The sequence below is a fragment of the Streptomyces sp. NPDC093225 genome (genome assembly GCF_044753805.1).
In the GTDB taxonomy this organism is placed as follows: Bacteria; Actinomycetota; Actinomycetes; order Streptomycetales; family Streptomycetaceae; genus Streptomyces.
The window spans coordinates 57,672-112,015 of the sequence record NZ_JBIVNX010000014.1; the positions used below are offsets into that span (position 1 = coordinate 57,672).

Consider the following 54,344-nt stretch of genomic DNA (forward strand, 5'->3'; position numbering starts at 1 on the left):
GTGAGGACGGGCAGCACGAACGACTCGGTGTCCCAGAAGGCGTGCCCGTCGTAGCCGGTGCCGGTGAGCCCCTTGGCGGGCAGGGCGCGCTCCTCGGCGCGGGCCGCGGCCTGGAAGAGGTGGAAGAGGGCGAACCGGACGGCTTGCTGGACCTCGTCGTCGCCCTCCACCTCGACGTCGGCGTCGGCCCAGAAGTCGTCCAGGCAGGCCCGCTGCGCCGCACACAGCCCCTCCCAGCCGGTGCTGCGGGCCGCCGCGAGCGCGCCCTCCACCTGGTCGCGCAGCGCGGGCAGGGACCGCCGGGCGGACCAGCCGTGGCTGACGAACTTCACCAGCGAGAGCCGCTGCCCGGGCGCGAGCTCGGCGGTGACGGTCAGGCGGGCCACGTCGGGTTCGCTCTCCGCCGCGTACGTGGTGCCCTCGGGGCCGTCGAGGAAGTGGTCGGCGGCCGCCGCGACCCGCTGGCCCGTCGCGCCGGTGCAGTGGACCAGCCGCAGCCGGGTGCCGTGGGCGTGGTGCTCCTCGGGGCGCAGCGGGCAGTCGACGGCGGCGGCCACCCGGGGGTCGCCGGAGGCGGTGGGCAGTTGTTCGTTGGCGACCAGCTCGGACTGCACGGCGACGGTGGCCGGGCCGTCGACGGCCTCGACCGTGTACGCGATCGCGGCGACGGCGCGCTGCGCCAGGGACACCAGGCGCTGCGTGGTCAGCCGTACGGTGCGGCCGGAGGGCGTGGTCCACTGCGCGGTCCGGCTCAGGATGCCGGTGCGGAAGTCCAGGACGCGCTCGTGGGAGTGCAGTCGGCCGTAGCGCAGGTCGAAGGGGTGGTCGTCGACGAGCAGCCGGATGACCTTGCCGTCGGTGACGTTGATGGCCGTCTGGCCGGACTCGGGGTAGCCGTAGCCGGCCTCGGCGTAGGGCAGCGGGTGCGTCTCGTGGACGCCGTTGAGGTAGCTGCCCGGCAGGCCGTGCGGTTCGCCCTCGTCGAGGTTGCCGCGCCAGCCGAGGTGGCCGTTGGACAGGGCGAACACGGACTCGCTCTGCGCGAGGACGTCGAGGTCGAGGTCGGTCTCGCGCAGCTGCCAGGGCTCGGTGGCGAAGGACGGGTGCGGGATCATCGGCGGTCCAGGAGTTCGGAGAGGTCGGTGACCACGACGTCGGCGCCGTGCTCGCGCAGCGCGGCCGCCTGTCCCGCCCGGTCCACGCCGACCACGTAGCCGAAGCCGCCCGCCCGGCCCGCGGCCACCCCGGCCAGGGCGTCCTCGAACACGGCGGCGTGGCGCGGGTCGGTGTCGAAGAGGCGGGCGGCGGCCAGGTAGCTGTCGGGGGCGGGTTTGCCCGCCAGACCCTGCTCCGCGACGGTCACGCCGTCGACCCGCTGCTCGAAGAGGTCCTCGATGCCGGCCGCGACCAGTACGTCGCGGCAGTTGGCGCTGGAGGAGACGACGGCCCGGTGCAGGCCGGCGTCCCGGACCGCGCGCACGAACGCCACGGAGCCCTCGTAGGCCTCCACCCCCTCCTCCCGGATCATGCGCAGCACCAGGGCGTTCTTGCGGGTGCCCAGTCCGTTGACCGTCTCCCGCGCGGCGTCGTCGTCGCGCGCCCCCTCGGGCAGCGTGATGCCCCGGGAGGCGAGGAAGGTGCGCACGCCGTCCTCGCGGGGGCGCCCGTCCACGTACTCGTCGTAGTCGCGGACCGCGTCGAACGGGACGAACGCCGACCCGTCGCGGCCGGCCCGCTCCCGCAGGTAGTCGTCGAACATCTGCTTCCAGGCGGCCGCGTGGACCTTCGCGGTCCGGGTGAGCACGCCGTCGAGGTCGAACAGGCAGGTGGTGACGTGGTCCGGGAGTCCCAGCATGCCGTCAGGGCCCTTCGTTTCGGTGCCGGTCGGGGAGGTACCACCGGTGGGGTGCCACGAGCGCGTCGATGGCGTCGGGCCCCCAGCTCCCGGGGGCGTACGGACGTACCGGCGGCGGTGCGTCGAGCAGCGGGGCGGACAGCTCCCACAGCCGCTCGATGCCGTCCGAGCGGGTGAAGAGCGACTGGTTGCCGAGCATGGCCTCCAGGATGAGGTGCTCGTACCCCTCCAGGGAGTTCTCGGAGGTGAAGGAGGTGTCGTAGCCGAAGACCATCTCCGCTTCCGCCAGCCGCATGTCGGCGCCGGGCTCCTTGACGAGGAAGCGGGTGGTGAGGCTCCCGGGGTCGGCGAAGTCGACGACCAGCGCGTTGCCGCGGCCGCCGGCCGAGGTCCGCGCGTCGAGGGGGAACATCCGCAGGACGGGCTCGCGCAGGCCGATGGTGACCTGGTGCCGGCCCTCGGCCAGGGCCTTGCCGGTGCGCAGGTGGAACGGGACCCCGGCCCAGCGCCAGTTGTCGATGCCGACGCGCAGGGCGACGAAGGTCTCGGTGTCGGAGGCGGGATCGACCCCGGGCTCGTCGCGGTAGCCGGTGTACTGGCCCCGGACGACGTCCGCCGGGTCGAGGGGCCGCATGCTCCGGAACACCTTGACCTGCTCGTCGCGCAGCGCCCGCGCCTCCAGGGCGACCGGCGGCTCCATGGCGACGAACCCGAGCAGTTGGAAGAGGTGGGTGACGACCATGTCGCGGAAGGTCCCGGTGCCCTCGAAGAACTGGGCCCGGCCCTGGATGTCGATCTTCTCGGGCACGTCGATCTGCACGTGGCTGATGTGCTCGCGGTTCCAGACGGGCTCGAAGAGCCCGTTGGCGAACCGCAGGGCGAGGATGTTGTCGACCGCCTCCTTGCCGAGGAAGTGGTCGATGCGGAACACCCGGGACTCGTCGAAGACGGCGTGGATGGTGGCGTTGAGCGCACGCGCGGACGCCAGGTCGGTGCCGAACGGCTTCTCGACGATGACGCGGGCGTCGCGCGCGAGGCCGGTGGCGCCGAGGAGGTCGATGACGGAGGTGAACGCGACGGGCGGGACGGCGAGGTGGAACAGCCGGCGCGGCGTGCCGCCGACGGCCTGCTCGGCCGCGCGCACCGCCGCCACCAGTGGTTCCGGCGCGTCCGGGTCGGCCGCGCCGAAGGACAGCGCGGCCTCGAACTCCTGCCAGGCGGGGCCCTCGGGCGGGGTCCGCCCGAACTCGGCCACCGCCTGCCGCGCGTGCGCGCGGAACGCGTCGTCGCCCAGCGCCGCGGACGCCGGGGTGGTGCCCACGATGCGGAAGCGCCGGGGCATCAGCCCCGCCTTGGCGAGGTGGAAGAGGCCGGGCAGCAGCTTGCGCCGGGCCAGGTCGCCGGTGGCGCCGAACAGGACGACGACGTGGTCGTCGGGCCGGGTCGCGGGGGGCGCCTCCGGGCCGGTCGCGGAGGGTGCGTCGGAGCGGTCCATGGCGGGCGTCCTCACCGGTCCGTTCCGGGCTGCTTCTCGGCGTGGCCGCCGAACTCGCTGCGCATGGCGGACAGCACCTTCGCGGTGAACCCGCCCAGCCCCCTGGATTCGTAGCGTTGGAACAGGGAGGCGCTGATGACCGGGGCCGGCACGCTCTCCTCGATGGCCGCCAGGACGGTCCAGCGCCCCTCGCCGGAGTCGGACACGCGGCCCGTGAAGTCGTCCAACCGGGGGGAACGGGCCAGGGCGTCCGCGGTGAGGTCGACCAGCCAGGAGCCGACGACCGAGCCGCGCCGCCACACCTCGGCGACCTCGGCCACGTCGATCTCGTACCGGTAGGCCTCCGGATCGGACAGGGGTGCGGTCTCGGCGTCCGCGGTGCGCGGGTGCAGGCCGGCGTCGGCGTGCTCGATGATGCTCAGGCCCTCCGCGATGGCGGCCATCATCCCGTACTCGACGCCGTTGTGGACCATCTTGACGAAGTGTCCGGCACCGCTCGGTCCGCAGTGGAGGTAGCCGTGCGGCGCGGTCCCGTCGGTCCGGGTGCGCCCCGGGGTGGGCTCGGCGTCGCCGGTGCCGGGCGCGATGGTGCGGAAGACCGGATCGAGCCTGCGCACGGGCTCCGGCTCGCCGCCGATCATCAGGCAGTAGCCGCGGTCGAGGCCCCAGACGCCGCCGGAGGTGCCGCAGTCGACGTAGTGGACGCCCTGGGGCGCCAGGTCGCGGGCCCGCGCGATGTCGTCCCGGTAGTAGGAGTTGCCGCCGTCGATGACCGTGTCGTCCGGGTCGAGCAGCGGGACCAGCTTGTCGAGCGTCTCCTGCACGACCCCGGCCGGGACCATCAGCCATACGGCGCGCGGGCGTTCGAGCCGGTCGACGAGCTCCTCGAGGGAGCGGGCGGGCGTCGCCCCTTCCTGCTCCAGGGCTCGGACGGCGTCGGGCGAGACGTCGTTGACGACCAGTCGGTGCCCGTCCCGCATCAGGCGGCGTACGAGATTGGCGCCCATCCGGCCGAGTCCGACCATGCCGAGCTGCATCGGGGCGTCAGAGGCCATCGCCGTCTCCCCTTCCCGGCCGCCTGTACGGCAGCACTCCGGTCACCCCACCTCCACCCACTGTGCACGCACCCGGTGGATCCGGCACCCGGGAACGGGCGGCGGCGGGGCGATCGGGGGGACGGCCGGACGACCGGGGGACGGCCCGGTGATCGGGGGACGGCCGGGGCGCGGCCGGCGGGTCAGTCGTGCGGGGCCTCCCCGGTCACCCGGTGGTCGGCGTGGCTGAGCGCCTCGACGACCAGCCGGCGCAGGTGCCCGTCACCGAGGCGGTAGAAGACGTGCCGGCCGTCGCGCCGGGTCTCCACCAGCCCCGCCAGTCGCAGCTTCGCCAGGTGCTGGCTGACCGCGGTCCGGGAGGCGGAGCACTTCTCGGTGAGCGAGCCGACGTCCGACTCGCCCTGGGCGAGCAGCCACAGGAGGTGCAGCCGCGTGGCGTCCGAGAGCAGCGCGAACACCGAGGCGGCCTCGGCGAGGCGCGCGTCGTCAGGGGCGCGCACGTGCGCGGTGTCTGCAGCTGGGATCGGTTCGCTCGCGGGCATGCGAACAGGGTATGTCGGCCGTGCCGGGACCCGGCCGGAGCCCTACGGGCCATACATGTGCGCAGATGCGCACATGTGCTTAGGATGGAGGGGTCAGCTCCTCCGTCCGAAGGGCGCCCGATGCTCTCCGTGCTGCGCAACCGCACCTACCGCCACCTGTTCGCGGCCCAGGTGATCGCCCTGGTCGGCACGGGGCTGGCGACCGTCGCACTGGGCCTGCTCGCGTACGACCTCGCCGGGGCCCGGGCCGGGTCCGTCCTGGGCACCGCTCTGGCGGTCAAGATGGTGGCGTACGTCGCCGTCGCCCCGGTGGTCGGCGCGGTCGCCCACCGGATCCCGCGCCGGGCCCTGATGGTGGGCTCCGACCTGGTCCGGGCGGCGGTGGCGCTGGCGCTGCCGTTCGTCGGCCAGGTCTGGCAGGTGTACGTGCTGGTCTTCGCCCTCCAGGCGGCCTCGGCGGCCTTCACCCCGACCTTCCAGGCCGTCATCCCGGACGTGCTGCCGCAGGAGCGGGAGTACACGCGGGCGCTGTCGCTGTCCCGGCTCGCCTACGACCTGGAGAGCCTGTTCAGCCCGGCGCTGGCCGCCGCACTGCTGGCCTTCACGAGCTACGACCGGCTGTTCCTCGGCACCGTGGGCGGGTTCCTCGCCTCCGCCGCGCTGGTCGTCTCCGCCGTCCTGCCCCGGCCGGCTCCCGCCCCCACCCCCGCCCCGGCGCCTGGGCGGGACGCGGCGGAGCCGTCCTCGGCCCGCGGCGGGTACGCCAGGGCCACGGAGGGCGTACGCGTGCTGCTCCGCGTCCCGCGGCTGCGCGCCCTGCTGCTGCTGAACCTGGCCGTGGCCGCGGCCGGCGCCCTGGTCACGGTCAACACGGTCGTCTACGTCCGCGACCACCTCGGCCGCTCCACCGGCGACGTGGCCTTCGCCCTGGGCGCCTACGGGGCCGGGTCCATGCTGGTGGCCCTGCTGCTGCCGCGGGTCCTGGAGACGGTGGCCGACCGTACGGTCATGCTGCGCGGCGCCCTCTCGCTGACGGTCGTGTTCGCCGCCGTCGGTGCGGTCACGGCCGCCTCCGGCGGCGGCTGGCGGTGGCCCGCGCTGCTGGTCGCGTGGGCGGCGTTCGGGGCCGGCACCTCGACGGTCCTGACCCCGACGGGCCGGCTCGTGCGGCGCTCGGTGCGGCCGGCGGACCTCACGCCGGTGTTCGCGGCCCAGTTCTCCCTCTCGCACGCCGCCTGGCTGCTCACCTACCCGCTGGCCGGCTGGGTGGGGGCCCGGGCCGGACTGCTCGCCGCCGTCGTGGCCCTCGGCCTGATCGGCCTGGCGGCGGCCGTGGCCGCGGTCCTGCTGTGGCCCGCCCGCGACGCCGACCGCCCCGCCGGTCCCGTTCCGGACCCCGCGACGACCGCGACCCCCGGGATCCGGCTCGCCCCGCTGGCCTCGGGACCCGTCCGCACGAGGTGACGCCCTGCCAGGGTGACACCGCCCTGCTCCGTGTGGCGCACACGAGTGGTGGCCGGCCCGCTGCGGCCCCAGGCTGACGATGGTGCCCGCCCGCCCCCGACGGTCGGCGGGCACGGCCGCCCGCCGCCGTCCCGGCCGGGCGGGCCGAGGCAGCCGAGAGATGGGGTCACATGGCAGAGCAAGGCATCGGACCCGAAGGGAGGCGGCGGTCCGCGTACGGGCCCGCCGGGCGCGCAGGCACGCGAGCGCGCCACCGGTACGCAGCGCGGCACGCCGCGCACACGCGCACCGCCGCGGCACTCGCCGCGGCCGGCCTGGCGCTGCTGGGCGCGATCGCCCCGACCCCGAGCAGCGCCGCGACGCCGCCCGCCCCCGAGTCCCCGTCGGGAACCAGGGCCCGGTTCGTACCCGGTCCGTGCCCGGACGTGCCGGATCCGATCCCCGGGGAGTGCGGGTTCCTCGAAGTCCCGGAGAACCGTGCCCGCCACGGCAGCCGAACCATCCGGCTGACCGTCGCGATCATCCCCGCGGCCTCGGCCTCACCGGCCCCGGACCCGGTGGTGTTCATGGAGGGAGGTCCGGGCGGCGACGCGATCGGGGCCATCCCCTTCCTCATCGCCTCGGGCGTCAACGCGGACCGCGACCTGATCGTCATGACCCAGCGCGGCGGGCTCCACTCGCAGCCGAACCTCGCCTGCCCGGAGATCGACCGGTTCAACGCGACCGCCGTGGGCCTGCCCTACGACGCGCCCTCCACCGGAGCGGGGCTGGTGCGCGCGGCGAAGGAGTGCCGGGACCGCCTGACCGCAGAGGGAGCCGACCTCCCCGCCTACAACACCACGGAGAACGCGGCGGACTTCGCCGCCCTGCGCAAGGCCCTGGGCATCAAGAAGTGGAACGTCTACGGCTACTCCTACGGTACCGACCTCGGCCTCACCTACCTGCGCCGGCACCCCCAGGGCATCCGCTCGCTGGCGATCGACTCGGTCGTGCCGCCGCAGATCGTGAGCCTGCCGTGGGCCTGGGACAGCGCCCAGGAGGGGATCAACGCGATCTTCGCCGCCTGTGCGGCCCAACCCGCCTGCAACTCCCGCTACCCGCACCTCTCGCGCACGCTCACGGAGCAGGTGCGGCGGCTGGAGGCGAACCCGCTGACGCTGACCGTGCCGCCGCCCGGTGGCGGAACCCCCGTGAAGGTCGTCCTCGACGGGGGAACCCTGGTGAACCTGCTGGTCACCGACGGTCAGCTGGTACCGTCCGCCGACGTTCCCGCGGCGCTCTACGAGCTCGCCGCCGGCAATCCGGAGCGCCTCGCGCAGGCCCAGGCCGCCGGGGCGACGCCCGCCATCGGCGAGTTCGCCCACGGGCTGACGCACTCGGTCGCCTGCGCCGAGTGGGCCCCGGGCTTCACCGAGCGCGACGTGCTGGAAGCGGGCCGCCGGGCCTTCCCCGGCTGGCCGGACACGGTCCTGGCCCACGCCCCGCAGCTGCCCTTCGAGCACGACCTGTGCCGCGCCTGGAACGTCCCGGACCGCACCGCGGTCCAGCGGGTGGCCACCCGCAGCAAGGTGCCCACGCTCATCGTCTCTGGGACCTTCGACGCGAAGACCGGCGCGAGCTGGGGTCCGTTCACGGGCCGTACGCTGCCCCGCTCGACCTCCGTGCTGATTCCCGGGATCGGCCACTGGGTGGTGCCCCAGGAGACGTGCGCCGCGTCGGTCCTGCGCTCCTTCCTGAAGCGGCCGACCTCGCCGGACACCGGCTGCGTGGCAGGTGTCGTGCCCAAGCCGTTCACCATCATTCCCTGACCTCGGAGGACGCACGATGTCCCCTCGCCCGACCCCCCGTCGGCGCCCCGCACGACGGGTCCCGGCCACGCTGGCCGGAGCCACCGCCGGCGCCCTCGTCGTCGGCCTCGCCGCGATGCCCGCCCACGCCGGTTCCGGCTCCGACGCTCCGATCGGCACGGTCGCCCGCACGGTGGGCGACGCCCACTACGAACCGGGCCCCTGCCCCCGGACGGCCGACCCGATCCCCGACCTGGAACGCGCCCGCTGCGGCACGCTCACCGTCCCGGAGAAGCGTTCCCGGGACAAGGGCTCCAAGGGCTCCAAGATCTCCAAGGGCCATGAAGGCCGTGAAGGCCACGGGGGGCGCACGATCACCCTCGCTGTCGCGATCATGCCCGCCGAGTCCAGCAGGCCGGCACCCGATCCGATCGTGTGGCTCGCCGGCGGACCCGGCGACGACGCGGTCTCCGAGATCCCGATGGCGCTGGCCGGCGACCTGAACCGCGACCGCGACGTGGTCTTCATGTCCCAGCGGGGGACCTACTCGGCCGACCCCGAACTCACCTGCCCGAACATCGACGAGTTCAACGCCCGCGCCCTCGGCCTGGTCTCCAACGCGCCGTCCACCGGCCGCCTGCACGTCGAGGCGACCCGGGTCTGCCGCGACCGCGTGGAGGCCCGAGGGGCGGACCGCAGCGCCTACAACGACGTCGAGAGCTCGGCCGACTACGACGCCCTGCGCAAGACGCTGGGCCTCAAGAAGTGGAACGTCTTCGGCATCTCCTACGGCACCCACCTGGCGCTCAACTACATGCGCCTGCACCCGAAGGGCATCCGCGCGGTCGGCATCGACGGCGTCCTGCCGCCGCACCTGGCCGGCGGGGCGGTGACCTGGAAGGCCGCACGGGAGGGCTTCGACGGCCTGTTCAAGGCCTGCGAGGAGCAGCCCGCCTGCAACACCCGCTACCCGAAACTCAAGGACACCTTCCTCCGCCTCGTCAGTGAGCTGGAGGCCCACCCGATCACCACCACCGTCACGGTCCCCGTCCGCCCGGAACCGGTGCCGGTCGTGATCGACGGGGCGAACCTGGTCGGCTGGCTGACCTCGGCCACCCACGTGGCGGCCGGCGTGCCCCGCTCCATCGACGAACTGGCCCACGGCAACCCGCAGCGGATCGCCGAGCAGCTCGCGGGCGGCAAGTACAGCCCGCAGGCCATCGGCAGGACCTCCCACGGACTGGTGTACGGCATCTTCTGCAGCCAGTGGACCCCCTACGAGACCCGGGCCGACATCATCCGGGGCGGACGGCGCGCCTTCCCCACGTTCCCCCGCTCGATGCTGGCCAACGCGCCGCAGCTCGCCTGGCTGCACGACGACTGCCGGGCCTGGGACGTCCCCGCCCTGCCGCGCTCGGTCCGGGACGTGACCCGCAGCGACATCCCGACCCTCGCCCTGTCCGGCGGGTTCGACGCCCAGACCGCGCCGAGCAACGGGGCGTACGTCGCGCGGACGCTCAGCCGGTCCACCGCCGTCACCGTCCCGTACGTCGCCCACGTGGTCTTCGCCGACTCGACGTGCGCGCAGACGATCACCAACTCCTTCTTCGACAGCCCGACCGCGCCGGACACGTCCTGCCTGGCCGGCCTCCGACCGCCGACGTTCGAGATCGCGCCGTAGGTCCCACCCCCTCTCCCCGCACCGCCGGGGCCCGGCCCTCCCTCACCCCAGAGAAAGGTGGAGGCACCCATGCGCGCCTTCGCGATCGACTCCTTCGGGCAGACCCCGCAGCTCAAGGACCTGCCGGTGCCCGAACCGGGCCCCGGCGAAGTGCAGATCGAGGTCCGTGCGGCCTCGGTGAACCCGATCGACTGGAAGGTGGCCGCCGGGGCCTTCGCATCCCCCGGCGTCACGTTCCCCTTCCCGCAGACCCTCGGCTTCGACTTCGCGGGCCGCGTCAGTGCCGTCGGCGACGGCGCGGCCTTCGAGGTGGGGCAGGAGGTCTTCGGGATGCGGCTGCCGACGGCCCCGGCCAGCAACCCGCACGGCTCGTACGCCGAGTACATGACCGCGTCGCCGGAGACGGCCGCGCTCGGCGTACGGCCGGCGGACCTGGACCCGGTCGCCGCGGCCGCGCTGCCCATGACCGGGGGCACCGCCCTGGGCCTGATCGACTGGCTGGACCCGGCGGAGGGCGAGTCGCTGCTGGTGGTCGGTGCCACCGGCGGCGTCGGCTCGTACGCCCTCCAGCTGGCCGCCGCCCGCGGCGCCCGCGTGATCGCGGTCGCCGCCGGCGAGGACCACGACTACGCCCGCTCCCTCGGGGCGGGCGAGGTCATCGACCACCGCACCACCGACGTCGCCGACGCCGTCCGCGCCGCGCACCCCCAAGGGGTCGACGCCGTCCTCGACCTCGCCGACGACCGCGAGGTCCTCATGGGGCGGATCGCCCCGCTGGTCCGCGACGGGGGCCGGCTGGCCACCACCGTCTTCGCCGCCGATCCCGACGCCCTCGCCGCCCGCGGCGTACGTGCCGTCAACTTCGGCTACCGGGCCACCGACCGGGACATGGCCGAGCTGGCCGGGCTCGTCACCGCCGGCACCCTCCGCGTCCCCCGGACCACCACCTACCCCCTGAGCGCGATGCAAGAGGCCCACACCGCGGCCACCACCGGCCACGTGCGCGGCAAGCTCGTCGTCACGACCGGCTGACCCCACCGCCCGCCCGCGCGCCGGACGGCCGGTGCGCCGGCTGCCCGCGGAGCCCTGGTGCTCCGCGGGCAGCGGGCGTAGGCTCCGGCGACCCGTGCGACGCGGGTGGTCGTCCGGGCCGGGGGAAGGCGGGGAAATGGGCGCTGCGGGGACGGGCGGCGGGGCCGGGGGCACGGTGCTCGTCACCGGTGGCAGCGGCTTCGTCGGGAGCCACCTCGTCCGCGCGCTGCTGGAGCGGGGGTACCGGGTGCACGCCACCGTCCGGTCGCTCGCCGACGCCGCGAAGGTGGGGCCGCTGCGCGAGATGGCGGACCGGCACCCCGGCCGGCTGGAGCTCTTCGAGGCGGACCTCCTCGTGGCGGGCTCTTTCGACCGGGCGATGGCGGGCTGCCGGGTCGTCTTCCACGTCGCCTCCCCCTTCCTGATGCCCGAGCAGATCCAGGACGGCCGCCGGGACGTGGTGGAGCCGGCGCTGACCGGCACCCGCAACGTCCTGGCCGGCCTCGAGCGGACGCCGTCGGTCGAGCGCCTGGTGCTCACGTCCACCGTCGGCGCGGTCTTCGGGCAGTACGCCGACGTCCTGGAGATGGACGGCCGCGTGCTGTCCGAGCGCTACTTCAACACCACGAGCACGGTGGAGAGCAACCCGTACCACTACGCCAAGACCGTCGCCGAGCGCACCGCGTGGGAGGCGGAGCGCGCCCAGGACCGCTGGCGCATGGTCTCGGTCAACCCGGGGCTGGTGCTCGGCCCCTCTCTGACGCCCGCCTCCGTCTCCGGCAGCCTCTTCCTCGTGGACGAGCTGTTCAAGGGCGCCTTCTGCTACGGCGCCCCCGACTTCTCCTTCACCGTGGTGGACGTCAGGGACCTGGCCGCGGCGCACGTCGCCGCCGCCGAGAACCCCGGGGCCCACGGCCGCTACCTCCTCGCCGCGTCGGAGATGGTCTCCTTCCGCGAGATGGCACGCGCCCTCCTGGCCGTACGCCCCCGCGACTGGCGGCTGCCCCGATGGGGGCTGCCGCACTGGCCGGTCCGCCTGCTCGGCCCGGCCTTCGGCCTGACGCAGGAGTACGTCCGCGGGCACCTCGGCATCCGGTTCGCGGTCGACAACCGCCGCAGCGTCGAGGAGCTCGGCGTCACCTACCGCCCGTGGCAGCAGACCCTCGCCGACCACCACCGCGCCTGGCTCGAGCAACGCCACCGCCGCGCACCTCACCGGGCCTGAGCTCGAGGGGTCCGGCGCACTGCGGGGTCCCGAGGCCATTGCGTCCGGGCGCCCGGCTCGTTGGGAGGTGGTGTCGCGTCCGTGCCGGCCCTCATCCCCAGGGCCTCCCCCGCCCCGCAGGCGCGTCGTCGTCGCGGCGATGGCGTGCGCCGGGGGGATGGTGATGCTGGACCAGACCGTCGTCGCGGTCGCGCTCGGTCCGATGGCGCGGAGCCTGGGTCTCACCACCTTCGAGATGCACGGGGTGGTGCTCGGCTACATCCTGGCGCTGGCGGCGTTCGCCCCGGTCGGCGGCATGGCCGCCCGCCGGTACGGCCTGCTGCGCACCTTCCGGGTGGGGACCGCGGCCTTCGCCGTCGCCTCGGGGCTGTGCGGACTCGTGCCGGCCGGAGGTGCCGCGGAGCCGTTCCTGCTCCTGGCGAGGGCCGTCCAGGGCGCCGGGGCCGCGCTGATGCTCCCGGTGGCCACGACCCTGATCACGGACGTGTACGAGGAGCACGAACGGGCCCGCGCGCTGGCGGTGTACGCGGCCCTGGCGCAGGTCTTCTTCGTCCTCGGACCCGTGGTGGGCGCGGTCCTGACGGAGTTCGCAGGCTGGCGCTCGGTCTTCCTCGTCAACGTGCCCGTCGGCGTCGCCACGCTGGCGTTGACGGCCGCGGCGGGGGTGGTGCGGGGCGCGGCGGGCGGTGCGCTCACCGCGCTCCAGCCGCTCGTCGTGGTCGTCTCGCTGGTCCTGCTGGTCCTCGGGCTGTACGCGTGCGGCGAGGTGGGCCCCACCGATCCCCGGACCTTCGCCGCACTCGCGACGGGCGTGGTGACGCTCGCCGTGGCGGTGCGCCTCGTCCTGCGGTCCCGGCACCCGCTCGTCGACCTGCGGCTGTTGGGGATCCGCCCGTACGCCGTGGCGGTCGGGCTGACGTTCATGGTGCAGGCGCCCCAGCTGATCGTGTTGGTGCACGGCGCGCTGTTCCTGCGGCAGGTCACGCACCTGTCGGTCCTGGCCACCGGCAGCTGTCTGCTGCCCCTGGTGGCGGCCATGGCGACGGGCACCCTCCTGTCGGGGTACCTGCTGGAGCGGTCCGGGTCGATCCGGGTGCCGGTCCTGACCGGCCTGGTCGCCGCCACGGTCGGCGCGGCGCTCTGGACGGCGGCCCTGACCTCGGGCGCGTACCCCTGGCAGGTCCCCGGGATGCTCCTCGCGGGGTTCGGGATGGGGCTGCCGGTCCCCGCCCTGAGCGCCGAGCTGATGCGCGCCGTGCCCGATCACCAGCGGGCCGACGCGTCCGTCCTGCGGCAGACGCTCCGGCAGTTGGGCGGGGCCGTCGGCCTGGCGACGGCGGGCGCCGTCGTCCTGGCGGCCAACGCGGAGGCCGCCGACGAGGCCGGCGTCGTCACCGCCGCGGCCGCCCCGGCGGCGTTCGTCGTCGCCACCTGCGTCCTGGCCGTCGCCCTGCTCCTGGCGGCCGCCCTGCTTCCGGGACGGGCCGGGGTCAGTCCGCGCCGAGGGCGGTGAGGCAGAACTGGACGAGTCCGGCGTCGACGTCGAGGACGATCTTCTCCATCTCCGGCCACAGCGGCTGGAACTCCGTCCCCCACTCGACGGTGAAGGCCAGGATCCGCTCCCCGCCCTCCTCCACGATGTGGCGGGCGTACGTGTAGTCGTCGCTCGTGCCGCAGGTCGGGTAGAGGTCGAAGGCGGGCTTCGGCGTGTAGACCTTGCCGCGGACGCCGCCCAACGCCCTGCAGAACCGCTCGGCGAGCACGGCGGAGTCGTCGGCGTCCACCTTCGGGAGGAACTCGGCGTAGAGCAGGTCGTCCTTGAGCCCGCGCCTGCCGTCGAACGCGGCGTTGCGGAAGTTCCTGGTCGGGTCGTCGGACTGGCTGTCGTCGTCGCCCCAGACGTAGAGCATGGTCTGGGTGTAGCTGTGCACGTCGACGTACCAGCGGGTGCGGTCGAAGTGCCGCACCAGCCACCTGACGTTGCGCGTCTCCGGCTCCGAGAAGGGTTCCGGGCCCTGGTACACCTGGTTGGGGTCGGCCGGGTCGTTCGAGACGCGGACCGGGGCGAGCGGGTGGAAGGCGGTCTCGAAGTCGAAGAGGAAGTCGAAGTTGCGGTTGATGTCGACGCCGATCGCGGCCGGGTTCCCGCCGGACATCGCCGGGTTGCGGTTGCGCCGCCAGTTCGGGTCGACGGTCTGGGCGTGGTGCCGGCCGTCGGGGTTGACGAGGGGGAAGACCACGACGTCGAGCTCCTCGAGGACGGTGCGCACCTGGGCGGCGGTGAAGTGGGTGCCGCCGTACGCCAGTCCGGTGCCGCCGGCGTGCGCGTGCAGCAGGTCGGCGGCGAGGTTGACGAGGATCTCGCAGCTGCCCCATTCCCGGGCGTGCAGACCGCCGGTGAGGACGACGGCGTTCTTGGGCTCGAGGCGGTGGGTGCCGATCCGCAGGGCGTTGCAGGCGCGGCCCTCGGCGGAGGGCTCGGGCAGTGCGATGAGGTCGCTCGTGGTCGGGAAGGCGGCGGCCAGGGAGGCCACACCGGACTCGACCTCGACGATGTTCAGGTACGACATGGCGTTCCTCCCGGACGTCTCCTCCGTGTCGTTCAGGTGTGCTTCACGCGTCCTTCACCTTGAGGGCGAATCCCTGCGGGACCGCGTCCTGGGGGGCGAAGCGGTCGCCCTCGCCGACCTCGGCCTGGCGGGCCCGGCCGACGGCCGTGGCGTCCTCGACGACCGTGACCGTCACGCCGTCCCGTTCGAGGGCCTCGGCCTCCTGGGGGCCGACGTAGGCGTCGAAGGTGCAACTGCCGTCCTCTGCCTGGCGGACCCGGCCGCCGACGTCGGGGCGGGTTTCGCGCAGGAGGGCGCGCAGGGTGTCGGGGTCCCGGGCGGTGACCCGGACGCGCAACGTCGTGTACTCGCTTGACATGGGGGCCTCCCTCGGGCGCCGTCGGGCTCCCGCGCACGCGCGGGGCCGGGTCGGCTTCGGGGTGCGGGGCCGACATCGGGGCCGGGCCGGTAGCGGCGCCGGCCGCCGCGGACGGGGCAGGCTCGACGGCGTGCACGGACGCGCTGGCGTAAGGGATGTGCCCGATGTGTACCTCGTTCTCTCAGCGTGCGCTCCGGCCGCGGACGGCGTCAAGGGCGCTCCGGACTTACGAAAGGTGGCCGCTCCGGGGCGAGCGTGGACCACGGCCCGAAGGAGCGGGCGGCCAGGGGCGGTTCACCCCCGTGGGCCCGTGCGCGTCGACGCGGAGGCCGCCGGTCGGGGAGCGATCGGCGGCCTCGGTGAGCGGGGTGCGGTGCGGTCAGGCGCGGACACCGATGACGGTCTTGCCGCGGGCGCCGCCGCGCTCCACCTTCTGCAGGGCTTCGACGGTCTCGTCGAGGGGGTAGACCGTTTCGACGATCGGCCGGAGCCGCCCGGACTCCACCAGGCCGGCGAGGTGGGCCAGCTGCCCGCCGTGCGGGTGCATGAAGAAGCTGCGGGCCTCGACGTTCCACTGCGCCTTCTTGGCCTCGGCGTCCGCGATGGGGACGATCGACACCAGGGTGCCGCCGGTCCTGAGCACGCCGAACGACCGCTCCTGGGTCTCGCCGCCGATGGTGTCCAGGACGACGTCGACGTCGGACACGACCTCGTCGAACTTCTCGGCCCGGTAGTCGATCACCCGGTCGGCACCGAGCTCGCGGACCAGTTCGACGCTGCCGGCGCTGGCGGTGGCCACCACCTCGGCGCCGAGCTGCTTGGCGATCTGGACGGCCGCGGAGCCCACGCCGCCGGCGGCGCCGTGGATCAGCACGCGGGTCCCGGCCCGTACGTCGGCGTGCTCGGTCAGGGCCTGCAGGGCGGTGAGCGCGACCAGGGGCAGCGAGGCGGCCTCCTCGAACGTCAGGGCGGACGGCTTGGCGGCGACCAGGGACTGGTCCACGGCCACGTACTCGGCGAAGGCGCCGCCCACGCGGGGGTCGACGCGGGAGAAGACCTCGTCCCCCACCGCGAAGCGGGTGACCTCGCCACCGACCTCGGTGACCACGCCGGCGACCTCGTTGCCGATGACCACGTCCCCGGTCGGCTCACCCGCACTCAGGAAGCCCTTGACGATCAGGTGGTCCACCGGGTTGACGCCGGCCGCACGGACCTCGATGAGCACGTCCCGGGGGCCGACGGCGGGGACGGGCACCTCGGTGACCCGCACGACGTCGCGGACCTGGCCGTACTGGTTGATGACTGCTGCCTTCATGGGGAACTCCTCGATCGGGTCTGAGCCGGGCCGCACGCGGGCGTGCCGGCGGCTCGGGCGGTGCGCGGGGGGCGGGGTGGTGAGGGTGGTGGTGGTTGCGGGGTGCTGCGGGTGGGGTCAGGCGGTGGCGTGGTCCCGGTCGGCGGCCGCCCGCCGGAGGGCCTCGAGGAGGACCTCGGGGCTCTGGGCGCCCTGGAGCACCACGGTGCCGTCGATGACGAAGGTGGGGACCGCCGTGACGCCGACGGCGGCGGCTTCGGCGAGTTCGGCGCGGACCTCGTCAGCACCCTCGGTCGAGGCGAGGAAGGCCAGCGCCGCGCCGCGGTCGAGGCCGGCCGCCCCGGCGAGCTCCGCGAGCGCCTCGCGGTCGCCGAGGTCTCCGCCGTCGGTGAAGTAGTGCGCCAGCAGGCGCTCCTTCACCTCGGCCTGGCGCCCGTGCCGGCGGGCGAACCAGAGGAGCCGGTGCGCCTGGAAGGTGTTGGTGGCCAGGGCGTCGTCCATCCGGAAGGTGATGCCCTCGGCGGCGGCGGCCCTGGTCAGCGGTCCGAAGACGGCCCCCGCGGGGCGGCCGAACTTCCGCTCGTAGACGTGCGCGGAGGGCTCCGGGGTCTGCGCGGCCGTCGGGTTGAGCTGGAACGGCCGGTAGACGACGTCGACACCGGCCGCCTCCGGGAAGGCGTCCAGGGCCTTCTCGAACCGGCGCTTGCCGATGTAGCACCACGGACACACCAGGTCCGAATAGATCTCGACCTTCACGACGCTCGCTCCTGACGGGTCCGTCTCATGGGTGGGTCCGGCTCCCGTCGGGAGTTCCGGACCGCTCGTTCCATAACGTAGCCCATTCTGGAACGAGCGGTCAAATATGTGTCCCGCGGCCGCCGGCCTTCGCTACCGTGGGGTGCATGGCGAGACCACGTACGTTCGACGAAGAAGCGATCCTGGACCGGGCGATGGTCCTGTTCTGGCGCAAGGGCTACGAGGCGACCGCGCTGAGTGACCTCGTGGCGGAGCTGGGGCTGGGCCGCGGATCGATCTACGCGGCGTTCGGGGACAAGCACCAGCTGTTCATCCGGGCACTCGGCCGCTACCTGGACCACCAGACCCGGCTGCTCGACACCGCGCTCGACGACACGGGGCCGGCGCTCCCCCGCCTGCGGGACGTCCTGGGCCGACTGCTCGCCGCCGACGCCGCCTCGGGCAACGCGGGGTGCTTCAGCGTCAACAGCATCGCCGAACTGCTGCCCCACGACGAGGAGGTCGCGAAGCTCGCCCGGCGCAACCTGCGGTACGCCGAGGAGGCGTTCACCGCCCAGCTGGAGCGGGCCGCACGCGAGGGGGAGCTCACCCCCGCCGTCACCCCCCGGCAGGGTGCCCGGCTCCTGCTCGACCTGGTCCAGGGCCTGCAGATCATGCGCAAGGTCGACCCCGACCCGGGGCGCGCCGCCTCCTGCCTGGACTCCGCCTTCGCCCTCCTGGCGGCCGGGCCGACGGCCACCGCCGCGCCGTCCGCCGACCGCACCGCCATGGCTCCGACGGCGTCGTAGCCGCCGTCCGACCGTCGAGCCGACCCGGGGTCAGGCGGGCGTCGGGCGTTCGGGGTTGGATGTCGGCCACGGAGGAACCGTTTCAGGACGGATCCGGGCGCGCGGGCCGGGAGAGCGGGGCCGGGTCGGGATTCCGGGCAGCCGCGGTGGTGGCGGCGCCGCGCCGCCACCACCGCGGGCGGCCGATGGGGGGCGCCCGCGGCGGCACGCCGGACCAGGGAGGCAACGCCCATGCTGATCACTGTGACCCGTACCGGGGGCTTCGCGGGGGTCGAGAAGGCCCGGGAGATCGACACCAGGGGGCGACGCGACGCGGAACGCTGGGAGGAACTGGCGCACCGGGCCGTCTCGCCGTCCCCGGACGGCTTCCACTACCGGATCACCGTGGACGACCAGGTGATCGACCTCCAGGACCCCTACCTCTCCGAGGACCAGCGGAAGCTGATCCGCGCCCTGATGGACGAAGCGGCCTGACGGACGAAGGGCCCGATCAGGCCGGGGTGGTCGGCGCGGTGTCGGCCGCGGTCGTGGGCGGCACCGCGCCGAGGGGGGTCGGGGCCACCGTGGGCGGGGCGAGGGGCGCGGCGAGGTAGGCCAGCAGGCCGGCGATCTCGTGGTCGGCCTCCGCCGGGTGGCGGAAGCGGGCGCCGGGGGCGATGACGTAGCGGTTGCGACGGCCGTCGCGGATGCGGGTGAGGTACCCGTCCGCCTGCAGGTCGGTGACGATCGCCTGCACCGTGCGCTCGGTCAGGTCGCAGCCGGCCGCGATGTCGCGCAGCCGGATCCCGGGATCGCGCGCGATCGCGATGAGGACCCGCGCGTGGTTCGTCAGGAAGGTCCAGCGGTTGCGGCGGGACCCCGTGTGCTCGCTCTCCACGGGCCCATTCTTGAGTGGTGACTCGCGAAAATCAAATCCCGAAATGGTTTTCCGGTATCCCTTGACGTGTGTCCTTCACACCGGCAGGGTTCAGGTGAGCGGAATCGGACTTCCGCTTGATCGGACGATCGCGCAACGCGCCGCAAGCCCCCGTGCCCAAGGAGCGGAGACGATGACATACACGGCCACGGCCGAGCCCACGACCACCCAGGCCCCGACCCATGCCCCGGCCCCGGCCCCGGCCCCCGGTGGCGTCGCCCGCTCCCCCGCGCTGGCGGGGCTGCCCGAGGTGTCCTGCCCGCGCGAACTCTCCACGGGCGAGGCGCGGCAGCTGACCCGCGTGTTCTTCGACCGGCTGCGGAGCCTGGAGCCGGGTACCCGCGAGCACCAGTACGTGCGCAACACACTGATAGAGATGAACGTGGCGCTGGTGAACTTCGCCGCCCGCCCGTTCCGGGACCGCCCCGGCGGACCGGAGAACGAGGACATCGTCCAGGTCGGCATCATCGGCCTCATCAAGGCCATCGACCGCTACGACCCGGACCGCAACACCCAGTTCACCACCCTCGCCCTGCCGTACATCACCGGCGAGATCAAGCGCCACTTCCGGGACACCACCTGGGCCGTACGGGTCCCGCGCCGGCTCCAGGAGCTGCGCTCGCAGCTGGCCAAGGCGACCGAGGAGCTGACCGCCGCCACGGACCACGCCCCCAGCCACGCGGAGCTCGCAGACCACCTGGACCTCACCGAGGACGAGGTCCGCGAGGGCCTGGTGGCCGCCAACGGGTACTCCACCCAGTCCCTCGACGCACCCCAGGACTCCGCCGTCGGCACCGAGGCGCACCGCGCCGGGCGGGCCACCCGGACCCTCGCCGAGACCATGGGCGAGACCGACCACGCGCTGGAGGCGGTCGAGGACCTGCACGCCCTGACGCCCCTGCTGGCGGAGCTGGACGAACGCTCGTCGCGCATCCTGGAGATGCGCTTCGGCCAGGAGCTGACGCAGGCGCAGATCGGCGCCGAGATCGGGCTGTCCCAGATGCACGTGTCGCGCCTGCTCACCCGCACGCTGGGCCACCTGCGCGAGGAGCTGCTGCACGACTGAGGCGGCCCGCTCAGTGCCCGTTGGCGGAGAAGTGCTGGTAGTCCGGGAGGTTCCACCGGCCGCCCCACTGCCACCCGACCTCCGCGAAGGCGGCGGCGACGGCGCCGCCCGGCAGGACGACGCCCGGGCGCGTGCGGTCGCGCCGGGCGAGGTAGGCGGTCGCGCCCGGCGGGTGCACGGTGCCGTTGCGGTCCACGTACGGGTTCTCGGCCGGGTTGATGTCGACGGCGTCGCCGTACGAGTGCTGCGAGCGCAGCCCGGGGTGTCCCGTCACGGCGCGGCAGTTGTAGGCCGAGGTGTTGTCGTCCGCCATCGCGGCCGCGTCGTCGCCGCCGTAGGCGGCCATCACGCGCATCTTCCGGATCGGGAACCGCTCCTCGAACGCCTTGGCGAACACGTGCAGCACGGGGTCCACCGCCCGCTCGTGCACGACGAGCTCGCCCTGGTGCACCGTGCCGTCGAAGCCCCAGTGGGTCAGGCGGACGAGCCTCAGCTCCGCCGGCGGGACCGGGCAGTCCGCGCCGTGGGACCGGCCGAGCCGGTCCGGCGGCACGGGCGACACCCGGGCGACGAACCGCGGTCGCCGGGGGTCGAAGTCCCCGGCGGCCGGCCCGGTGGCCGTCCCGGGGGCGGTCCAGGGGGCCGTCAGCGCCACCCGTACACCCGCCGTCGGCGCGGCCGCCGCCGGGGCGTACGGGACACCGGCGGCGCACAGCGCGGCCAGCAGCGCGACGGCGGCCCGCGGGGACACGGGCGGGTCAGCCCTCCGCCGTCGGGATCCGACCGGTCCGGGCGGCCTCGGCGAAGGCCTCGTAGTCGCGCTCGGTCAGGTCGGCGTACGCCTCGGCGAATCCGACCAGGGCCCGGTCGAAGGAGTCCGAGGTGCCGAGGTAGCCGGCGATGGCCACCGGGTCGCCGGACCGGGCGTGGCCGCGGGCCAGCGAGGCGCCGCACGCCCGGGCCAGCAGCCGCATGCCGGCCGGTCGCATCCCCTCCGTCTCGATGGCCCCCTTCCAGTCGTGCAGCTGGCGGACGTAGAAGTCGCGGGACCGGCCGTCCATGCCCGTGATCCGCACCCAGCCGAGGAAGATGTCGCCGGCGGCCTGCATCAGCCGCTGGCCGTACACCACCCGCCGGCCCTGGTTGTCGTACCCGGCCGGCCCCGCGTACGGCGCCAGCACGGACGGGCCCGCCTCCTTCGCCTGGAGCAGCAGCGGGTCGTCCGCGTCGCGGCCGGTCAGGAGGATGATCCAGCAGCGGGTTCCCACACTGCCGACGCCGACCACCTTGCGGGCCATGTCGACCACGCGGAAGCAGCCGAGGAGGTGGCGGCGCTCGGGTGCCAGGCTCGCGGCGTACGCGTCGACGAGCTCGTTGAGCGCCGTGTCCTGGTCCGTCCCCGCGTCGCTGCCGAGCAGGTCGGAGAGGGGGACGATCAGGGGCGGGTCCGACACGAGGCGCGGTTCGCCCCCGACCCGGCGGGTGAGCTTGCCGTAGGCCTGGATGTTGTCCTTGCTGCGCGCCTTGGCCAGCATCCGGTCGGTCCCGCGCAGGACGCGCGCACCGCCTTCCGCACCGAGGGCGCGGAGGGCGTCCGCGTCGTCCTGGGCGTACCAGATGTCGAGGACCCGCATGCCGGCGAAGCGCTGCATGCGCAGGCGGTACGCCGACACGGCCTCGCGGACGACGTCGGCCCGGTCGGCCGGGGAGAAGCCGTTCGCCCGGCCGGCGACGGCGAGGCTGGCGGCGAGCCGCTTGACGTCCCACTCGAAGGGCCCGGGGTGGGACTCGTCGAAGTCGTTCACGTCGAAGACGAGGGTGCGCTCGGCCGAGGCGAACAGGCCGAAGTTCAGGACGTGGGCGTCGCCGCACAGCTGGGACGTCAGTCCGGTGTGGGGCTGTCGTCCGAGGTCGGCCGCCATGACGGCGGCGGCCCCCCGGTAGAAGCGGAACGGCGACTCGAGCATGCGGCCGTTGCGGAGGGGGACGAGTTCGGGCACCCGGTTGGCCGACTGCGCCTCCAGGATGCCGACGGGGTCCCGGTCGGTCCCGACGTCGAGCCGCGCGTGCTCGGAGCGCCGGACGCTCGTGCGCGCCGTCCTGCCGCGCTGGGCGCGTTCGTCGGGGTCGAGGGCCTCGCGCCCGGGGCGGGCGGACCTCTTCACGCTGCCGCCCCCGTCTGCCGCCGCCTTCTTCATCTCCGTGCCCCTTCTCGCTCTGCCGTGGCCGGTCCCGGCGTCCGCCGCGCCGGACGCACCCGGCTCAGTCGGGCAGCCGCCGCATCTCCTCGACGTGCAGGCCCAGGTCCCGGAAGCGCCCGAGCAGTCCGTAGAGGTGCGCGTCGTCGGTGACGGTGCCGAAGAACAGGGTCTGCCCGGGTGCCGGCTTGTCGTCGAGTTCGGGGAAGGCGTGGGACAGCGGCTCGGACACGTGGCCCGTGATCCGGAATTCGTAGCGCATGGGCGGCGTCCCTCTCTCCCCTGTGAGCCCGTGCCCGGTCGTCGGGCCCGTCCCCTTCATCGTGGTCGCGGACCGGGCCGCGCACCTCACCCGCGGCAGGTGAGGCGAGGGGTGCGGGGGTCCGGGAGTCCCGAGGCCGGGGAGGCCCTCGGAGGCCCGTTCGGGCGACGGGGCCCGTCGCAGGCCGGCCCTCCGCAGGCCGGGCCCGTCACAGGATGTGGAGCTCCCGGGCGCGCTCGACCGCGTCGCGCCGCCGCGAGACGCACAGCTTGCGGTAGATGCCGCGCAGGTGGGTCTTGACGGTGTTGACGGACAGGCGCAGCTCCGCGGCGACCTCCTCGGTGGACATCATGCGCGCCACCTGCTGCAGCACCTCCTTCTCGCGCGGGCTCAGCTGCTCCACCACGAGCGCCTCGGAGCGGGCCGGCGCGCCGGTGAGGCGTACGTACGCGTCGGCGTGGCCGTTGAGGTCGCGCGCGAGGTGCCGTACCCAGGGGCCGGCCTCCGTGAAGGGGCGGCGGAGCAGCTCGGGCAGCGCGCGGTCGACGGCCTGCCCCAACCGGTCGCGGGCCGCGGCCTCGTCGCCGGCCAGGAGCGCCTGGTGGGCGCGCAGCAACTCCAGGCGCACCCGGTCCGCGTCGGTCGCCTCCTCGGCGTCCTCGGCCCGTGCGACCAGCCGCAGGGCCTGGTCGGGGCGCCCGGCGGCCAGGTGCGCCTCGGCGAGGACCACCGCGCACGCGGGCGGGCCCTCGGGCACCTCCGCCAGCACGACGAGGGCGGTGCCGGGGTCCCCGTGGGCCAGGGCGGCGGAGGCGTGCGCGACGGCGAGGCGGGCGACCGCGTCGGGCGAGGCGGGCGGGGCGGGCTCGTCGAGTACGTCGAGCGCGTCCTGCCACCGGCCCCGGGCGACCGCCAGCTGCGAGCGCAGCACCAGCCGCTCCGTCGCGAGGTCCGCGTCGCGGCAGGTGTCCGGGAACGGTGCGCAGCCGTCGAGGTGTGCGGCGGCCGTGCCGAGGTCCCCGCGTTCCACGGCCACCGCGGCCAGCGCCAGGTCGGCGGCCCCGGAGCGCGCGGCGTCGGGCAGGCCGTACCGGTCCGCGACGGCGAGGGAGGCCGTGCCGTGCTCCTGGGCCCGGGCCAGGGCGCCGGCCGCGGCGTCGGCCAGGGCCAGTCGGCCCAGGCTCCGGTGGCGCAGCAGTGCGGTCGGGTCGCCGGAGCAGGCGGCGACGGCCTGCTCCAGGCCGTCGCGGGCGGCGCGGAGGGCGCCGGCCCGCCGACGGGCGAGGGCGTGCCCGTACAGGCGCAGTGGTTCGATCTCGGGGTGGCCGGCGCGCTCTTCGGGTGTCAGGTGCGCCATGAGGGCGGCGGCCCGGCGGGCCTCCGCGTCGCCCTGTCCGTCGGGGGCCGACAGCAGGCGCAGCAGTACGGCGGTGAGCTGGTCGGCCGGTTCCGGGGGCGGGTCGGCGTCGCGCAGCCGGTGCTCGGCCCGGGCCAGCCGGGTGCCGCAGCCGGCGGCGTCGTGGTGGCTGAGCCGGCAGGCCGCGGCGACCAGGGCCGGTGCGGCGCCCGGGAGGTCGGCGGGCATGTCGGCGAAGGTGTCGGCGGACGGGGTCGCGCCGGGGACGGCCAGCAGGGGGGCGACCATCAGGTGCCGGACGGTCTGGGCGGCCGCGAACGCCCAGTCACCGCCGGCCGCGGCCTGGTCGACGGCTTCGGCGGGGCGGCCCCCGTCGGCGTACCAGCGGGCGGCGCGGCGGTGCAGCCGCGGCTCCAGCTCGGGGCGCAGGCTGCGCAGGTGGGCGCGCAGGACCTCCGCGAACAGGGGGTGGAAGCGGTACCAGCGGGTGCCGGCCAGCGGTTCGACGAAGGCGTGGCAGCGGACCAGCTCCTGCAGGGTGCGCTCGGCGTCGGCCCGACCGGTGAGCGCCGCGGCGAGATCGGCGTGGACCAGGTCGAGGACGCCGGTGCGCAGCAGGAGCTCGCGGGCGGGGGCCGGCTGGGCGGCGAGCACCTCGGTGAGGAGGTAGTCGGAGACGGCCTGCTCGGAGGCGGTGAAGGAGCGGGCGAAGCCGGAGGGGTCGGCGGTCCTGATCATGGCCAGCGCGCACAGGCGCAGGCCGGCGGCCCAGCCTTCGGTGCGGCCGAGCAGCAGGTCCACGACCTCGTCGTCGGGCGCCGGGCCCTCGCCGCCGAGGAGGAGGGCCGCCTCGTGGCGGGTGAAGGCGAGGTCCGCCTCCCGGATCTCCTGGAGCCGGCCCTCGGCACGGTAACGGTGCAGCGGCAGCCCCGGGTCCTCCCGGCTGATCAGGACCAGCCGCAGGGCCGGGCCGGCGTGCTCGGTGACGAAGCGCAGTCCGTCGTGCACCTCCCTGCCGGGGACGCGGTCGAGGCCGTCGACGACCATCACCAGCGGGTCGGGCAGGCGCTCGAACGCCGCGGCCAGCCGGACCAGCTGTGAGCGGGCCGCGGCGTCGGCGGGGACGGGCGTCCCGGGACCGGTGCCGGACGGCAGTCCGCGGCGGCGCAGGCCTTCGGCGACGTACGCCCAGAAGGCGGCCGGGGTGTCGTCCTCCTCCACCGTCACCCAGACCAGCGGCGCGGACTCGGGACGGGAGAGGGCCCACGAGGCGGCCAGGGCGGTCTTGCCGGCTCCGGCCGCCCCGGTGATCAGCGTCAGGGGACCCGCCGTACCGGCGGTGAGCCGGTCCAGCAGGCGCTCGCGGCGGACCAGGCCGGGTGCCTGGACGGGCACGGCGAGTTTCGCGGCCAGCAAGGGGTCTTCCGGGAAAGCCACGCTCATGGGTCACCCCGCGCGGGGCGGGCTGCGTGCGATCGCGGCCTTTCGCCACGCCCCTTTTGTCGGTCGCGCCCGCGTCCCGCCCGGACGGGCGGGGCTGCGGGCCCCTGGGCACTTCACCCCATGATCGGGTGCTGCACCCATGATCGCCACGCCGGGCGAGGGAGGTCGGATCCAGGGACCTGACCTGCGGCTCCGTGGGCTGCGCGGGGGCGATCTCGGGGGTGGCGGGGCGGGGGCGAATCACCCGCCGCGGGTGAAGGCACCCGGCCGGGGCTCGCCCAGTCTGAACACCGTGGGCGCGGGCCGTCCGGTTCCGCCCCGGCACGGCTGTGCGCAAGGAAGGAGACCGTGCGATGGAAAGCCAAGTCCTCGCGTACGACTACCCGCTGCTCGGCGCGTTCTGGACCGTGTTGTGGATCTTCCTCTGGGTGCTGTGGTTCATGCTCTTGTTCCGCATCATCGTCGACATCTTCCGCGACGACTCGATGAGCGGATGGGGGAAGGCCGGCTGGCTGATCCTGGTGCTGATCATTCCCTTCCTCGGCGTGCTGATCTACGTCATCGCCCGCGGCAAGAGCATGGGCCGGCGCGAGATCGAGCAGGCACGTGAGCAGAGGGCGATGATGGACGACTACATCCGGGAGACCGCCGGGCCCCGCAGCCACGTGGACGAGCTCGACCGGCTGTCCAAGCTGAAGGCCAGCGGGGACATCACGCCCGCCGAGTTCGAGCAGGCAAAGGCGAAGCTCCTGCAGTAGCACTGCGCGCCCGGGGCGGCGCGCGAGCGGCGGTTCACAGCTGGGCCGCCAGCTCGCGCGCCACGTCCTCGGGCGGCTTGCCTGCGGTCCACAGGTGGGTCCCGAACTCCGGTCCGGTCAGCGTCTCCAGGCACCGCGCCAGCTGGCGGCCCTCCCAACTCAACTCGCCCCATTCGTCGGGTGGTTCACTGCGTTCGGCCATGCGCCGGCGCAGCCGTTCCCGGATCGTCGCCGGGTCGGCGAGCAGGGTGAAGTGGCGTACGTCCAGGCCACCGCGGCGCAGGCCGCCGACGAGCTGCTCGAACACCGGCAACCGGGAGACCGTCATCGGGACCACCACGGGGCGGCCGTAGGTGCGGGCGCAGCGCTCGACGAGCAGGCGCGTCAGCGGGGCCCACAGCGGCTCCAGTTCGAACTCCTCCTCCCGCAGTGCGCCGGGGAGTTGGCGCCACAGCATGTGACCGACGTCCTCCGGGTCCACCACGAGGGCGCCGGGCAGCAGTGCGGCCAGGTGGCGGGTGACGGTGCTCTTGCCGCAGCCGAAGGGCCCGTTGATCCAGACCACCGGGGCGCCCCCGGGCGCCGGGGCGGCCGGGGGCGCGGTGGAGTCCCGGGCGGGGGTCACGGCCGGATCTCGTAGCCGTACAGGGCCCGGTACATCGCGTGCTGGGCCTCGTCGTCGAACACGGTGCGCACCGGTCCGTCGCCGTCGCTGAAGAGGTAGCGGGGCAGCCGGAAGGCCCACAGCTGGGTGAACACCGTGGAGTACGCACCGCAGTTGAGGAGGAGCAGCAGCCGGTTGTCCGGCGTGTCCGGCAGCACCGCGGTACGGCAGACCAGCGCCGGGGCGCAGGTGGAGTCGCCGACGTCGTACGTGGCCCAGGGCGCGTCCGGGGCGGGCAGCACGGTCGGCAGCGGGTGGTAGGTGACCTCCGCCATGTCGATCAGCACGTTCGAGCCGATCTCGGTGATCAGGTACCGGTGCTCGCCGTTGCGCTTCTCGGCGGCCACCCTGGTCAGGCCCACGGCTGCGTCCGCGGTGAGGAACCGGCCCGGCTCGATGTGCAGGACGAACGGGTAGCCGATGCGGCCCAGTTCCTCCGCGGCGACGGCCGCGAAGTCCTCGGGCCCCAGGCCCGAACGGCGGAGCAGGAACCGGGTCTCCAGGCCCCCTCCGATGTCGACGACCTCGAAGCGCAGGCCCAGTTCGCGCTCCACGGCGCGGGCCACGTCCGCCACGCCGGCGAGGGTCGCCCGGTACTTCGCGAGCTGGGAGCAGTGGGTGACCTGGTGGGCGTGCAGGGCGACGACGTCCACCTCGGGGGTGTCCAGGGCGGCCCGCGCCAGCCGCAGGAACTCGCCCCCCTCCCAGTCGACGCCGAGCTTGGAGGACGGGGTGATGTAGATGCCCTCGTGGTCGACGGGAGGCGTCACCCGCAGTCCGACGCGGGCCCGGACGCCGTGGCGGCGACAGGCGGCGGCGAGGGTGTCGAGGTCCTCCGGGCAGTCGAGGACGGTCAGTCCGACGCCGGCGGCCACGGTGGCGTCGGCGTACTCGGGGCTGCGGCCCACTCCGTTGCTGACGATGTCCGCCGGGGCGAAGCCCGTCTGGAGGGCGATCTGGAGCTCCAGCGCGCTCATCACCTCGGCACCGGCGCCGGCCTCGCGCAGGACGGTGAGGCACTCCTTGACGTAGCAGGCCTTGACCGCGGCGAACGTGCGGTGGCCGGGGAAGTGCGCGCGGTACGCCCCGTCGACGGCGCGGTAGTTGGCGCGGACGCGGTCGCCGAGGTACCAGATCAGGGGTGCGCCGGCCCGGGTGAGCAGGTCGTGCGCGTCGTGGCCGTGCACGCGGAGCCGGCCGTGGTCGTCGTAGCGGAGGTAGTCGAGCAGGTCGTGCACGGCCGGGATCTCGTGCCGTTCGAGGCCGATGAGGTCGCGGGCGCGCACGCGGGAGGCGTCGTGGGCGATGGCCATGGTGGGTGGGGTCCGTTCCTGTGGGTCCGCTGCTGCCGTACGGTCCGGGGGTCAGAAGAGTTCGACGTAGCGGGCGGGGTAGGTGGCGCGGTCGTAACGCAGCACGAGTACGGAGTAACGCAGGTGGCGGCGCAGCCGGTTGGAGGCCCGGCGGACGGCGGCGAGGCGCTCGGTCATCGCCGCGCGGACCGCGGGGTCGGTGACGCCGGACTGCGCGCAGGCTCGGTCCACGGTGGAGGCGCAGTAGTGGGCGATGTCGTCCTCGCTCTCCTGCACGGGCACGTGTCGGGTCTCGTGCAGCACGTCGAAGCCGCGGTAGAGGGAGAGGGCCTCGTGGTAGGTCTCCATCGGGCTGGTGATGCCGAAGACCTCGCGGCGCAGGTCCTCCGCCTCGGCCGGCAGCGGCTCGTCGGCCCAGAACGGGGAGGCCAGCAGCAGTCCGCCGTCCGTCAGGAAGCCGCCGAGCCGGCGGGCCATGGCGGCGGGTTCGGGGAAGAAGCCGAGGGCGGCCCCGACGACGACGTGGGTGAAGCGGCCGCGGGGTTCGGCGGTGGCGCCGTCGGCGGTGAAGTAGTCCAGGCGCAGGGCGGGGTCGACGGCCTGGTGGTTGTAGCGGGCGATGCGCACCGAGTCGTCGCTGAGGTCGAAGCCGGTCGCGGAGCAGCCGGTGAGCCGGGCGAGTTCACGCGAGGAGAACCCGGTGGTGCAGGCGACCTCGAGGACCGAGGAGGAGGCGTCGATGCGGCCGAAGGTGGCCCAGGCGTTGAGGGTGGCGTACGAACCGGGCGGCACGTTGGTCTGGTTGACCATGGCGACGAACTCGGTGTAGCTCGCGTCCCACACGTCGGCGGGGGTGCGCGGGACCCGGGCCAGGGGCCAGGCGGGGAGGGCGCGGAGGGTGGTGGTGGTCACGTCGTGTTCCTTTCGTGCGCGGGAGGGGGGCGGTTAGGGGGTGGGCCGGGCGGGGTCAGTCCTTGGTGGCGGTGACGGTGAAGCTGAGCGGGAAGGGGTCGCCGGGGATCCGCCAGAAGCCCGGCTGCTCGGCGGGGGTCAGCCAGGGCAGCGGCTGCCAGGGCAGGACCGGATGTTCGGCCATGTCGGTGATGCGCAGGCCGGCTCCTGCCAGGGCGGAGACCACCTCGGACAGCGGGTGGTTCCAGCGGTACTGGGGCAGGCTGAGGGTCGCGGAGGTGTCGACGTACGTGCCGGCCTCCGCGTCGACGACGGGTGCGGTGTGCCGGAAGTACGGGTTGCGCGGCCGGTAGCCGTCCCTGCCGGGCTCGTCGTCCCAGACGAACAGGTGCGGATGGCCCTCGGCGAGGAAGAACTTCCCGCCCGGGCGCAGGTGGCGGGCGACGGCGCGGGCCCAGGCCGTCAGGTCGGGCAGCCACATCAGCACGCCCCAGGAGGTGAAGCACACGTCGAAGGTGCGCCCCAGGTCGAGTGCGCCGACCTCGGCCTGCTCGAACCGGGCCGGCAGGCCGGTCTCGGCGGCCAGCGCGCGGGCCCGCTCGACGGCGGCGGCCGAGAAGTCGACTCCCACGGCTTCGGCCCCCAACCGGGCCCAGGACAGGGTGCCCAGCCCGAAGTGGCACTGCAGGTGCAGCAGGCTGCGGCCGGCGGGGTCGCCGACGCCGGCGCGCTCGATGTGGTCCAGGGCCAGGCCGCCGGCGCGGAAGCCGGCCAGGTCGTACCAGTCGCTGTCGGCGTGGAGCGGGACGCGGGCGTCCCACAGGGCCTCGTTCGCGGCCAGCCAGGGGGCGTGGGCGGTGGTGGTCATGGCTGCGGGTGCTCCCGGGTCGGTGTCGGTGGGCGTCGGTGACGGTTTCGGTGTCGGTGTCGGTCGCTGTCGGCGTCCGTCGGTGTCCGCGTCGGTGTCACGGCCGTGGCTCCTGCGCGGTGGTCGTGCGGGCGGCGCGCAGCTCCGCCAGGCGGGTGAGGCCGAGTCCGACGCCGACGCAGGGCGGCACGCCGGCGGCGAAGGTCTCCAGTACGTCGCCGTAGTCGCGGTGGACGGGGTGCGGGTCGCTGGCGAACTGGGCGGCCAGCCGCCGGGCGAGCCGGTCCGGGTCGCGTTCGTTGGCGCTGATCTCGGCGAGTTCGACCCCGTCGACGGAGAGCCAGACCCGGCGTGCCGTGCGGCCCTCCCCCGCGATGAACGGCGAGGCCGGGCCGGGGATCCGGTGGACCAGCGCCACGCCGGGCAGCCGGTGGCGGTAGGTGCCCCGCCACAGCCGCTGGGCCAGGGCGTGCGGGTCGGCGAACCGCCGCGGGTCGGGGCCGCCGGTCCGGGCGGCCAGCCGGTGCAGTGCGGCGGTGTCGTCGGGGTGCGCCCCGGCGGTCTCGGCGAAGGCCTCGTCGAACGTGGTCCAGCGGGGCCGGCGCGGGTCGTCGAGGACGTCGGCGACCAGGTCCGCGACCAGCTCGGCCATGGCGTCCAGGCGCAGGTCGGCGGCGTAGGCCTCCAGCATCGTGAACTCCTTGGCGGCGGCGCCCCGCAGCGGTTCGTTGCGGAAGCTCGGCCCGATCTCGTAGACGCGGGTGCGGCCTTCGGCGAGGCGGCGCAGCAGGTCGAGCTCGGTGGTGACCCGCAGGTACAGCGGCCGGTCCCGGTCGGCCTGCCGGGTGGCGAACGGGCGGGCGCGGCCACCGAAGTAGCCCTCCGTGAGCAGGGGCGAGGCCGCCTCGGCGAAGCCGAGCCGGGTCAGCCGGGGCCGCAGCAGGCCCGCGACGGGGGGCTCGCCGGCCGGGTCCGGGCCGGCGGCGCGCAGCGGGCGCGCGGAGCGGCCGGGCCGGTGCCGCAGCACCTCGTCGACGAGGAGGACGGCGGCACCGGTGCGGGAGCGTCCGCCGCGGCCGCGTACGGCCAGCAGGTCCCCGGGGCGGATGCGGACCGGTCCGCCGGCCGGGAGGGACAGCTGGACGGTCCGGCCGGCCCAGGACAGGTCGGCGAAGGTCGCCCCGCGGTGGCGGCGTACCGCCCGGACCCGGCCGCCGAGGCGGCGCTCCTCGTCCGGGGCGGGCGGCTCCCGGTGCCAGTCGGCCAGGGGCAGTGGTTCCTCGTCCTCGTCCGGGGCGCCGGCGCCGGCGCCGGTTGCCGGGGCGGGAGCCGGGGGCACCGCGGGGAGGCGTACGAGCGGGTCGTCGGGGCCGGTGAGGCCCAGCAGCAGGGCCTGCGCGCCGGCCGCCCGGGAGTCGGTGAGCCAGGCCAGGCGGCGCAGGAGGTGGCGGCGGCCCGCCGCGTCGGCGGCCGGCAGCAGGTGCAGCAGGTGGCGGGCGGCCACCGCGGCCAGCGTCGGCACCCGGCAGCCGAGCCGGCCGCCGAGCACCCGGACGGCCGCGGCGAGCGCGGCGGGGTCCGCGGGCCCGTCCGGCCAGGGTGCGCCGGGGCAGGCCGCGGCGAGCGCCAGCCGGAACACGTCCTCCTCCGGGGCGCCGTGGGCGCCGACGGGACGCAGGGCGGCCGGGAGGTCGGTCCCGGGGAGGGCCGTGTGCAGCGGCACCCGACGGTGCGGGCCGTCGAGGGTCAGCCCGGCGAGGCCGGCCAGCAGCCCGCGCGCGGTCTCCCGGTCGACGGGCGGCACGGCGTCGGCGAGAGCCGCCGTCGCGGCGACGAGCAGGTCGGCGCCGAGGTCCCCGGCGCCGGCCGGGGGCCCGGCGGGCGCGGCGGCGGGAAGGCCCCGGGTCGGGTCGGGTGGTCCGGCGTGCGTGGCGGCGGCGGCCGCGGCGACGGCCGCCAGGAGGGCGGGGTCAGGCGGGTGGTGGGGCGCCGGCTCCGTGCCCTCGAGGGCTGCCGGCGCGCGACCGGCGGCGTCCGCGGGCGGTGCGGGCCGCTCCCACCAGCGCACGGGGGCGTCGGCGGGGCCGTGCGGCCACACGAACTTCAGCGACTCCACGTCCTGGGCGGCGAGTTCGGCGTCGTAGGGGCGGCCGCCGGCGGCGTACCGGTCGCGGATGTCCTCGCGGACGCCCTCCGCGATGGCGGCGCCGCGCGGGCTGGCGTGCCGGTCGAAGGCCTCCACCGGCTGGAGCAGCACGAAGGTGGACGCGGAGCCGAAGGTGTGGCGGGGCGACTCGGGCCCGTAGGAGGGGGCGAAGACCAGCGCGAACCAGCGGGTCCCGAAGGCCCGGAACCACCAGTGCTCCGCCTCCGCCCCCGCCAGCCCCGCCAGGTCGCGGTCGCCGTCGGCCGTGAGCACGCCCGCCAGCACGGCCCGGGTGGTGGCGGCCACGGCGGCGGGGGTGGCCCCGTGCACGGGGTCGGTCAGCTCGACGACGAACCCGTCGAGGCGGTCGGCGGCCGCCCGGGCGGTGAAGGCGCGCAGCGCGGGCCCGGCGACCAGGCCGGCGGCGTGCGCGTCCGGGCCGACGTGGGCGGGCATGCCGACGAGCCGGGAGCGGCGGGCGAAGGTGCACTCGGCACGGTCCTGCACGGTGCGGAACGCGTCGGCCGAGTCGGTCACGGCCGGCGCGTACGGCGCGTACGGGCAGGCGGGCGCCGGGGCGGAGCCGGGTCCCGCGGTCGCGGGCGGCGCGGCGGCAGGCGGCACGGCGGTGGTCGGCGCGATGGTGGTCGGCTCAGGCACGGCCCGCCACCTGGTGGTCGAGGTACGTCCGGGACGGCTGCGGGCCGTCGGCGAGCTGGTACTTGCCGTCGTAGAGGCGGATCGCGCCCACCGGCTGCCAGAAGGTGACCTGGGCGATCAGCATGCCGGGCCGGATCCGCACCGGCAGGGTCGCGTACAGCTGGAGGGTGGACTGTCCCATGAAGCCGATGTCGATGAGGTCCGCCGTGACGTGCACGAACAGGCCCATGCGCGCGGTGCCGGACTTGGCGTGGATCAGCGGGACGTAGTGGTCGCTGCCGATGGTCTCGGCGGTCTCGGCGAGCACGAACTCGCCCGGCGCGAGTTCGAGGCCCTCCTCGGGTATCTCGCGCACCTCGTGGGCGGCGGGCCGGCGCGGGTCGAGCACGTCGTCGGTGTAGACGAGCACCCGCCGGCCGAGCGCCAGGTCGTAGGAGTTGGTGGTGCAGCGGGCCGGGTCGAACGGGGAGATGACGATGCGTTCCCGGTCGACCTGCCGCGCCAGCTCGTCGCCGGTGAGGATCACAGCCGGTCTCCGATCGCGGACTCGTGGGGTTCGTTGAAGCGGGCGTAGAGGGCGGGGGTGGGGCGCACCCGGCCCTGGTTCTGCCAGAAGGACACCTGGCCGACGGTCATGCCGGGGTAGATCCGCAGCGGGCGGGTGGCGACCATCTCCAGCGTCCAGCGGTGGCAGGAGGTGGTGTGCCCGAGGTCGGCGGAGACCTGGAGGAACAGGCCGAGGCGGCCCATCGAGCTGCGTCCGATCAGCGACATGGCGTACGTGTCGCTGCCGATGACCTCCTCGGTGTGGCCGAGGTACATGCGGCCGGGGGCCAGCACGTAGCCCTCCTCCGGGAGTTCGAGGGCGAGCCAGCTGCGGGTGGTCGCGTCGAAGCTCTTGACGGTGCTGCCGAGGCGGTAGTTGTAGCTGTTGGGGTTGACCGCGTCGGCGCGGAAGGGCGTGATGACGATGCGGCCGGCGGCGTGCTCCTCCTCGATGCGGGGTCCGGTGAGGATCATGCGGCGCTCCGGTGGCCGGTGGTCAGCGGCAGGCTGCGGGCGGAGCGCAGGACGCGGGAGGGGTTCCACCGCACCCGGTCCGGGTGGACGGCGAAGGCGGCGGGGTGGGCGGCGTACTGCTCCAGCACGATCCGGCCCTGGAGGCGGGCCAGGGCGGCGCCGAAGCAGGCGTGCGGGCCGTGGCCGAAGGCCAGGTGCGGGTTGGCGGCGCGGGCCGGGTCGAAGCGCTCGGGACGTTCGAAGGCCCGGGGGTCCCGGTTGGCCGAGGCCAGCAGCAGCACGATGCGGCGGCCGCGTTCGACGGGGACGCCGGCGACCTCGGTGTCGGCGAGTGCCGTGCGGGCGGTGATCTTCGAGGGGCCGTCGGTGCGCAGCACCTCCTCGACGAAGGCGGCGGCCGCGCGGGGGTCGCGGGTCGCGGCGGCCGCCGGTGCGGGGTGGGCGGTGGCGGCGAGGAGCAGCGCGGTGAGCAGGTTGGTGGTGGTCTCGTGGCCGCCCAGCAGGAGCGAGACGCAGTTGGAGACGATCTCCTCGGTGGTCAGGCGGGAACCGTCCGCCTCGGCCCGGACCAGGCCGGAGACCACGTCGTCGGCGGGGCGGGCGCGGCGGTCGGCGACCACGGCGGTGAAGTAGTCCCACAGCGCGTGCCAGGCGCCGGCGATGCGGGCGACGTCCGCGGGGCCGGGGTCGGGTTCGACGATCCGGATCAGGTCGTCGGACCAGTCCTTGAGGAGGTCCTGGTCGGCGGCGGGCAGGCCGAGCAGGGCGCAGATGGTGAGGACGGGCAGCGGGAAGGCCAGGGCGCGCACCGCGTCGCCGCCGCCCGCCGCGGCGAGTCGGTCGAGCAGGCCGCGGGCGGTGGCGGCGGTGCGCTCCTCCAGGGCGGCGATCCGGCGGGGGGTGAAGGCCTTGGCGAGCAGGGAGCGCAGCCGGCGGTGGTCGGCGCCGTCGGCGTACAGGGCCCAGGAGGCGACGGGGGCCAGGGCGGGGCGCAGCCCCGCGGGCAGGTCGTCCAGGAAGTGGCCGGCGGACGGCGCGCAGCCGAAGGCCGGGTCGCGCAGGACGTGCCGTACCTCGGCGTACCGGGGCAGGACCAGGCGGCCGCTGCCGAGGTCGGGGCAGTCGAACGCGGAGCCGCCGCGGGCGAGGGCGTCGAGGTGGGGTGCCGGGTCGTCGGCGTCGAGCGCGTCGAGCACCAGCTTCTGGCGGGTCATGGCGGGCGGCCTCCTCATGCCGGTCGGTGGGTGTCGGGACGGTCGGACCGGGGCGGTGTGCCGGGTCCGTCGGTCCGCGGGCCGGGATCGACCCGGACGGGCCGGGCGGGCCGGTCGGCGGCGGGCCGGGTGGCGCGGGCCCGGGCGAACAGTCCGGCCGCGGTGATGCGGTCGGCCAGGTGCGCGCTCTCCTCGGCCGTTCCGGCGTACAGGCGGCTCTCGCCGCGGACGTCCATCTCGATGTAGGCGGTGATGATCTGGTCGAGGGTCAGGTGGGGCAGCAGCTCGGCGATGACGGACATGCCGTAGTCGATGGAGTGGGAGTCGCCGGGCAGGAGGTACGTGCCGTGCTCGCCCGGCGGGGTGTCCAGCCGGAAGGCCTGCCAGCCCCCCCGGCGCTGCCGGCGCCAGACCTCGAGGGCGGCGGCCCGGATCTCGCCGGAGGGCAGGGCGGCGAGCCGGCCGAAGGCGCCGGCGGCGGTGCCCGGGTCGTGGTGGCGGACGTGCGGCAGACCGTGCGGCAGGCTGTGCAGGAACTTGGAGACGCAGGGCGCGATCTCCTCGGGCTCGGTGGGGGTGTGGAGCCGGTTGGCGAACACGGTGTCGCCGAACTCGCGCCGCACCTCGGTGCGGATGGCCGTGCAGCGGGCCACGACGTCCGGACCGCCGTCGACGCCGTCGACCGCGTCGGCCGCCGCGACGACGGTGACCTCGCAGGTGCCGCCGGTCATGTAGTGCAGGGTCAGCTGGTGGGCCACCGGGTAGGCGCCGGCGGCGAGTTTGGGCCAGACGTCCTCGACGTCCCGGGCGTCGAGGACCACCGGGTAGCGGGTCACCACGCGCAGCCGATGGCGCTCGACGAGCCGGTCCAGGTGGGCGCGCAGGCCGGGCAGGAGGTAGCCGTCCGGCTTGAGCAGCAGGACGCTGTACGGGCCGTCGGCGCGGTCCGCGGTGCGGTCGTGGGTCATGGGTGGTCCCTCGTTCGGTGGGGCGGGTGCCGTGCCGTCAGACGGCGGAGCCGAAGGCGTGGGTGGCCCGGGCCCGTGCGGTGAGCGCCCGGAAGGCGGTGAGCGCGGCGGCCAGCCAGCCGGCGCCGGTGAGCAGCGCCCACAGCGCGGGGGCGGCGACGGCCGCGGCGGGCGCGCCGTCGGCGAGGGCGCGGACCGCGGCCAGGCCGTGGGTGGGGGGCAGGACGGCGGCGGCCGCCCCGACCCAGCCGGGCCAGAAGTCGACCGGCACCTCGGCCCCGCACACGGCCATCAGGAGCAGGAAGGAGGCGTTGAAGACGATGTTGCGGGCCTCCGGCACGGCCAGGACGAAGGCCCCCACGAACAGGCCGAGGCAGTACGTGGTGGCGGCGGTCAGCAGGACCAGTCCCAGCAGCGCGGGCACCCGGCCGGGCGGCCAGTGCACGCCGAAGGCGGGGCCGACGACGAGCAGCGAGACCGCGGCCGTGGCCGAGCCGCTGACCGGCCACTGCAGACTGCGGCCGAGCATGACCCAGCCCAGCTCGCCGGGTGCGGCGGCGAGCAGGGGCAGGGTGCCGTGGCCGCGTTCCCAGCCGGTCGAGACCACCACGGTCATGGCCTCGATGACGCAGGCCATGACGGCGTTGCCGATCACGAGGTAGCGGGTGTGGGCCGGGGAGCCGAGCAGGTGCCCCACCAGGCCGAAGAAGCAGACCTGGCTGAGCATCCGGGTGAGCCAGCCGAAGGTCCAGCTGGTCCACGTGTAGGAGGCGCGGAAGTCGGCGTAGGCGTTCGCCGCGCTGTAGCCGATGATGCGGGCGGTGCGCGCCAGGGGGGCGGCCACCGGGGCCGCGAGGGCCGTCGTCGCCTGGGGTTGCATGGTGGTCGGGCTCCTCAACTCTGGGCGAGGGTGCCGGTGGTCCGCACCCGGCGGAGCATCCGGCCGATCAGGTGGGTGCCGGTGAGGCCGCCGGCCAGGCCGAGGGCCGCGACGGCGGCGAGGGCCGCGAGCGGTTCGACGGGGGCGGCCGGGTCGAGCGCGGCGCGCAGCAGCCGGGCGCTCCAGGACAGGAACACCAGGTCCGACAGCGGACGCAGCCACTCGGGCAGGAACGACACGGGCACCAGGACGCCGCCGAGCAGGTAGAACGGGAAGCTGAGGGCGTTCTGCAGCACGCGCGCCGAGGGGGCCAGTACGAACAGCGCGGACACGCAGCTCGCGGTGCCGGCCATGGCCGCCGCGGAGACGAGCACCGCGAGGACGAAGAGGGCCGGGTGCTCGATGCGCACGGTCAGGCCGAAGACGCCGTACGCGACCAGCCAGGCCTCGGCGAACGACGCGGCGCTGAGCAGGGTCACCGCGGCGATGCGGACGTTGACCACCACGGGGTAGCGGGCGGGCGAGGCCGCCATCGCCTCCAGGGTGCCCTGGTCGCGCTCCTGGCTGACCAGTTCGCCGGCGCACTGGAGGGCCAGTGACCACAGCGCCATGAGCGCGGGGGCGAGCACGGCGTACCCGGCCAGGTCGGTGCGGCCGGCCTGCACCTGGATGGCGAGGAAGACCAGGGTGTACAGGGGCGTGGTGACGAAGACGTGCGCGATGTCGGGGGTGCGCAGGGTCATCAGCAGCTGGAGGCGGAAGACCGTCCACAGGGGCAACGGGCTCATCGCGTCACCCGCATGCCCCGGCCGCCGCCGATCAGCCGCAGGTACACCTCCGCCAACCCGGGCCGCACGGTGCCCAGTTCGGTGACCCCGGCGCGGACCAGGAGCTCCAGGACCGTGCTGACGGCGGCACGGCCGAGGACGTCCACGCGGACCAGCGCGCCGTCCTCGGCGAGGTCGAGGTCGACCACGTCGGGCAGCAGGCGGATGGCGTCGAGGGCGTCCGGCGGGACGTCGCGGGCCTCGATGCGCTCGTGGGCGTCGAGCCGGGCGGCCAGGGCGCCCGGCCGGTCGGTGGCGATCACCTCGCCGTGGTCCATCAGCGTGACGCGGTCGCAGACGGCCTCGGCCTCCGCCATGTCGTGCGTGGTGACGAGGATGGTGCGGCGCTCGGCGCGCAGTTCGCCGACCAGGGTCCGGAAGTCGAGGGCCGCGGCCGGGTCCATGCCGGTGGTGGGCTCGTCGAGGAGCAGCACCCGCGGGTCGCTGATCAGGCCCCGGGCCAGGTGCAGCCGCTGCTTCATGCCGCGGGAGAAGCCGTCGACGCGCTCGTCGGCGCGGTCGGCGAGCCCGACGCGGTCGAGGAGTTCGGCGATGCGGTGCCGCAGCGGTGCGCCGTACAGGCCGTACAGGGCGCCCCACAGCTGGAGGTTCTGGCGGGCGCCGAGCCGCCCGTACAGGCCCCGGTCGCCGCCGAAGACGATGCCGACCAGGGGTTTGACGGCGCGCGGATCGGCGGCGACGTCGTGGCCGAGGACGTGGGCGGTGCCGCCGGTGGGGGTCAGGACGGTGCTCAGGATCTTGCACAGGGTGGTCTTGCCGGCTCCGTTGGGGCCGAGCAGGCCGCGCACCTCGCCCTCCGCCACCGTGAGGTCGACCCCGCGCAGCGCGGTGGTCTCCGCGTGCGGGCCGCCGCGCCGGGGCCGGTACGAGCGGGTCAGGCCGCGCACGTCGATGGCGGCGGTCACGCGGCGGCCCCCGGGGTGAGCCGGTCGAGGGCGGCCGCGTGCAGGGCGGGGTCGACCAGTTCGCCGGCGACGAGCAGGAACGAGCCGACGGGGGTGTGGGCGAGGAGGGTGGCCACGGCCGCGGCGGGGGGCCCGGCCGGGGCGTGGTGCGGCCGGTCGGCCCGCGCCGGGGACCCGTGCGGACCGTCGGCCGGGGCATCGTGCAGGGGCGCGTGGTGGAACTCGTCGAGGACCAGCCGGTCGCCGGGGGCGCGGCCGGGCCCGGTGTCCAGGAGCATGCCCCAGACCGGCAGGCCGGCGTCGAGGCGGGCCCGGACGCCGGCCGGCTCCGGCCGGGGCGGGACGGCCGCGCGGCGGGCCCGCTCCAGCGCGGCCAGGGGGCCGAGCAGACCCGCCAGGGCCTCCAGGGTGGGGTGCGGGGCGTGCGCGCCCACCAGCGCGAAGAGTTCCAGGGCCTCGGGGGCGAGGCGGAAGGCGGCCAGGGCGTCGACCACGACCGCGGTGTCGTCGAGTTCGCCGGCGTGCAGCAGGGTGAGGACGTCCACGGCGTCCTTCGCGTGGAACTCCCGCTGGAGCCGCTCCTCCACGACGGACAGCAGGTCGGCGAGGGGCTGCGGGCCGGGCAGGCCGGCGCGCAGCGGGAGGGCGCCCAGGTCTCCGTAGAAGGCGGCGGTGCTCAGCTCGACCCGCAGCTCCTGCTCCAGCAGCGGGTCGGGGGACGGCCAGGCGAGGGTGAGGAGGACGTGCAGGCGGCCCGTCCCGTCCGCGACCAGGGTCAGTTCGTGCGGGACGGCGCCGTGTCCGGCGGTCAGTGCCCGCGCCGCGGCCCACAGGTCCTCCTGCGCGGGCAGGACGAGGTCGAGGTCGCCGACCGGGCGGACCACCCCGGCCGGGTAACGCACGGCCAGCGAGGGTCCCTTGACGACCCGGCCGCGCGGCGCGGCCTCGGCGACCGCGGCCCGGAACCGGGCGTAGCGGGCCGACCGGGCGCGGGCGCGGGAGAGTTCGTCCGTGCTGCCGGTGCCGAGCGGCGTGCCCTCCCGTGCCGCCACGGAGATGACCAGCTGGGGCAGGGTCGCGGAGACCTCGCGGGCCGCGGCGACCAGGTCGCGTCCGTCCTCGTGGTCCGGGACGCCGAGGAGCGCGTACAGGAGGGCCAGGTCCAGGCGGGCGCCGGGGCTCGTGGTGGTCATCGCGGGGTTCCGTTGCTGATCGGGGTCGGGTGGAGGGCGGTGGTGGTCGGGGGCACGGGCCCCGGGACGGGCGTGGTGGCAGGGGCGGCGGCGGGCGCGGGGGCCGGGCCGGGGGCGGTCGCCGTGGCCGTCCAGTAGGTGTGGTCCGTGTGCCATCCCCTGGCGAGGAGGGAGGTCAGCGCGCGGGAGGCGGCTTCCTCGGCGCGGTGCACGACGTGGCCGAGCAGCGGCAGGCGCAGTCCGGCCGCGCGGTCGGCCGAGGCGGCCACCAGGGCGTCGCGGCAGTCCGCCGCGCCGGGGGCCTCCGGTTCGACCAGGACGTCCCAGAGCTCTGCGAAGGCCCGGTCGGTGACGGTGTCGCGGGCACCGGTGAGCAGGACGGCGTGCCCGACGGGCCGGTCGTCGAGGAGGGCGACGAGCACGGCGAGGCCGGGTTCGCCGAGGACCTCGTCGACGGCCGCCGCCACCGCCTCCTCGGGCGCGGGAAGGCCCTGCTCGGCGGCGCCCCGGCGGACGGCGCGGGCCATCCAGTCCCGTACGGGGGGCCACAGCGCGCCCTCCGCGGGGACGATGCGCAGGCCGGCGGGCCCGGCCCTGCCCGGCAGCGGGCCGGTGCGGGAGACGTACGTCACCGAGCGCCGCCAGGGTGGCGGAAGCACGGTGTCCGCGGGAGTGCGGACCTGGACGCGGGCGGTGGAAGCGGCCGAGATGGCGGAGGAGGCCGAGGAAACGGAGGCGAGGGAGGCCGGTCGTGGCGTGGTCGCCCCGACCGGCGCGTCCAGGTCCACGAGGACGGCCTCCAGCGTGCCGTCGGTGAACGCGCCCGGGTCGGCGTACTCGACGAGCACGCCGCGCACGCCGGTCAGCGGGTCGGTACTGGCCCCCGCGACGAGGCGGTGGCCGCCGCGGCGCACCGCGGTCCCGGCGGCCTCGGCCCCGGCCCAGTACGCGGCGGACGGGGCCGGGGGGTCGGGGAGGGTGCGGTGGGCGTGGGTCATCGGGTTCCCTCCGGTCGTACGGTCACCAGCAGGCGGTCCGCCACGTCGGCCGCGGCGGCGCGGACCTGTTCCGCCGTCACGGCGCGCAGCGCCGCCGTCTCGGCGTCCAGGGACCACGGCCGGGTGCCCGCGGCGGTGCGGTCCGCCGTCAGCCGCGCGTGCTCCAACGGCTCCTCGGTGTCGAGCAGCAGGCTCGTCTCCGCCTGGCGGCGCGCGGCCGCGAGGTCCTCGGGGGCGGGCCCGTGCGCGGCGAGGCCGGCGAGCAGGCCCCGTACGGCCCCGACGACCTCGTCCGCCTGGTGCGGGGCGGTACCGACGAGGACGCGCCAGGCGCCGGCCTCGCGGTAGCCGCGGTCCCAGGCCTGGAAGGCGTACGACAGCTGGCGCTCGCCGCGCAGGGCCCGGTACAACAGGGACGAGGGGCTGGAGCCGAGCAGTTGGGCCAGGACCGTGTAGACGGGGCGCAGGGCGGAGCCCGCCTCGGGCGACCTGGCACCCAGGCACACCCAGCAGTAGTCCGCGTCCAGCGGCCAGGCGGCGACCGCGCCGCGCCCCGGCTCCGGTGCCGGCAGGGCCCGCGCCGGCGGTGCGGGGCGGGTGCCGCGCGGCAGGTCGGCCAGCACACCGGGCAGCCGCGGGCCGACGACGACCAGCGTGCTGGGCGCGGCCACCAGGGCGGTGTGCGCGGCCCGTACGTCGGCCAGGGTGACCGCGCGCAGCTGCTCGGGGTCGCCGCCGACGGGCCGGCCCAGGGGGTGGCCGGGGAACAGGGCGGCGAGCACGGCGTCCTGGACGACGTCGGCGGGGTCGGCGGCGGCCGCGGCGAGCTCCTGGAAGACCACCTCGCGCTCGTCGTCGAGGGCCGCGGTGGTGAAGTCGGGTGCGGTGAAGGCGCGCAGCAGCAGGCTCGCGACCTCGTCGGCGTCGTCGGCGTGCACCTGCGCGTAGTAGAGCATCTGCTCCAGGCCGGTCTCGGCGTTGGTGCGTCCGCCGAGCCGCTCGACGCGCTCGCTGAAGGAGGCGCCGCCCGCCATGGGAACGGACATCACGAGGTGTTCGAGCAGGTGGGCCGCGCCGCCCCGGTCGGCCGGGTCGTCGCGCGAGCCGGCGGCGACGGCCAGGCAGAGGCTGGTCGTACGGAGCCGCTCGTCGATCACGGGGATCAGGGACATGGGCGCTGTGGGGCCGGGGGGCATGGGCCGCCTTCCTTGGAGGGGCGGGGCGGCCGCCGCAGCCGGGGGTGGCTGCGGCGGCCGCTCCGGTCAGCCGGGGCGTCAGCCCTTCTTGACGACCTTGTCGAGGCGCGGACGGAGACCGACGGCGTGGTTGCGGTTCATGTGAATTCCCCTTTCGGGAAGGTGTGTTGTGGTGTCCGAGGCGATCGCCCCGAACACCGAGAACGCTAGGCGGGGGCCGATGGACGGTCGTTCGACGCGCACGGTCCGCGGCCGTGGAGCGTCCGTCGATCGTTTGTAGATCGGGGCCGGCGGGGCGCCTGGCAGAGTTCCCCGCGTATCCCCCGCACCTGGGACGGAAGGCCCCTCATGAACCACCGATCCACGTCCATCCGCCGCTCGAAGACCGTGACGGCGGCGGTCTCGCTCTGCGCCGCGGCGGCCCTCGCCGCCGGGGCGGGGCTCTGGGCGGCCCGGCCCTCGGGTCAGTCCCCGGCCCGGCCCGACGGCGCCTCCGTCACGGTCGCCGGGAGCATCGTCCCGTCGTGGAACAACACCGGGGCCTCGGTGCACCCGCCGGAGTCCTGACCGGACCCGCGGGCGGCGCCGTGCGCGCACGGCGAAGGGCGGTGGTCCCGACTCCTGGAGTCGGGACCACCGCCCCTTTTCGTGTGCGCCCGCTCCCTCAGGGCGTACGGTCGCCGAGCCGCTCCAACAGGTCGGCGACCTCGCGGCGTTCGGGCAGGCCCAGCCCGTCGAAGATGTGCAGCGCCTGCTCCAGGTACACCTGAGCGCCATCGGCGTCGGACCGGTCGGCCAGGACCCGCCCGCAGACCAGCAGGGCCTGGGCCTCGGCCCGCTCGTCGGCGCGCCGGCGCGCCAGCGCGACCGCCCGGCGGCCCATGGACTCCGCCGCGGGGAACCGTCCGAGCAGCCGCAGCGAGTCCGCCAACCGGTAGCGGACGTGCACCTCGCGGCCGTCGTCGCCGGCCCGGTGGCAGGCTTCCAGGGCCTGGGTGAGCTGCTGCCGGGCCTCCTCGTGGCGGCCCGCCCCGCCGAGTGCGACCCCGCGCACGTAGAGCGCGTACGCGAGGGCGGCGGCGTCGTCGAGTTCGCCGATGGCGTCCAGGACCTCCTCGGCCGCGCCGAGCGCCCGGGCCGTGTTGCCCATCCGGACGTGCGCCAGCGCGCAGTTGAGGCTGATGGCGATCTCCCCGGAGCGGTGTCCGAGCCGGCGGGCCAGGGCCAGGGCCTCCTCGTAGTGCGCGATGGCCTCGTCGAAGTCCCCGAGGGTCACCGCGATCAGCCCGAGGTCGTTGAGGGCCTGCCGCAGGACGGGTACGTCGTCGGCCGCGCGGCAGGCCCCTACCGCCAGCCGGGCGTGGCCCTGCGCGGCCGGCAGCCGCCCGGCCCGCAGGGCGAAGGAGCAGCTCAGCCACTGGGCGCGGCCGAACGACCGCTGGTCACCGTGGCGTTCGGCGGCCTCCGCGACCCGGAGGGCGGCCGGGGCCAGCTGCTCGTGCCGCAGGTCTCCCACGAACGGGCTGAGCGCCACCAGCAGGTCGGTCGCGGCAGGCAGCAGCCGGCGGTAGGGCTCCTCGTCGGCACGGTCGGCGCACGTCTGGACCGCCAGCACGGCCGCCTCGAAGTGCTCGGCGGCCCAACCGCGGGCCGTCTGCGGGTCGGTGAACTCCACGCCGGCCGCGCCGAGCGACGTCAGGGAGCCGACCACCGCGTCGCCGGGCACCAGCTGCGTGAAGGCGTTGCAGGCGGTGGCGAGGAGGTGGCCGAGCAGGCTCTCCCAGGCCCGGTCGGCCTCGGCGGGGTCGAGGGCGCGGGCCCGGGCCCGGCCGAAGGCCCGCAGCAGGTCGTGGATGCGGTACCGGCCGGGTGCCGGGGACTCCATCATGGACGCGCTGACCAGCTCCTCGAGCAGGTCCTCGGCATCGAAGGCGTCGGTCTGCAGGACGGCCCCGGCCGCCTGCGGTCCCAGGTCGGCGGCCGTGGCCACCGCGATCAGCCGGAACGCCCGGGCCTGTGCAGCGGGCAGGTGCCGGTAGCTGAGGTCGAAGGCCGCCTCGACGGCCAGGTCGCCCACCTTCAGCTCGCTCACCCGGCGCGCCTCGTCGTGGAGCCGGGCCGTCAGCGCGGCGATGGGCCAGCCCGGCCGGGCCGCGAGCCGCGCGGACACGATCCGGGTGGCCAGCGGCAGTTGGCCGCAGGCGTCGACGAGCGCCTGGACGTCGGAGCGTTCCGCGTCGAGCCGGCCCGGGCCGATGATGCTGCCGACCAGGGTGGCCGCGTCCTCGGGCAGCAGCCGGCCCAGCCCCAGCTGCACCGCGCCTTCCAGGCTGGGGAGTTGGGCACGGCTGGTGACGAGCACGGCGCAGCCGGGCGCGCCGGGCACGAGGTGGCGCACCTGCGCGGCGTCGGCCGCGTTGTCGAGCACGATGAGCACCCGACGGCCGTCCAGGACGGTGCGCAGCAGCCGGGCCCGCGCGTCGACGGTGTCGGGGAGCAGGTGCAGGGGGTAGCCGAGTCCGTCGAGGAAGGCGCCCAGCACGATGGCGGGGTCCTCGGGGTCCGGGTCCATCCCGCGCAGGTCGGCGTACAGCTGGCCGTCGGGGTAGTGCCCGCGCACCAGGTGCGCCACGTGCAGCACGAGCGAGGTCTTGCCGATACCGCCCATGCCGGAGACGGCGGCCAGCGGCAGGCTGCGCCGGTCCGGGGCGGTCAGCAGCGACCGCAGGCTCGCCACTTCGGCACTGCGCCCGACGAAGTCGGGCACCGCGCGGAGGAGTTGGGCGGGGACGGCACGGGGCAACCCTGCTGCGGCCACCGGGGGCGGGCTGGGGGCCGGGACGGGGGTGGGTGCCGGTGCCGGTGTGGGTGTGGGTGCGGGTGTGGTCTCCGATGCGGGCGCGGGGGCCGGTGCGGGCTCCGGTACGGGCGTGGGCGCGCGACCGTGCACGGACGCGAGCGCGAGCGCGGGAACGGCAGCGTACGCAGCGGCCCGGTCACCCGGGTGAACGGCCGCCTCCACGACCGCACCTGCCACAGCACCCGCACCGACACCCACACCGGGTGGCCCGTACTCCTCGGGCGCGTCACCCGACGACGCCTCCTCCAGGATCCGGTGGTGCACGGCGGCGAGCTCCCGCCCCGGCTCCACCCCTTGCTCCTCGATCAGGGTGCGGCGGACCCGCTGGAACAGGGCGAGTGCCTCGGTACGGCGCCCGGTGGCGTGCAGGGCGCGCATCAGCAGCCCGTGCAGCCGCTCGCGCCCGGGGTGCTCGGCGGCGAGCGCGGTCAGCTCGGGGACCACCCCGTGGTGCCGGCCGTGGGCCAGCTCCAGGTCGTACTTCTCCTCCAGCAGGGCGGTGCGCAGCTCCCCCCAGCGCTCGCGCTGCCGGTCGGCGAACGGGCCCGGCACCCGCGCCAGGGGCTCACCCCGCCACAGGCCGAGGGCGGTGGTGACGAGCCCGGCGGCCTCGTGGAGCCGTCCGGCCCCGCGCGCGGCCGCGGCCCGTTCGGCCAGCTCCGCGGCCTCCAGGGCGTCGACGGAGCAGCCGGGGACGTCGAGCCGGTAACCGTCGCCCGCCGACACCAGGAACCGGGGCGCGGCCGGGTCCGGCTCCAGGAGCCTGCGCAGGCGCCAGGCGTACGTCCGCAGGTTGGCGATGGCGCCGTCCGGCGGGTCCTCCCCCCACACCCCGGTGACGAGGTCCCACATGGGTACGCCCAGCCCCGGGCGCAGCAGCAGCTGCGTGAGCACCGCCTGCTGCTGGGGCGAGCCCGGTTTGATCTCCGTCGCCCCGTCGACGCCGCCCCGGATGCGCAGCGGCCCGAGCACGGCGAACGCCAGTGCCCCCGATTCCCCACCGTGCGCGATGTGCCGCACGGACATCCCCCCTAGAACGCCTCGGCCGTCGGTCTCGCGCGGCCGGATCAGATGTTTCACGCGGCTGCGCGACCGGCTGGTCGGACCGGCGCACCCTGCTGCGGGCCGATCATGCTACAGAACGGATCTTCGAATTCCGTTCGGTCCCGAGGCCCTGCGCGTTTCGGCCATCGTGTGACTGACCGCGACAACTGGCCCTTGGGCCCCCGGAGGCGCCGAGTCGCCATGCCCAGGCCGTGATTGCCCTCGCTCGCCGCCGCGTCGACCACCGGACCTCGACCCGACCCGCGCGCTCGGGGCGCTGCGGCCGTCCCAGAAGCCGCTGGGCCACCCCGGACGAAATCGAGACGTTGACCTGCTCAACCGGATGCGTTCGCCGGCCCGAGCCCGGTCAGCAGGCCCAGTTGTCGTGCCCTGCCGGGAGCTCGCCACGGAGGAGGCCGGTGAACGCGCGACCGCACGCCAGCAGCGGGGCGACGGGCAGGTCCGTGTGGAAGCCTTCGTCAGCGCCGCCCGTGCCGTAGGAGTTCACGAGGTCCACCGGGATGGCCGGGGCCCACGCGAGAAGGCGCCTCAGGACGCGCTCCGAGAGGTGGAGCGCGAGGGCGACCCGAGCGGGATCCGTACCGAGGTGCTCGTCCAGACCCGCCGAGACGAACCCCACGAAGCCGGTCGTGGCCTGCATCTCCCAGTCGCCGCAGGCACGGGCCAGCCACTCCGGACCGTCGGCGACCGCCTTCGCCTCCTGCGCGAGGAGGTACAGCCACACTTCCGCCTGCTCGTCACGGACCCAGAAGCCGGAACCGCGGTAGTCCATGTTCGAGGTGGCCATGCCGCGAGTAGACCATGCGGAGGCACGGAGCCGGCACGGACCCGGCGTCGAGCCCCCTCGGAGCACGCCGGTCGCCCCCCTTCCGCCCGCGGCCGGGCACCCTGTACCCCCGCATGCGCGTTCGGTTAGGCTTACCTTGCTTGGCGTGTGGGCATGCAGGCGTGCGAGCGTGCAGGTTCGGGCCGGTGCCGCAGTGGCGAGCCCTGGGACGGAACGGGATGAGGCAGGGTGCAGGTGCGAGACGGTGACCGGGGTCGTCGTGCGCGTCGTCGTGGATCCGCTGGGACGGGCCGCCCATGCGCGTGACGGGCGTGCCGGGTTCCGGGCCGGCGTTCGGGACGAGGCCTCGTGGATAGGGTCGCGGTCACGGCGGGAGCCCTGTACGCCATCGTCCTGCTCCGTGCCGGAGGGACGTTCGCCGTCGGGTGGCTCGCCGGCGCCGGCGCGCGGCGCAGCAGGTTCGCCGGGCGGATCTCCTCGGCGAGGTTCCGGCGCGCCGAGCGGGCGATCCAGCGGTGGGGCGCGCCGGTGGTCGCCGTCTCCTTCCTGACCGTCGGTTTCCAGACCGCCGCCAACTTCCTCGCGGGCAGCATGCGGATGCCGTTGCCGCGCTACCTCCCCGCCCTGTTCGTGGGCGGGGCGGCCTGGGCGCTGATCTACGCGACCGCGGGGCTCGGCGTACTCGAGGTGCTCGGAAGGCTCTTCGCCGAGCGGACGGCCCTCGGGGTGTCCGCCGTGGCCGTCCTCCTCCTCGCGGTGTGCGCGGCGGTGGCGTACCGCAGAAGGAGGGCGGCCCTGGGCACCGGTGACGCGGTGTCCGAGGAGTCGTGAACCCGCCCCACGAGGCTGGGGCCCAGGGGGTGTCCGGCGGATGATGGCCGGACGCCGCCTGGCAGAGCACCGGAGCCGCCCCGATCACGCCGGCCCGTGACGCTGCGCACGTCGGTCGGGGGACCGACGTTCACCGAGGTTCGATGATGGTGGGGTCCTCGGCGGGCGGGACGCGGACGCGGAAGTCGCCGCCTCCCGGGTCGACGAGGACGGAGTTGCTCACCGTGCCGGTGGCCGTGCGGTCGACCCGGACGCGGACGGTGAGGGGCGGGTAGCTGCTTCCCGGGGCCAGGACATCGCTGCGCGTGCAGGTGAAGCCGAACTGGTTCTGGGAACAGCGCCAGCCGCGCCCGCCGGCGTGCACAGGGGTGAACGCTCCCGGGAGGGAGTCGTTGACGGTGACGGGAGTGCCGTCGGTGGGCACGGGCCCGATGTTCCGGACGGTGACGGTGTAGGTACCGGGTCGGCCCGCGGTGAAGTTTCCGGTGTGGGTCTTGGCGACGGACAGTTCCACCAGGGACTGGACCGTGAAGTCGGTGGTCACCTTGCCGTCCGTGTCGAAGGTGGTGTCCAGGCCGCCGTCCGTGGCGTAGCGGGCCAGCGCGAAGTCGGTGCCGCCGGAGGGCCCGTCGGCCACCCCGGCGGTGAGGATCCGGCCACCGGCGTCGACCGCCACCGCGTTCGCGTGGTCGTCACCGCCGAAGTCCGTGGTCACCCTGCCGTCCGCATCGAAGGTGGTGTCCAGGCTGCCGTCGGGGTCGTACCGCGCCAGTACGGAATCGCCGGCGAAGCCCGATCCGCTCGTACCCGCGGCGACGATCCCGCCGTCTCCTTGAACCGCCACCCCCCAGGTCCCGTCACTCGCACCGTCGGGTGAGGACCCTGCCGTCCGTGCCGAACGTGGTGTCCGGGGCGCCGTCGGTGTCGTAGCGGACCAGGGCGAAGTCGTCGGTCCCGGCCGATCCTCCGTAACCAGCGGCGATGATCTTGCCGTCTGCTTGAAGCGCTGCCGCGCGAGCCGAGTCGAAGGCCCCGCCGATGTCGGTGGTGACTGTGCCCCCGGCGCCGAACCCGGCGTCCAGGCCTCCGTCGGTGTCATACCGGGCCAGCGCGAAATCAACGCTGCCGAACGTACCGCTGTGCCCCACGGCGACGATCTTTCCGTCGGCCTGGAGGCGCATCGCGAAGGCCTGGGCGAAGTCGCCACCGAAGGCGGTCGTCACCCTGCCGCCGGCGCCGAACGTCGTGTCCAGGCTTCCGTCGGCGGTGTAACGGGCCAGCGCGAATTCACCGCCCCCCTCATTCGTACTGCGAGAGCCCGCAGCGATGATCTTTCCGTCGGCTTGAAGGGCCATCGCGAAGGCCGCCTCGGATCCACCGCCGAAGTCGGTGGTCACTTTGCCGCCCGCACCGAACGTCGCGTCCGGGCTTCCGTCGGCGGTGTAGCGGGCCAACGCGAAGTCCGTGGCCGTGGGTGGTTCGTAGGTACCGCCTCCCACGGCGATGATCTTGCCGTCCGACTGCACGGCCACGGCGTGAGCCGCATCGAACCCGGGGTCGACATCCAGTCTGCCGCCGGCGTGAAGGCCGTGGTGCGGGTGCCCCGGCACCCCGAGCGACGACGCCGGACAGAACAGCACGACCGCCGCGCCCAGGGCCGTCACCATGCCTCGCGGATTCGGCCGAGCGATGGCCTCCCGCCCGATCGGCCCCGTGGCGGGCGCGCGAACGCCCCGTGACGTCGGCGGACCGACGTCACGGGGCGTCTCCTCGGACCGGCCGTCCGGACGGCCACCGGCTGCGCAGCTACCGGCCACCGGCCACGCGGCTGCCCCCGGCCGCCGGTTACCGGCTGAGCGAGCGGAGCGCCGCCGCGTCGTACGGCTTCAGCTCGTCGAAGCGGTTGCCGAGGACCTTCGCCGCCCACTGCGGGTCCTGGAGCAGCGCCCGGCCGACGGCGACCATGTCGAACTCGTCGCGCTCCATGCGGTCCAGGAGGTTGTCGATGTCGCCGAGCGGTGCACCCTCGTCGGCGAAGGCGCGGATGAAGTCGCCGTCGAGGCCGACCGAGCCGACGGTGATGGTCGGCCGGCCGGTGAGCTTCTTGGTCCAGCCCGCCAGGTTCAGGTCCGAGCCCTCGAACTCCGGGAGCCAGTAGCGCCGGGTGGAGGCGTGGAACACGTCGACGCCCGCCGCCGCCAGCGGGGCCAGGATCGCCTCCAGCTCCTCCGGGGTCTGCGCGAGCCGGGCGTCGTACGCCTCCTGCTTCCACTGCGAGTAGCGGAAGATCACCGGGAACTCGGAGGAGACGCGCTCGCGGACCGCGGCGACGATCTCCGCGGCGAACTTCGTACGGGCCACCGCGTCGCCGCCGTAGGCGTCGGTGCGCCGGTTGGTCCGCTCCCACAGGAACTGGTCGAGGAGGTAGCCGTGGGCGCCGTGCAGTTCGACGCCGTCGAAGCCGATCCGCTCGGCCTCCGCGGCGGCGTCGGCGAAGGCGCCGATGACGTCGTCGAGGTCGGCACGGGTCATGGCCTTGCCCGTTCCCTCGGTCCCGTCGACGCGGATGCCGGAGGGGCCGACGGCGGGCGCCTCGGCGTACGGGGCGTCGCCCTGCCTGCGCACCATGCCGATGTGCCACAGCTGGGGCACGATCGTGCCGCCCGCCTCATGCACGGCCGCGGCGACCTTCGCCCACCCCGCCAGCTGCTCCTCGCCGTGGAACCGCGGCACCCGGTCGCTCTGTCCCGCGGAGTCGTGGCCGACGTAGGTGCCCTCGGTGACGATCAGGCCGACGCCCGCGGCGGCCCGGCTGGCGTAGTACGCCTGCACGTCCTCACCGGGCACACCGCCGGGGGAGAACATCCGCGTCATCGGCGCCATCGCGATGCGGTTGGGGACGGTCAGGCCGTTCAGCGTGACGGGCCGGGACAGGATCTCGGCCGCGCGGGAGGCGGTGGACGTGGTGACGGTCATGCGGGTCCTCCGGGTTGAGGCTGTGGCTCGTCGGGGTGACAGCGAGAAGTGCATAGTACACACGCTATGTATCATGCATATTGCGCCGGCCGTCGGTCGTGCGGCGCCGGCGGCTGGACGTGGCCGTGCCGAGGCCGGGGGCGTCCCCCCGTCCGTGGGTGCGCGGCTCCGCGAGTCCGCGAGTCCGCGAGTCCGCCGGTCCGCGAGTCCGCGGGTGCACGGATCCGCGATAATGGAGCGCCGGAAGGAGCGGGAGGCGCAGTGCTGGAGAAACTGGAGCGGGAGCTGATGCTGCTCTCGCGGCACCAGGTGCTGGCCCGGCGCGAGCGCGATCCCGAGCGCCTGGAGCGGTCGGCGTACCTGCTGCTCAGCCGGATCGACACCCAGGGCCCCATGTCCATCGGACAGTTGTCCGAGGCCTTCGGGCTCGACACCTCGACCGTGAACCGCCAGACGGCCGCCCTGCTGCGCTGCGGGCTGGCCGAGCGCGTCGCGGACCCGGACGGCGGCATGGCCCGCAAGCTGCGCATCACCGCCGAGGGCGGTCGCCGGCTCGCCGGCGACCGCGAGGTCAACCGGTCCTGCCTGGCCCGGGTGGTCGCCGGCTGGTCACCGGAGGAGGTACGGGAGCTGGAGGACGTCCTGGTCCGGCTCAACCGCAGCGCCGAGGCACTCGAAGGACGCCACTGGCCGCGCGCCGAGGACGACGACGCCCTTGCGGAATGCCGCGCGCCCGCCCCTCAGGAATCCGCGCCCCCGGCCCCGTAGGAGCCTCCGGGGCCCGCCGCGGCCCGTGGAGGGGCCCGCGCTTCGGGCACGGCCCGGCACGACACGACCACGGCCCGGCCACCGCAATGCCCGCACCGCCGGCGCGAGGGGTCACTCCCCGGCCGGCGGCGGGTCGGCGGCTCGCCCTTCCCTGGCAGCGGTGCGGAGTGCCGCGACGACGGCGGCGGTCGTCGGGTTCGCGTTCTCGGTGTGCCGGGTCGCGGCGAACAGGAGGCGTTGGATCGGGTGGTCCGCGACGGGGGCCGTGCGGATCCCGGGTGCGGTCGGGTCGATCGCCGTACGGGGCACGAGCGCCGTGGCGAGGCCGGCTCGTGCGAGGGTGAGTTGAGCGGCGATGTCGGCGGTGACGTAGCGGGGTACGGGGGTGAAGCCGGCCCGTTGGCAGCCGTGCAGGACGGCTTGACCGCACTCCGTGGTCGGCGGCGGTACGGCGAGATCGCGCGCGGCCAGGTCCCGCAGGACGACGGGGAGCCCGTCGCCCTGGTCGGCGGCGGTGACGACGAGCAACGGATCGTCGAGCAGGGGTGTGACGGTGATGCCCCGGGGCGTGGCGTCGGGCACGTGGTGATAGCGCTGCCCCAGCACCACGTCCACCGTGCCGAGGGCGAGTTCGCGCAGCTGCGCCTGGTCGGTGACGAAACAGGTCACGGTGAGCTGCGGGTGGCGCGAGCCGAGTGCGCCGAGTGCGGGGGCCACGATCGCGCCGACGGTGGACGGCAGTGCTGCGAGCGTGGCGGCGGCGCCGACCGTGCCCTTGACCGCCGCGATGGCGCTTTCGGCCTCCTCCATGGCGGCGAGGATCCGGTCGGCGTGTTCGAGCAGGACACGGCCGGCCTCCGTCAGCGCGACGGTGCGCCCGTCGGGGCGCAACAGGTCGACTCCCACGTCGTTCCGCAGGGCGGCCAGTTGCTGGGACACGGCACCGGCGGTCAGGGCCAGCGACCGGGCGGCCGCCGTGATGGAGCCCCGGGCGGCGACGGTCTTGAGCATGTACAGGCGGCGGGCATCGAGCATGACTCGATAGATTAGCTAAAGGATCTGTTCAGGAAAGACCTTCTTGACCTACTGGGTTCAGGTGGACGACCTTCAGGCCATGGAAATCTCTCGGTGCATCGCCGCTGTGGCACGCCCCCTCCACGACTTCGGTGACGAGTTCATGTCCGACGGGGCGACCGCCGAGATCGGTCTGCGGGCCGGGTTCGCCCCCGGCCGCGGCTTCTACTGCCGCGGACGCTTCGGCGTGCTGGGCGAGGCGCCGGTCGCGGTGGTCCAAGCGGTGCAGGGCTTCCTCGGCCCCCGACTGGTGGCCGCGGGCTGGGTGGCGGGCCGGCCCGTGATGCCGGCGGAAGAGGCCGCCGCCTGCTACGCGCAGGCCGTGCGCGCGTGGGGGCGCGCCCACATCCCCGCAGACGTCGACGTGGAGCACTTCAACCACCTGGCGCAGCAGTTGATCGACGCCGCCGACGCCGACGCACTGCCACTCTTCGCCGGCTGGCGCGCACAGCCCTGCCCCGACGACGACCCGGCCGGCGCGGCCATGCAGCGCGTGCACATCCTCCGGGAACACCGGGGCGCCTGCCATCTGGCGGCGGTGCGCCGGTGCGGGCTGAGCGCCCGGGCAGCCATGATCATCAACCTCGGTGTGGAGCAGGCCGCCCACTACGGCTGGCAGGAGCCGCAGCCCGTCGACCCGGCCCGGATCCCGCAGCTGCACCGTGCCGAGCGAATCACCGACGAGCTGCAGATGCCGCTCTACGCCCGCCTGACCGACCGGCAGCGCACCGAGTTCGCCCGGCTCGTCGACGCACTGACCTTCCCGTGACGAACCGGTCGACGCCGCCCGTGTCCCTGACAGGCACGGTGCGGAAGGGCCCACGTCAATGGCTGGCCGGGTCTCGTCCGGCCATCGCATCGTCCCGTCACGGCGCGTCCTCCTCAACGCGGCTGCTGTCCTGGGACCTGCGGTCCTTCTCGGTGCGCGGGACCTTCTTGAATTTCTTCAGACCAAGAGAAGTCTCAGGGTGTGCGTCGTTCTGCTTCGGTGATGCGGAAGCGGTAGATCATTGCCATTTGGGCGTCGGTGTACCGTCCGGGTCCAGACCGTACGGCCATAGCATTTCGAGCAACTTCGAGCCGCTGCCGGCACCGATCCGAGGGCTGGTGTCGCCGTGGTCGGCAACGAGGCGGGCGAGGGACTCGGCACCGCGCCGGTCCCCGGTCGCCGCGCGTATCCCGGCCAGGCGCGTGAGCGCATACGTGTCGCCGTGGTCGGCAGCGAGGCGGCGGGCGAGAGTCTCGGCGCCCTCCCGGTCGCCGGCCACCGCCCGCATCTCGACCAGGCGCGTAAGGGCGTACGTGTCGCCGTGGTCGGCGGCGAGCTCGGCGAGGGACTCGGCCTCCGGATCCCCGGCCGCGGCGCGCATCTCGGCCAGACGGGACAGAGCTCTGGTGTTGCCGTGGTCGACGGCGAGGCTGCGTGCGAGAGCTTCGGCATCCGGAGCCCCGTCCGCGGCAGGCATCTCAGCCAGACGGCACAGGGCCCGAGTATCGCCATGGTCGACGGCGAGCCGGCGGGCAACGGCCTCGGCGCCCTCTCGGTCAGCGCCCGCCGCACGCATCTCGGCAAGGCGGGACAAGGCCCTGATGTTGGCGTAGTCAGCGACGATGCGGTGGGCGAAGGCCTCGGCGCCCTCCTTGTCTCCGGCTGCCTCACGTATTTCGGCGAGGCGGGTCAGAGCGCGGGTGTCGTCGTGGTCAGCCGCGAGGCGAGCGAGGGCCTCGGCGCCCTCTGGGTCCCCGGCCGCCGCGTGCATCTCGGCGAGGCGGGACAGCGCATAGGTGTCGCCGTGACCTGCCGCTTCTCGGTAGAGGGTCTCGGCGCCCGTCGTGTTTCCGGCCTCCTGCCGGATCTCGGCCAGGCGTGCCAGGGCGTACGCATCACCAAGGTCGGCGGCGTGCCGATAGAGGGCTTCTGCCTCTTCTGTGCTGCCAACCTGTTGCGACATTTCAGCGAGGCGGGTGAATGCGCGGGGGTCGCCGTAGTCGGCAGCGAGGCGTGCGAGGGCCTCAGCACCCTCTAGGTCTCCCGCCTCCTGCCGCATTTCAGCAAGGCGCGCAAGCGCGTACGTACCGCCGCGGTCCGCGGCAAGGCGGGCGAGTGCTTCAGCACCGTCCACGTCCCCAGCCTCCTGCCGCACCTCGGCAAGGCGAGCAAGGGCGTACACGTCGTTGCAGTCGGCAGCGAGGCGTGCGAGGGCCTCAGCACCCTCTAGGTCTCCCGCCTCCTGCCGCATTTCAGCAAGGCGCGCAAGCGCGTACGTACCGCCGC

General features: G+C 75.0%; 50 protein-coding genes (1 of these 50 only partly in view). 14 read left to right on the forward strand and 36 right to left on the reverse strand.

Going from position 1 to position 54,344, the window contains the following annotated elements:
- From ACIQCH_RS15490 to ACIQCH_RS15510, 5 genes are all read right to left on the reverse strand, one after another.
- Positions 1–1,115, reverse strand: the start of a protein-coding gene (locus ACIQCH_RS15490; protein WP_402581183.1) for a glycoside hydrolase family 65 protein. It extends 1,306 nt beyond the left edge of the window; only the first 1,115 of its 2,421 coding nucleotides appear in the window; the start codon lies at positions 1,113–1,115; the stop codon falls past the left edge of the window.
- Positions 1,112–1,855: a beta-phosphoglucomutase family hydrolase gene (locus ACIQCH_RS15495; protein ID WP_402581184.1), complete on the reverse strand. Its 744-nt coding sequence runs from the start codon at positions 1,853–1,855 to the stop codon at positions 1,112–1,114. Before ACIQCH_RS15495 ends, ACIQCH_RS15490 begins: the two co-directional genes overlap by 4 nt.
- Positions 1,856–1,859: 4 nt before the next feature.
- Positions 1,860–3,350, reverse strand: coding sequence for a glucose-6-phosphate dehydrogenase (gene zwf, locus ACIQCH_RS15500; RefSeq protein ID WP_402581185.1), 1,491 nt, complete (start codon positions 3,348–3,350; stop codon positions 1,860–1,862).
- An 11-nt stretch (positions 3,351–3,361) separates the two neighbouring features.
- Positions 3,362–4,405, reverse strand: coding sequence for a phosphogluconate dehydrogenase (NAD(+)-dependent, decarboxylating) (gene gnd, locus ACIQCH_RS15505; RefSeq protein WP_402581186.1), 1,044 nt, complete (start codon positions 4,403–4,405; stop codon positions 3,362–3,364).
- Positions 4,406–4,587: 182 nt separating this feature from the next.
- Entirely contained in the window at positions 4,588–4,947 is a 360-nt protein-coding gene (locus tag ACIQCH_RS15510; RefSeq protein WP_030198150.1) for a helix-turn-helix transcriptional regulator, read from the reverse strand.
- A gap of 120 nt (positions 4,948–5,067) precedes the next feature.
- Between ACIQCH_RS15510 and ACIQCH_RS15515 the strand changes: the two genes are divergently transcribed.
- The 6 genes from ACIQCH_RS15515 (at position 5,068) to ACIQCH_RS15540 (ending at position 13,649) form a co-directional block, all read left to right on the forward strand.
- Positions 5,068–6,411, forward strand: coding sequence for an MFS transporter (locus ACIQCH_RS15515; RefSeq protein WP_402581187.1), 1,344 nt, complete (start codon positions 5,068–5,070; stop codon positions 6,409–6,411).
- Positions 6,412–6,581: 170 nt separating this feature from the next.
- Positions 6,582–8,219, forward strand: coding sequence for an alpha/beta fold hydrolase (locus tag ACIQCH_RS15520; RefSeq protein ID WP_402581188.1), 1,638 nt, complete (start codon positions 6,582–6,584; stop codon positions 8,217–8,219).
- 16 nt (positions 8,220–8,235) lie between these two features.
- Positions 8,236–9,879: an alpha/beta fold hydrolase gene (locus ACIQCH_RS15525; protein WP_402581189.1), complete on the forward strand. Its 1,644-nt coding sequence runs from the start codon at positions 8,236–8,238 to the stop codon at positions 9,877–9,879.
- Positions 9,880–9,948: 69 nt separating this feature from the next.
- Positions 9,949–10,911 (forward strand): NADP-dependent oxidoreductase, encoded by a 963-nt coding sequence (locus ACIQCH_RS15530; RefSeq protein WP_402581190.1) that lies wholly within the window; start codon positions 9,949–9,951, stop codon positions 10,909–10,911.
- A gap of 136 nt (positions 10,912–11,047) precedes the next feature.
- Positions 11,048–12,136, forward strand: a complete 1,089-nt coding sequence (locus tag ACIQCH_RS15535) for an NAD-dependent epimerase/dehydratase family protein (protein WP_402581191.1) — start codon at positions 11,048–11,050, stop codon at positions 12,134–12,136.
- Positions 12,137–12,275: 139 nt separating this feature from the next.
- Positions 12,276–13,649 (forward strand): MFS transporter, encoded by a 1,374-nt coding sequence (locus ACIQCH_RS15540; RefSeq protein WP_402581192.1) that lies wholly within the window; start codon positions 12,276–12,278, stop codon positions 13,647–13,649.
- On the opposite strand, the gene ACIQCH_RS15545 is transcribed toward ACIQCH_RS15540, so the two are convergent.
- The 4 genes from ACIQCH_RS15545 to ACIQCH_RS15560 all read right to left on the reverse strand — a co-directional run bounded on the left by ACIQCH_RS15545 (position 13,627) and on the right by ACIQCH_RS15560 (position 17,135).
- Positions 13,627–14,706, reverse strand: coding sequence for a M14 family metallopeptidase (locus ACIQCH_RS15545; RefSeq protein ID WP_402581193.1), 1,080 nt, complete (start codon positions 14,704–14,706; stop codon positions 13,627–13,629). The two genes, ACIQCH_RS15540 and ACIQCH_RS15545, sit on opposite strands and share 23 nt — an antisense overlap.
- A gap of 43 nt (positions 14,707–14,749) precedes the next feature.
- On the reverse strand, positions 14,750–15,064 hold the full coding sequence (locus tag ACIQCH_RS15550; protein WP_402581194.1) for a hypothetical protein: 315 nt from the start codon (positions 15,062–15,064) through the stop codon (positions 14,750–14,752).
- Positions 15,065–15,443: 379 nt separating this feature from the next.
- Entirely contained in the window at positions 15,444–16,379 is a 936-nt protein-coding gene (locus ACIQCH_RS15555) for an NADP-dependent oxidoreductase (protein ID WP_402581195.1), read from the reverse strand.
- Positions 16,380–16,496: 117 nt separating this feature from the next.
- The gene (locus ACIQCH_RS15560) at positions 16,497–17,135 is read right to left on the reverse strand and encodes a DsbA family oxidoreductase (RefSeq protein WP_402581196.1); all 639 of its coding nucleotides are present in this window, start codon (positions 17,133–17,135) and stop codon (positions 16,497–16,499) included.
- Positions 17,136–17,281: 146 nt separating this feature from the next.
- Here ACIQCH_RS15560 and ACIQCH_RS15565 point away from each other — a divergent pair, with 146 nt between their 5' ends.
- Together ACIQCH_RS15565 and ACIQCH_RS15570 are read left to right on the forward strand one after the other, a co-directional pair.
- On the forward strand, positions 17,282–17,923 hold the full coding sequence (locus ACIQCH_RS15565) for a TetR/AcrR family transcriptional regulator (RefSeq protein WP_402581197.1): 642 nt from the start codon (positions 17,282–17,284) through the stop codon (positions 17,921–17,923).
- 231 nt (positions 17,924–18,154) lie between these two features.
- On the forward strand, positions 18,155–18,397 hold the full coding sequence (locus ACIQCH_RS15570; RefSeq protein ID WP_402581198.1) for a protealysin inhibitor emfourin: 243 nt from the start codon (positions 18,155–18,157) through the stop codon (positions 18,395–18,397).
- 16 nt (positions 18,398–18,413) lie between these two features.
- Here ACIQCH_RS15570 and ACIQCH_RS15575 read toward each other — a convergent pair whose 3' ends face one another.
- A complete protein-coding gene (locus ACIQCH_RS15575) occupies positions 18,414–18,800 on the reverse strand; it encodes a helix-turn-helix transcriptional regulator (protein WP_402581199.1) in 387 nt (128 codons plus the stop codon).
- Positions 18,801–18,972: 172 nt separating this feature from the next.
- On the opposite strand from ACIQCH_RS15575, the gene ACIQCH_RS15580 reads away from it, so the two are divergent.
- On the forward strand, positions 18,973–19,905 hold the full coding sequence (locus tag ACIQCH_RS15580) for a SigB/SigF/SigG family RNA polymerase sigma factor (RefSeq protein ID WP_402581200.1): 933 nt from the start codon (positions 18,973–18,975) through the stop codon (positions 19,903–19,905).
- A 10-nt stretch (positions 19,906–19,915) separates the two neighbouring features.
- On the opposite strand, the gene ACIQCH_RS15585 is transcribed toward ACIQCH_RS15580, so the two are convergent.
- The 4 genes from ACIQCH_RS15585 to ACIQCH_RS15600 all read right to left on the reverse strand — a co-directional run bounded on the left by ACIQCH_RS15585 (position 19,916) and on the right by ACIQCH_RS15600 (position 25,165).
- Positions 19,916–20,656 (reverse strand): M15 family metallopeptidase, encoded by a 741-nt coding sequence (locus ACIQCH_RS15585; protein WP_402581201.1) that lies wholly within the window; start codon positions 20,654–20,656, stop codon positions 19,916–19,918.
- 7 nt (positions 20,657–20,663) lie between these two features.
- The gene (locus ACIQCH_RS15590) at positions 20,664–22,103 is read right to left on the reverse strand and encodes a DUF2252 domain-containing protein (protein ID WP_402581202.1); all 1,440 of its coding nucleotides are present in this window, start codon (positions 22,101–22,103) and stop codon (positions 20,664–20,666) included.
- A 64-nt stretch (positions 22,104–22,167) separates the two neighbouring features.
- The gene (locus ACIQCH_RS15595; protein WP_030198095.1) at positions 22,168–22,365 is read right to left on the reverse strand and encodes a hypothetical protein; all 198 of its coding nucleotides are present in this window, start codon (positions 22,363–22,365) and stop codon (positions 22,168–22,170) included.
- 208 nt (positions 22,366–22,573) lie between these two features.
- The gene (locus tag ACIQCH_RS15600; protein WP_402581203.1) at positions 22,574–25,165 is read right to left on the reverse strand and encodes a LuxR C-terminal-related transcriptional regulator; all 2,592 of its coding nucleotides are present in this window, start codon (positions 25,163–25,165) and stop codon (positions 22,574–22,576) included.
- A gap of 353 nt (positions 25,166–25,518) precedes the next feature.
- On the opposite strand from ACIQCH_RS15600, the gene ACIQCH_RS15605 reads away from it, so the two are divergent.
- A complete protein-coding gene (locus ACIQCH_RS15605) occupies positions 25,519–25,923 on the forward strand; it encodes an SHOCT domain-containing protein (RefSeq protein ID WP_402581204.1) in 405 nt (134 codons plus the stop codon).
- Positions 25,924–25,957: 34 nt separating this feature from the next.
- Here the strand turns inward: ACIQCH_RS15605 and ACIQCH_RS15610 are convergent, their stop codons facing one another.
- From ACIQCH_RS15610 to ACIQCH_RS15680, 15 genes are all read right to left on the reverse strand, one after another.
- Complete coding sequence (locus ACIQCH_RS15610) at positions 25,958–26,548, reverse strand: AAA family ATPase (protein ID WP_402581205.1); 591 nt, start codon at positions 26,546–26,548, stop codon at positions 25,958–25,960.
- Positions 26,545–27,900: a diaminopimelate decarboxylase family protein gene (locus ACIQCH_RS15615; RefSeq protein WP_402581206.1), complete on the reverse strand. Its 1,356-nt coding sequence runs from the start codon at positions 27,898–27,900 to the stop codon at positions 26,545–26,547. Before ACIQCH_RS15615 ends, ACIQCH_RS15610 begins: the two co-directional genes overlap by 4 nt.
- 51 nt (positions 27,901–27,951) lie before the next feature.
- On the reverse strand, positions 27,952–28,812 hold the full coding sequence (locus tag ACIQCH_RS15620; protein ID WP_402581207.1) for a class I SAM-dependent methyltransferase: 861 nt from the start codon (positions 28,810–28,812) through the stop codon (positions 27,952–27,954).
- A gap of 55 nt (positions 28,813–28,867) precedes the next feature.
- Positions 28,868–29,680: a class I SAM-dependent methyltransferase gene (locus tag ACIQCH_RS15625; RefSeq protein WP_402581208.1), complete on the reverse strand. Its 813-nt coding sequence runs from the start codon at positions 29,678–29,680 to the stop codon at positions 28,868–28,870.
- Between the two features lie 97 nt (positions 29,681–29,777).
- Positions 29,778–32,486, reverse strand: a complete 2,709-nt coding sequence (locus tag ACIQCH_RS15630) for an amino acid--tRNA ligase-related protein (protein WP_402581209.1) — start codon at positions 32,484–32,486, stop codon at positions 29,778–29,780.
- Complete coding sequence (dcd, locus tag ACIQCH_RS15635; protein WP_402581210.1) at positions 32,479–33,012, reverse strand: dCTP deaminase; 534 nt, start codon at positions 33,010–33,012, stop codon at positions 32,479–32,481. The genes ACIQCH_RS15630 and dcd overlap by 8 nt, the downstream gene beginning before the upstream one ends.
- On the reverse strand, positions 33,009–33,506 hold the full coding sequence (locus tag ACIQCH_RS15640) for a dCTP deaminase domain-containing protein (RefSeq protein ID WP_402581211.1): 498 nt from the start codon (positions 33,504–33,506) through the stop codon (positions 33,009–33,011). The genes dcd and ACIQCH_RS15640 overlap by 4 nt, the downstream gene beginning before the upstream one ends.
- Positions 33,503–34,720, reverse strand: coding sequence for a cytochrome P450 (locus ACIQCH_RS15645; RefSeq protein WP_402581212.1), 1,218 nt, complete (start codon positions 34,718–34,720; stop codon positions 33,503–33,505). Before ACIQCH_RS15645 ends, ACIQCH_RS15640 begins: the two co-directional genes overlap by 4 nt.
- A 14-nt stretch (positions 34,721–34,734) precedes the next feature.
- A complete protein-coding gene (locus ACIQCH_RS15650; protein ID WP_402581213.1) occupies positions 34,735–35,688 on the reverse strand; it encodes a hypothetical protein in 954 nt (317 codons plus the stop codon).
- 37 nt (positions 35,689–35,725) lie between these two features.
- The gene (locus ACIQCH_RS15655) at positions 35,726–36,568 is read right to left on the reverse strand and encodes an ABC transporter permease (protein ID WP_402581214.1); all 843 of its coding nucleotides are present in this window, start codon (positions 36,566–36,568) and stop codon (positions 35,726–35,728) included.
- A 14-nt stretch (positions 36,569–36,582) separates the two neighbouring features.
- Positions 36,583–37,356, reverse strand: a complete 774-nt coding sequence (locus tag ACIQCH_RS15660; RefSeq protein WP_402581215.1) for an ABC transporter permease — start codon at positions 37,354–37,356, stop codon at positions 36,583–36,585.
- Complete coding sequence (locus ACIQCH_RS15665; protein WP_402581216.1) at positions 37,353–38,321, reverse strand: ABC transporter ATP-binding protein; 969 nt, start codon at positions 38,319–38,321, stop codon at positions 37,353–37,355. Before ACIQCH_RS15665 ends, ACIQCH_RS15660 begins: the two co-directional genes overlap by 4 nt.
- Complete coding sequence (locus ACIQCH_RS15670; RefSeq protein WP_402581217.1) at positions 38,318–39,514, reverse strand: hypothetical protein; 1,197 nt, start codon at positions 39,512–39,514, stop codon at positions 38,318–38,320. Before ACIQCH_RS15670 ends, ACIQCH_RS15665 begins: the two co-directional genes overlap by 4 nt.
- Positions 39,511–40,512 carry a hypothetical protein gene (locus tag ACIQCH_RS15675; RefSeq protein ID WP_402581218.1) on the reverse strand — a complete coding sequence of 334 codons (1,002 nt, stop codon included), beginning with the start codon at positions 40,510–40,512 and terminating at the stop codon, positions 39,511–39,513. The genes ACIQCH_RS15670 and ACIQCH_RS15675 overlap by 4 nt, the downstream gene beginning before the upstream one ends.
- Positions 40,509–41,684: a M16 family metallopeptidase gene (locus tag ACIQCH_RS15680; protein ID WP_402581219.1), complete on the reverse strand. Its 1,176-nt coding sequence runs from the start codon at positions 41,682–41,684 to the stop codon at positions 40,509–40,511. Before ACIQCH_RS15680 ends, ACIQCH_RS15675 begins: the two co-directional genes overlap by 4 nt.
- A gap of 372 nt (positions 41,685–42,056) precedes the next feature.
- Between ACIQCH_RS15680 and ACIQCH_RS15685 the strand changes: the two genes are divergently transcribed.
- On the forward strand, positions 42,057–42,275 hold the full coding sequence (locus ACIQCH_RS15685) for a hypothetical protein (RefSeq protein WP_402581220.1): 219 nt from the start codon (positions 42,057–42,059) through the stop codon (positions 42,273–42,275).
- 97 nt (positions 42,276–42,372) lie between these two features.
- On the opposite strand, the gene ACIQCH_RS15690 is transcribed toward ACIQCH_RS15685, so the two are convergent.
- Both ACIQCH_RS15690 and ACIQCH_RS15695 read right to left on the reverse strand, forming a co-directional pair.
- Positions 42,373–45,594: an AfsR/SARP family transcriptional regulator gene (locus ACIQCH_RS15690; protein ID WP_402581221.1), complete on the reverse strand. Its 3,222-nt coding sequence runs from the start codon at positions 45,592–45,594 to the stop codon at positions 42,373–42,375.
- Between the two features lie 385 nt (positions 45,595–45,979).
- Positions 45,980–46,420 carry a hypothetical protein gene (locus tag ACIQCH_RS15695; RefSeq protein WP_402581222.1) on the reverse strand — a complete coding sequence of 147 codons (441 nt, stop codon included), beginning with the start codon at positions 46,418–46,420 and terminating at the stop codon, positions 45,980–45,982.
- Between the two features lie 348 nt (positions 46,421–46,768).
- On the opposite strand from ACIQCH_RS15695, the gene ACIQCH_RS15700 reads away from it, so the two are divergent.
- Positions 46,769–47,251, forward strand: a complete 483-nt coding sequence (locus ACIQCH_RS15700; RefSeq protein ID WP_402581223.1) for a DedA family protein — start codon at positions 46,769–46,771, stop codon at positions 47,249–47,251.
- Positions 47,252–47,381: 130 nt separating this feature from the next.
- Here ACIQCH_RS15700 and ACIQCH_RS15705 read toward each other — a convergent pair whose 3' ends face one another.
- The 3 genes from ACIQCH_RS15705 to ACIQCH_RS15715 all read right to left on the reverse strand — a co-directional run bounded on the left by ACIQCH_RS15705 (position 47,382) and on the right by ACIQCH_RS15715 (position 50,227).
- Positions 47,382–48,095: a hypothetical protein gene (locus ACIQCH_RS15705; protein WP_402581224.1), complete on the reverse strand. Its 714-nt coding sequence runs from the start codon at positions 48,093–48,095 to the stop codon at positions 47,382–47,384.
- Positions 48,096–48,108: 13 nt separating this feature from the next.
- Entirely contained in the window at positions 48,109–48,918 is an 810-nt protein-coding gene (locus ACIQCH_RS15710; RefSeq protein WP_402581225.1) for a delta-60 repeat domain-containing protein, read from the reverse strand.
- A gap of 178 nt (positions 48,919–49,096) precedes the next feature.
- On the reverse strand, positions 49,097–50,227 hold the full coding sequence (locus ACIQCH_RS15715; protein ID WP_402581226.1) for an NADH:flavin oxidoreductase: 1,131 nt from the start codon (positions 50,225–50,227) through the stop codon (positions 49,097–49,099).
- Positions 50,228–50,515: 288 nt separating this feature from the next.
- Between ACIQCH_RS15715 and ACIQCH_RS15720 the strand changes: the two genes are divergently transcribed.
- Positions 50,516–50,995, forward strand: a complete 480-nt coding sequence (locus ACIQCH_RS15720; protein WP_402581284.1) for a MarR family winged helix-turn-helix transcriptional regulator — start codon at positions 50,516–50,518, stop codon at positions 50,993–50,995.
- Between the two features lie 111 nt (positions 50,996–51,106).
- On the opposite strand, the gene ACIQCH_RS15725 is transcribed toward ACIQCH_RS15720, so the two are convergent.
- Positions 51,107–52,030 (reverse strand): LysR family transcriptional regulator, encoded by a 924-nt coding sequence (locus ACIQCH_RS15725; RefSeq protein ID WP_402581227.1) that lies wholly within the window; start codon positions 52,028–52,030, stop codon positions 51,107–51,109.
- A 79-nt stretch (positions 52,031–52,109) separates the two neighbouring features.
- Here ACIQCH_RS15725 and ACIQCH_RS15730 point away from each other — a divergent pair, with 79 nt between their 5' ends.
- Positions 52,110–52,838 carry a hypothetical protein gene (locus ACIQCH_RS15730; RefSeq protein WP_402581228.1) on the forward strand — a complete coding sequence of 243 codons (729 nt, stop codon included), beginning with the start codon at positions 52,110–52,112 and terminating at the stop codon, positions 52,836–52,838.
- A 238-nt stretch (positions 52,839–53,076) separates the two neighbouring features.
- On the opposite strand, the gene ACIQCH_RS15735 is transcribed toward ACIQCH_RS15730, so the two are convergent.
- On the reverse strand, positions 53,077–54,344 hold a 1,268-nt coding region (locus ACIQCH_RS15735), incomplete at its 5' end, for a tetratricopeptide repeat protein (RefSeq protein WP_402581229.1).

Bases quoted from the DNA above. Each gene is read 5' to 3' on its own strand.
- ACIQCH_RS15645 (WP_402581212.1), bottom strand. From the start codon at position 34,720: ATGACCCGCCAGAAGCTGGTGCTCGACGCGCTCGACGCCGACGACCCG.
- ACIQCH_RS15695 (WP_402581222.1), bottom strand. From the start codon at position 46,420: ATGGCCACCTCGAACATGGACTACCGCGGTTCCGGCTTCTGGGTCCGT.
- ACIQCH_RS15565 (WP_402581197.1), top strand. From the start codon at position 17,282: ATGGCGAGACCACGTACGTTCGACGAAGAAGCGATCCTGGACCGGGCG.
- ACIQCH_RS15625 (WP_402581208.1), bottom strand. From the start codon at position 29,680: ATGACCACCACCGCCCACGCCCCCTGGCTGGCCGCGAACGAGGCCCTG.
- ACIQCH_RS15730 (WP_402581228.1), top strand. From the start codon at position 52,110: ATGGAAATCTCTCGGTGCATCGCCGCTGTGGCACGCCCCCTCCACGAC.
- ACIQCH_RS15725 (WP_402581227.1), bottom strand. From the start codon at position 52,030: ATGCTCGATGCCCGCCGCCTGTACATGCTCAAGACCGTCGCCGCCCGG.
- ACIQCH_RS15510 (WP_030198150.1), bottom strand. From the start codon at position 4,947: ATGCCCGCGAGCGAACCGATCCCAGCTGCAGACACCGCGCACGTGCGC.
- ACIQCH_RS15545 (WP_402581193.1), bottom strand. From the start codon at position 14,706: ATGTCGTACCTGAACATCGTCGAGGTCGAGTCCGGTGTGGCCTCCCTG.
- ACIQCH_RS15680 (WP_402581219.1), bottom strand. From the start codon at position 41,684: ATGTCCCTGATCCCCGTGATCGACGAGCGGCTCCGTACGACCAGCCTC.
- ACIQCH_RS15515 (WP_402581187.1), top strand. From the start codon at position 5,068: ATGCTCTCCGTGCTGCGCAACCGCACCTACCGCCACCTGTTCGCGGCC.
- ACIQCH_RS15540 (WP_402581192.1), top strand. From the start codon at position 12,276: ATGGCGTGCGCCGGGGGGATGGTGATGCTGGACCAGACCGTCGTCGCG.
- ACIQCH_RS15690 (WP_402581221.1), bottom strand. From the start codon at position 45,594: ATGTCCGTGCGGCACATCGCGCACGGTGGGGAATCGGGGGCACTGGCG.
- ACIQCH_RS15710 (WP_402581225.1), bottom strand. From the start codon at position 48,918: ATGGTGACGGCCCTGGGCGCGGCGGTCGTGCTGTTCTGTCCGGCGTCG.
- gnd (WP_402581186.1), bottom strand. From the start codon at position 4,405: ATGGCCTCTGACGCCCCGATGCAGCTCGGCATGGTCGGACTCGGCCGG.
- ACIQCH_RS15720 (WP_402581284.1), top strand. From the start codon at position 50,516: ATGCTGCTCTCGCGGCACCAGGTGCTGGCCCGGCGCGAGCGCGATCCC.
- ACIQCH_RS15550 (WP_402581194.1), bottom strand. From the start codon at position 15,064: ATGTCAAGCGAGTACACGACGTTGCGCGTCCGGGTCACCGCCCGGGAC.
- ACIQCH_RS15595 (WP_030198095.1), bottom strand. From the start codon at position 22,365: ATGCGCTACGAATTCCGGATCACGGGCCACGTGTCCGAGCCGCTGTCC.
- ACIQCH_RS15605 (WP_402581204.1), top strand. From the start codon at position 25,519: ATGGAAAGCCAAGTCCTCGCGTACGACTACCCGCTGCTCGGCGCGTTC.
- ACIQCH_RS15520 (WP_402581188.1), top strand. From the start codon at position 6,582: ATGGCAGAGCAAGGCATCGGACCCGAAGGGAGGCGGCGGTCCGCGTAC.
- ACIQCH_RS15675 (WP_402581218.1), bottom strand. From the start codon at position 40,512: ATGACCCACGCCCACCGCACCCTCCCCGACCCCCCGGCCCCGTCCGCC.
- ACIQCH_RS15580 (WP_402581200.1), top strand. From the start codon at position 18,973: ATGACATACACGGCCACGGCCGAGCCCACGACCACCCAGGCCCCGACC.
- ACIQCH_RS15650 (WP_402581213.1), bottom strand. From the start codon at position 35,688: ATGACCCACGACCGCACCGCGGACCGCGCCGACGGCCCGTACAGCGTC.
- ACIQCH_RS15670 (WP_402581217.1), bottom strand. From the start codon at position 39,514: ATGACCACCACGAGCCCCGGCGCCCGCCTGGACCTGGCCCTCCTGTAC.
- ACIQCH_RS15570 (WP_402581198.1), top strand. From the start codon at position 18,155: ATGCTGATCACTGTGACCCGTACCGGGGGCTTCGCGGGGGTCGAGAAG.
- ACIQCH_RS15715 (WP_402581226.1), bottom strand. From the start codon at position 50,227: ATGACCGTCACCACGTCCACCGCCTCCCGCGCGGCCGAGATCCTGTCC.
- ACIQCH_RS15535 (WP_402581191.1), top strand. From the start codon at position 11,048: ATGGGCGCTGCGGGGACGGGCGGCGGGGCCGGGGGCACGGTGCTCGTC.
- ACIQCH_RS15640 (WP_402581211.1), bottom strand. From the start codon at position 33,506: ATGATCCTCACCGGACCCCGCATCGAGGAGGAGCACGCCGCCGGCCGC.
- zwf (WP_402581185.1), bottom strand. From the start codon at position 3,350: ATGGACCGCTCCGACGCACCCTCCGCGACCGGCCCGGAGGCGCCCCCC.
- ACIQCH_RS15660 (WP_402581215.1), bottom strand. From the start codon at position 37,356: ATGAGCCCGTTGCCCCTGTGGACGGTCTTCCGCCTCCAGCTGCTGATG.
- ACIQCH_RS15525 (WP_402581189.1), top strand. From the start codon at position 8,236: ATGTCCCCTCGCCCGACCCCCCGTCGGCGCCCCGCACGACGGGTCCCG.
- ACIQCH_RS15555 (WP_402581195.1), bottom strand. From the start codon at position 16,379: ATGAAGGCAGCAGTCATCAACCAGTACGGCCAGGTCCGCGACGTCGTG.
- ACIQCH_RS15615 (WP_402581206.1), bottom strand. From the start codon at position 27,900: ATGGCCATCGCCCACGACGCCTCCCGCGTGCGCGCCCGCGACCTCATC.
- ACIQCH_RS15600 (WP_402581203.1), bottom strand. From the start codon at position 25,165: ATGAGCGTGGCTTTCCCGGAAGACCCCTTGCTGGCCGCGAAACTCGCC.
- ACIQCH_RS15495 (WP_402581184.1), bottom strand. From the start codon at position 1,855: ATGCTGGGACTCCCGGACCACGTCACCACCTGCCTGTTCGACCTCGAC.
- ACIQCH_RS15590 (WP_402581202.1), bottom strand. From the start codon at position 22,103: ATGAAGAAGGCGGCGGCAGACGGGGGCGGCAGCGTGAAGAGGTCCGCC.
- ACIQCH_RS15655 (WP_402581214.1), bottom strand. From the start codon at position 36,568: ATGCAACCCCAGGCGACGACGGCCCTCGCGGCCCCGGTGGCCGCCCCC.
- ACIQCH_RS15530 (WP_402581190.1), top strand. From the start codon at position 9,949: ATGCGCGCCTTCGCGATCGACTCCTTCGGGCAGACCCCGCAGCTCAAG.
- ACIQCH_RS15685 (WP_402581220.1), top strand. From the start codon at position 42,057: ATGAACCACCGATCCACGTCCATCCGCCGCTCGAAGACCGTGACGGCG.